We start from the raw sequence: 57,671 nt of genomic DNA, 5'->3' as shown, positions 1-57,671 counted from the left end.
GCCGGATTGATCACCTCAAGCTCTTTTGCCGCCGCAGGAGCTATCCACTTACCATCGATATAGAAATCGGTTTTGCGAAACATGGCCAGTCTCCTGCCTGTTGATTTACGGATTTTCGTTTGATCGGGCGCGGAATGGCCCAGTACGTGTTCAGAACTGGTGTAACCGATCACGACCGGCACGACCAAGAGGAATATCGAACAAAGAGGCGAAAATAGCGGCGTGGTGCGACAAGCGTGTTCGTTCACCGCTTGTTGAACTGGCGTGACAAGCGAAGGAAGTTGCCAAGCATCGCGTGGCCATATTCCGTCAGAACGGATTCCGGATGGAACTGTACGCCGTAGGTGGGATGACTGACATGTGCCAACCCCATCACTTCACCCATCTCGGAGCGCGCAGTCACCCGCAAGGCGCTTTCGGCTTCGACAGATTCAACGATCAGGGAATGGTAACGCCCCGCACGAAACGGGCTTGGCAGACCCTTGAAAACACCGCTCCCGTCGTGATCAATTGCCGATGCGCGCCCGTGCATCGGTTCCTTTGCGCGAACTACCCGCCCCCCGAACACCTCACCGATGCACTGGTGGCCGAGACAGATGCCGAGCATCGGTATCTTGCCACTCAATGTCTCGATTATGTTCATGGATTGCCCTGCCTCACGCGGTCCGCATGGACCGGGTGACAGGACAATTGCTTGAGGATCGAGCTGTTCGGCTTCCCTTGCCGAAATGGCATCGTTGCGTATGACCCGTGTCTGAACACCGAGTTCGGCGAAATATCGAGCGACGGTAAAAACAAAAGAATCGTAATTGTCGATGATCACGATCATGGCACGCCGCCTTGATCGAACACACTGAATATGCGTTCTGCCTTGTCCAGGGTTTCCTGATACTCGGCTGCCGGATCGGACAAGGCCGTGATGCCACCACCCGCCTGGAATACCGCCTTGCCCCCCTGAAACAGCACCGTTCGAATACCAATATTGCTGTCGAAATTCCCGTTGAAACCGAGGAAGCCGATGGACCCGCAGTAGACCCCACGCGCTTCGCGTTCGATTTCCGTGATAATCTCCATGGCCCGAAGCTTGGGTGCACCGGTTATCGAACCGCCGGGAAAGGCTGCCCGGATCAGATCCATTAGCGAGTTACCGTGTGCAAGCCTCCCGGTGACAACCGAGACCAGGTGATGGACACTCGCATAGGATTCAAGGCCGCACAGTGTCGGCGTAAGCACGGAGTGAGGGCTACAGACTCTGGAAAGATCGTTTCGCATCAGATCGACGATCATCAGGTTTTCTGCGCGATCCTTCTCCGACTTGAGAAGCATCTCGGCCAAGGCATTGTCTTCATTGCGATCCGCGGAACGAGGAACAGTCCCTTTGATTGGTCTCGTCTCGACCTGATCACCTCTCACCGACAAAAAGCGCTCCGGCGAACTGGAAGCGATAACGATATCACCGTGATCGAGAAAAGCCGCAAAAGTCGCGGCGTTTCTCTGCCTCAGATTCTTGTAGAATTCCCACGGTTCAAAGGATGCTGGCAGATCCGCCATGAAGCGCTGGGCGATGTTGGCCTGGAAGATGTCGCCATCGAGAATATACGTGATGACTTTCGCAACCGCCTCCATATAGCTGTCACGTTCAAAATTGGATTGCCATCCCGCTCGTGGGATGCGGTTGACTGATGGGGCCAGAATGCTGTCCGACTCAAATTCCTGCCTGATGCGGGCGGAGAAGAACTCTGACCGTTTGGCGGCTTTTCTTGACTGCTTTTCCTTATCGTTTTCGGGAAGTCCTGACGAAAGAAGCCAGACCCTTTGCGTTGCATGATCGAAAGCAAGCACGACATCATAAAAGTACCAGACAGCGTCTGGCATCGGTCCTTGCACTGGGATACCCGGCTGCGGCAACCGCTCGAGCAGCCTTCCGAATTCATAGGAGAAGTAACCCATGGCTCCTCCCTGGAATGGCGGAGCCCCTGCCTCATCATCCAGTCGATAAAGCTCGAGATAATGCGTCATGGCGTCCAGGGGCGGCAGATTGACAAGAGCGCCGTTCAGGCGGGCAACGCCATCCTCGACAACCAGCTTGCCAAACGGATCGGCCGCCACATAGGAGTAGCGGCCAAGCTTGTCGTGGTGCATCGCGCTGTCAAGGAAGCCCAATCCGCCAAGTGACCGCAAACGTTCGGCTGCATCGACCGGCTCCAGCCATGGAATTTCAAGTACGTGCAAGCACCAATCTCCCTTTCGAGCGCCCAGCCTATCCGCTCTTGCGCGTCGATAGAAGGATACTTGTTTCAGTCGAAGTGATTCCGTCAATATGGCGGATGTCGCGCAGTGTCCGGTCGAACGCCTCCAAGGTTTCCACCTCGATCTCGGCAACTATATCCCAGCGCCCGTTCGTCGTATGCAGAGCCCGTATCTCCGGAAAACCCTGCAATCGTCGCACGACTTTTTCTGCCGCCTGCCCTGCCACCTCGATCATCGCTACAGCGCGCACCCCATAGATGCCGGCGCCCGCCTTGAGCGTAACCGTAAATCCCTGAATCGTTCCATCTGTAGCCAGTTTGCCAATGCGTGTCCGCACCGTTGCACGCGAGATGCCCAGAAGCGTCGCCATGGACGATACCGGCATGCGGCAGTCGTCGCGCAGCAAGGACAAGAGTTTGCGGTCAACATCATCCATGGTGTGCCAATCTGGTCAACTTGATTTCGCAAAGTGCGCATGAAGATGCGCATTTCTATCAGGATGCTGTCTTTTTGTCACCGCTCTGAAGTGCCATCATGGTGGTTGAAACGTGATATTCTCTTTTCAATACTTCCATTCAAACGCGGGATACGGCGGTTGTTGATGAACATGCAAAGCAATTTCGAAGACTTACCCAAACAGAAGCTGACAATCATTGGCGCGCCCATCGAGGAAGGTGCCGGACGGCTCGGCGCTCTGATGGGTCCTGCAGCATTACGGACGGCTGGCCTCATCAGGACACTTGAGGAACTCGGCCATCCGGTCGAAGATCGCGGAGATCTGCGGCTGCCGAAGCAACTGCCTGTTGTCCCGACGGTTGCCGGCCTCGCGCACCACATCGAACGGATCGCTGCCTGGTCTCGCATGCTGAGCGCCGAGACCTACGATGCCATGTCCAAAGGAACCTTTCCGGTCATCCTCGGGGGCGACCACAGCCTCTCCATGGGTTCGGTGACCGGTGTTGCCCGCTATTGTGAGGAACACAACCGGGAATTGTTCGTCCTCTGGCTGGACGCCCACTCCGATTTCAACACTCCCGCCACTTCCCCATCGGGCAACATGCATGGCATGTCGGCCGCCCTGCTGTGCGGTGAACCTGGTCTGGAGGGCGTGTTCGGCGACGAGCCGAAGGGTTTCGTGAAGCCGGAAAACCTGCATCTTTTCGGCATCCGTTCGATCGACTCGACGGAACGCATATTGTTACGTGAACGCGGTATTGACGTCATCGACATGCGCAAGATCGATGAGTTCGGTGTCGCCAAGCTCATGCGGGGCATCATTGAGCGGGTGCAGAAGGCCAATGGCGTCCTCCACGTCAGCTTCGACGTTGATTTCATAGACCCGTCGCTCGCGCCGGGCGTCGGCACCACCGTTCCTGGCGGCGCAACCTTTCGCGAAGCCCATCTGATCATGGAGCTGCTGCATGATTCCGGCGTTGTCGGTTCGCTTGACGTGGTCGAGTTGAATCCGTTTCTCGATGAGCGCGGCAAGAGTGCACTGCTACTCGTCGATCTCGTCGCCAGCATTTTTGGCCGGCAGATTTTTGACAAGCCCACACTGGTAGACCAGAGCACGACCGCTCTGAACGTATAAGCTCGCAAGGAGGATATTTTGCTGCACACCGCCGCTGACCTGATCTCAACTGAATCCCGTCTCGGGGCTCACAACTACAAGCCCTTGGACGTGGTGCTGGAGCGCGGTGAAGGCGTGCACGTTTGGGACATCGATGGCAATCGCTATCTCGACTGCCTGTCCGCCTATTCGGCTGTCAATCAGGGTCATTGCCACCCGAAGATCCTGAAGGCCATGACCGAACAGGCCAGCAAACTGACCTTGACCTCCCGTGCCTTTCGCAACGACCAGTTGGCGCTCTTCTATGAAGAACTGGCTGCCCTCACCGGATCACACAAGATACTGCCGATGAACAGTGGTGCAGAGGCAGTAGAAACGGCCATCAAAGCCGTACGCAAATGGGGCTACGAGGTTAAAGGCGTGCCTGAGGACGCAGCCGAGATCATCGTCTGCTCGAACAACTTCCACGGACGCACGATGGGTATCGTCGGTTTCAGCACCGATCCTACTGCTCGAGAAAATTTCGGCCCATTTGCGCCGGGCTTCAGGATTGTTCCCTTCGGCGACATCGATGCATTTGCTGCGGCCCTGACTCCGAACACCGTGGGTTTCCTTGTCGAGCCTATCCAGGGCGAGGCCGGCGTGATCATTCCGCCGCATGGCTATTTTACCAAGGTGCGAGACCTTTGCACACAGCACAATGTGACGCTCATACTGGATGAAATTCAGACGGGGCTTGGTCGCACTGGTGCACTGCTAGCCGAAGAGCATGAGGGCATTGAGGCTGACGTGACGCTGATCGGCAAAGCCCTTTCCGGCGGCTTCTATCCTGTGTCGGCCGTACTGTCTAACAGCGATGTCCTTGGCGTGCTCAAACCGGGCCAGCATGGCAGCACTTTTGGCGGTAACCCGCTCGCCTGCGCGATTGCCCGGGCAGCCCTTCGTGTTCTCACCGAAGAAAACATGATTGAAAATTCCCGTATCGAAGGGGAATACTTCTTGCAGCAGCTGAAGGGCATTCGCAGCAACATCGTCAGGGATGTCCGCGGCCGCGGATTGATGCTCGCGGTCGAACTGCACCCGGAGGCGGGCGGCGCCAATCGCTTCTGCAACGAACTCAAGACACGCGGTGTTCTTGCCAAGGATACCCACGGCGACACGATCCGCATCGCTCCTCCACTGCTTATCAAGCGCGACCAGATCGACTGGGCGTTGGAGCAGTTCGAAGCGGTCCTGACCAGCGTGAACTAAGATTGTGGTGCGTGGTTCATAGCGAGCTTGTCCAGCTACAAACCACGCACTACCACTACATCCTCACTCGTTCGGCCTTGGGATCATACATAGGCTTGAGTGATGCTTCGGCCCTCACGCGTGTGCCGGCTATCTCGATTTCGTAATTCGATGCCAGCACCTGCTCGGGGCTTTGCCCCCCACTCGGGACATAACCAAGTCCGATGGCACCTCCGAGATGATGGCCATAATTGCCGGACGTGATTGTTCCCACGATCACACCGTCGCGGACGATAGCCTCGTTATGGAAAAGCAGCGGCTCGGCATCAAGCAACCGAAATTGAACGAGCCTTCGGTCGAGCCCTTTATCCTTCTTGCGCAGTACGGCCTCGCGGCCGATGAAGTCACCCTTGTCAACCTTGACCGCAAAGCCCAATCCGGCTTCGAGCACATGGTCCTCATCGGTGATATCGTGGCCGAAATGCCGGAAGGCTTTTTCGATACGGCAGGAATCGAGCGTGTGGAGGCCACACAATTTCAGGCCGATATCCCTGCCCGCCTCTTCGATCGTTTCGAAGACATGCGCTGTCTGGTCCGTCGAGACATAAAGCTCCCAGCCAAGTTCTCCGACATAGGTCACCCGATGCGCGCGGGCCAACCCCATGCCGATCTCGATCTCGCGCGCTGTGCCGAACGGATTGGCCTCGTTGGAAAAATCATTCGGACTGATCGTCTGGATCAGCTCGCGCGATTTTGGCCCCATCAGGCAGAGCACGGACTCAGCCGCCGTCACGTCGGTGATCACCACGAATTCATCCCTGACGTGCTTGCGCAGCCATGCAAGGTCGCGCTGCAGCGTTGCACCGGGAACGACAGCGAAAAACGCCGTTTCGGACAGTCTTGTGATCGTAAGGTCGCTCTCGATGCCTCCGCGATTGTTGAGCATCTGCGTATAGACGATACGGCCCGGCTCAACGTCCAGTTGATTGGCGCAGAGCTTCTGCAGGAATGTCAGGGCATCGCGACCCTCGATGCGGATCTTGCCGAAGGAAGTCATGTCGAACAGGCCAACGCCGTTGCGGACCGCAAGATGTTCGTCACGCTGATTGTCGAACCAGTTCTGGCGTTTCCACGAATAGCGGTACTCGCGCTCCTGGCCCTCCCGCGCGAACCAGTTGGCGCGTTCCCATCCCGCTACCTCGCCAAACACTGCGCCGCGCTGTTTCAGGTGTTCGTGTATCGGTGAGCGCCGGACATTGCGCGATGTGGCCATCTGCCGGTAGGGAAAATGATCGGCATAGAGCAGACCCAGCGTCTCTGAAACACGCTCCTTCAGATAACGCCTGTTCTTCTGGAATGGCTGCGCGCGACGAATATCCACTTCCCACAGGTCGAAAGGGGCTTCGCCGTCGTGAATCCATTGCGCCAGAGCCATTCCCGCACCGCCGGATGATACAATGCCGATGGAGTTGTAACCTGCGGCTACCCAATAGCCTCCTAGCTCCGGTGCCTCGCCTAGGTAGTAGCGATCGTCGGGCGTGAAGCTTTCCGGACCGTTGAAGAACGTATGGATGCCTGCCGTGCCGAGCATCGGCATCCGGTTGACGCCCATTTCGAGGATGGGCTCGAAATGCTCGAAGTCCTCAGGCAACTGGTCGAAGCAGAAGTCTTCGGAAATTCCGTTCATGCCCCAAGGCTTGGCCACGGGTTCGAAGGCGCCGAGCATCATCTTGCCGGCATCTTCCTTGTAGTAGGCACACTCGTCCGGCACGCGCAGCACCGGCAACCGGCCCAAGCCCTCGATCGCTTCGGTTACAAGGTAGAAGTGCTCGCACGCATGCAATGGCACCGTGACGCCCGACATGGCCGCCAGGTCGCGCGCCCACATCCCGGCGCAGTTGATGACGACGTCGGTTTCAATCGTGCCGTGCTCATCTCCCTTGGCCCAAGAAACGCCCGCAACACGACCATTCCTCTTCAGAACATTCGTCACCTTCACGTTTTCGACAATCCGGGCACCGCGTTGGCGCGCACCCTTGGCCAATGCCATGGCGATGTTGGCCGGATCGCACTGGCCATCGAGCGGCAAATGGACTGCGCCGACCACATCCTCAACGTTAAGATGAGGATACATCTCCTTGACTTCCCTTGGAGATATTTCCCGAACGTCGACATCAAATGCCCGAGCCAGCGAGGCCTGCCGATAGATCTCGTGCTTGCGCTCCTCTGTTAACGCAACGGTGATCGAGCCCACCTGGCGCATGCCGGTCGCGACTTCTGTTTCTGCCTCCAGTCTGACGTAGAGGTCAGCGGAGTACTTGGCGAGGCGCGTCATGTTCTGTGACGCGCGCAATTGCCCGATGAGCCCGGCTGCATGCCAGGTGGTCCCGGACGTAAGCTGCTTGCGTTCAAGCAGGACAATGTCCGTCCAGCCGAGCTTGGCGAGGTGATACGCAACGGAGCAGCCCGAAACGCCCCCGCCAATGATGACTGCCCTTGCCTTTGTGGGAAGCGAACTCATACGCGGATTCTTTCGTTCTTGGGATCCCACAGCGGCTGATCCGGATGGACAGTTGCCTTGTAGCGCTCGCCGAAGATCTCCACTTCAACCTCCGTTCCGGGTTCGGCCAGCCCTGTGTTGAGCATGCCAAGGGCGATTGACTTGTCGATCCGGTGACCCCAGCCGCCGGAAGTCGTTTCACCGACGATTTTGCCGTCGTGCCAGAGGGTGGACATATAGGGCGTATCACAGTCACCGGCGTCGACAGTCAGTGTAACGAAGCGCTTTTTCACGCCCTGCTGCTTCTCGCGTTCCAGCGCCGCCTTGCCGATAAAGTCCGGCTTCTCCCACTTGATGAAGCGATCCAAGCCGCTCTGCAACGGCGTGTAGTCGGTCGACAGGTCACCCTTCCACGCCCGATAGCCCTTTTCCAGCCGCAGTGAATCCAGGGCAAACATACCGAATGGTTTGATGCCGTACTTCTGTCCGGCCTCCCACACCGCATCGAAGATCGCCGCGGTATCGCCGACCTTGGTATGGACTTCCCAGCCGAGTTCGCCGGCAAATGACACACGCACCAGTTGGCAATAGCGCCCAGCAATCTGCGTGGTTTGGTGCGTAAGCCAAGGCTTTCCGAGGTCGGCATCGCAAATGTCGCGGAACAGATCCCGGGCTTTTGGTCCCGTGACGATCTGGCAGGAGAAATCTTCGGTTACATTCGTGATCGATATGGAACTGTTTGTCGGTAGATGCTTCATCAGCCAGTCACGGTCATGCCACTCGGCAACGCCGGCGGTGATCAAGAAGAACAGGTCCTCATCGATGGCCATGATCGACATTTCCGTGACAACGCGGCCCTTGTCATCGGCGAAGTAGCCGAGGCCGATCCTGCCAGGCTTCGGCACGATGCCAGTGATGAGCGTCGAGAGCCATTCGCGTGCACCCTCGCCGCTGACGCGGTAACGCGAAAAGCCCGGCAGGTCGAGAACACCGACAGCATCGCGCACGGCATGGCACTCTTCGCGGATGCGCTTGTGCCACGGTCCATCGCGCCGGAAAGTTTGCGTCGACTCCTCCGAGGTGTCATCACCTGGCTGCGCATACCAGTTTGCGCGTTCCCAGCCGTTGTAAACGCCGAACTGAGCATCCAATGCTGCAATCCGATCGTGGATCGGCGACAGTTTTTTGTTGCGTCCCGCTGGCCACGCATGACGCGGGAAATGGATCGCATATTCGTGGCCGTAAACCTCCAGCCCCTTGGCGACACAATAGTCATGGTCAGTGAAACCCGTGAACCGGCGGGGATCGCATGACCACATGTCCCATTCCGTCGCACCTTCCATTACCCATTCGGCCAGAACCTTGCCTGCCCCCCCGGCCTGCGCAATACCGAAGGTGAAAACACAGGCCTCGAATGCATTTGGAACTCCCGGCATCGGACCGATCAAAGGATTTCCGTCGGGAGCGTAGGGAATAGGTCCGTTGATCACCTTCGACAGCCCTGCCGTTCCGAGGATCGGCACGCGGGCAATCGCGTCATTCAGGTACCAGTCGAGACGTTCCAGATCATCGGGAAACAGCTGGAAGGAAAAATCGTCAGGCATCGGATCATCGGCGGTTACCCAGTGCGCACGGCAATTGCGCTCATAGGGTCCGAGGTTCATGCCGTTCTTTTCCTGGCGAAGGTAATAGGATGAATCCACATCGCGCAGCAGCGGCAGTTTGTGTCCCTGTTCCCTGCTCCATGCGGCGATTTCCGGAATTTCGTCGAAGAGCAGATATTGATGGCTCATCACCATCATCGGAACGTCCCGGCCAAAAAGCTTGCCGATTTCCTGTGCGCGGTAGCCTGCGGCATTCACCACATACTCGCAGCGTATGTCTCCTTGTGGCGTCGAGATAACCCACTCGTCATTGTCCCGCCGGGCGCCGGTCACAGGGCAGAAGCGGATGATTTTCGCACCCATGTCGCGGGCGCCCTTGGCCAGCGCCTGGGTCAGTTGCGCCGGATCAATGTCGCCATCATTCGGATCGTAGAGCGCGCCAGCCAGTTCATCCGTAGCGATGAAAGGATAGCGCCCGTTGATTTCATCGACGCCGAGGACATCGATATCCATGCCCTGGTAGCGACCCATGCTCTTGACCCGCTGGAATTCGCGCATGCGCTCCTTCGTGTGGGCGAGCCGCAACGAACCGGTGACATGATAATTCATCGGGTAATCGACTTCGGCAGCAAGGCCGCGATAGAGCTCGGCGGAATAGCGCTGCATGTTCATGACCGACCATGACGCTGAAAAAGTCGGAACGTTGCCGGCCGCATGCCAGGTAGACCCGGAGGTCAGTTCGTTCTTTTCAAGCAACACACAGTCGGTCCAGCCAGCTTTGGCCAGATGATAAAGCGCGGATACGCCGACAGCACCGCCACCGATGATGACGACGCGCGCCGACGTTGGAAAATCAGACATAAAAAGTCTCCCGTGGTCTCATGCTCTGTTGGGGGAAGGCTGTTCAGGCCCGCCCGATTTCATCGAGGTACCACTGGATGTACCGCAATTCGTTATACTCCATGGGGGCGATCGGTCCCGGCACGAAATAATGGGACCGGACGCCGCGGGCCGTATGCTCGATGATCGCCTTGTCCTCGGCAGTCGTCACCTTCCAAAGCCAAGTCAGCTTGTCGAGGTTGTAATCCTTTCCCTCTTCAGCGTCACCGCGCACCAGCCAGATCAACTCCATCTCGCATGTATCGACCGTCTTCGGAATGAACCGGTAGATCATCCCGTGATCAGGATAACAAACAAGGAAACTGGTACCGCCAAGATGGATCGACGTTACACCGCCGTCGAACTCTGTAAATCTCCCCATGAGCGGCCCAATGGGCGAGCCGTCTTCGCTACCGCTCGAAACACCATCATAAAGGGCGTACCGGAACGTGTGGATCGCCTCCTTGCCCTGCGCGGAACTCTGCCAGTGATCGCCAGTTGCGATATCGATGCCAAGGGCGCAGGTGCGCTGCTCCATTTTCGCATTGAGCTCGACAATCTTTTCAGCCGGCTGCTCCAGCGCGTGGGTCTGCGAATATTCCGGATGTGCCGGGCCACAGTGGTAACATTCCACATAGTTTTCGACGGCAAGCTTCCAGTTGGCATCCACGGCATAGGTCTCGCGGTGCGCGACTTTCGCGTCTGCCCAGCCATACTGGCCACAGGTCGTGCGAAGCGATTGCTCGATGATCGAGAAGTCGAGCGGCTCGTCCGCAAAGCAGATGAAGATCAGCCCTTCCGCCACGCGCACATGCAGCTTCTTCAGACCATGTGCACTCCGGTCGAAGTCTTTTGGCATCAGCCGCGCGGCGCGCAGGTTCCCATCGTTTGCATAGGTCCATGCATGGTAGGGGCACACAAAGAACCGCGCATTGCCTTTCGGCTTGGTGCAGACCTCTGCGCCACGGTGCCTGCATACATTGAGGAAGGCATGGATTGAGCCGTCCTCAGTGCGAGAGACAATCACAGCTTCCGTATCCAGCTTGAAGAGCTCAAAGTCGCCGGAATTGGGGATAATGCTCGCATGCCCGATGCAGTGCCAATGGCGGCGAAACAAACGCTCCATGTCCCGCGCGTAGACATCCGGGTCCATGTAGAATGCACGCGCAAGGCCATGGCCGGGCCGATGCTCGGCAATCAGGCGATCAATCTTGTCCAGAGACGGTGCGATATCCGCCAATGCCTGTTCTGCACCCATGTCATTCTCCGAAAAAGATGATGTTCCCGGACGCTTTTTATTCGTGGTTGCGTCGCAGATTAGAATGATTCCGCATTGCGCAGCATTCAAGCGACGGTTACTCATAGAGACATGAATTATTCTCAAGCATTTGATTTCGGACCTAGTTGGCGATGATGTCGAAGCCTCGCATACCGCCACTTGGCTCGTTGCGGGCCTTCGAGGCCTCGGCACGGCTGTTGAGTTTCCGGCTCGCCGGTGATGAGTTGGGCGTGACACAGTCGGCAATCAGCCATCGTATCGCCGAGCTGGAGACGATCCTTGGTGTAAAGCTCTTCGAACGCTTGCCACGGGGTGTCTCGTTGACTGACGCAGGCACACTTTATTATCCCTACATGCGCGACGCCTTCGAAAAGATCGCCCGTGGGACTGCGTTGATCAATCGCATCGGAACCGCAGATGATTTGGCTCTCGAAACCTATGCGACCTTCGCCATTCGGTGGTTGATCCCTCGCCTGACCGAGTTTCGTAAGGTTAGCCCCAACCTCGCCATACGTATCGGAACCAGTCAGCTTGACTGGGAACTGAACATCGACAGCTCCGACATCGGGATCATCCACACAACACGGCCGGAGCGAATGAACCTGCACTATCGCCAGCTGGTGAAAGCCGAGATGTATCCGGTATGCAGCCCACAGGTTGCAGCCAGGATTGGTGTGGACGCGGGAACGAAAGCCCTGAACCGGGTCCCGCGACTTGCGCTTTATACGGCACCGGAGGACTGGGGAACCTGGCTGGAAGCGGCGGCCATGACCGATTCCGGCCAGGCGGTCACGTTGAAATTCGATACCTATCTTGCCGCCCTGCAATCAGCACTCGATGGCCAGGGACTGGTTGTCGCACCGGACTTTCTCGTGGCAGATGACATCAAGGCGGGCCGCCTTGTCGCACCATTCAACCACAAGGTTCCTCAGCCCGGAGCCTGGTACATGATCTGCCGCAAGGAGCGCATGGGTGAAGCCAGAATTCGGCAATTCGAACGGTGGCTTGTCGAGCAGTTCGGCGGATGAGGTTCTTCAGTGCGTGGTTCGATGCAGGAACTATAATTCACCACGAAACCTACTTCCGCCTGATGCCGATCGACCGCCCGACACGCGCCGGTACAGGAAGCTTCGAATGCGCTTCCTTGTAGAGTGCGAGCTTCGGCAGCACGTCTTCCGGGAACGGGCTTACCTTCGGCCCGCTCATGTCGACATGCAGTGAGAGGACCTCCGCTGTAGCAGCAACCCAACCATCTCTGTGCACGATCTCGCTGTAGACATGCAGGCGCTTGCCGTCATAATCGATGAGTTGGCTCGTCACGGTCACAACATCGTCAAGATGAATTTCCTGCACGTAGCAGACATGCACTTCGGCCGTGTAGATCGTCAGCTTTCGCTCTGCGGCATAATTCGGCCCGAAACCGAGTTCCGCCAGGAACTCATCACCGCCGCGGTCGAACACCACGTTATAGTAGGCCATGTTCAAATGGCCATTGTAGTCGATCCATTCCTTCTCGATGGCAATCGGCGTGGAATGATACAATTGTCCTTCTGAACTCTGCATGACGTGTTTCCTCGGTGGGGCGCGATCTATCCGATCAGCGGCAGTTGAACCATGGTTGACTTGCCTGTCGCTTTGTCAAAAACGACACTTATTGAACAGGGCGCAGGGCGCTCGGCGGCCTGCCTTCGAAGCTTTTGAAGGTGCGTGTAAATGCTGCAGCCGAGGAAAACCCGGTCCGGGCTGCGATGTCAGCGAGTGGCGATTTGGTATCCGTGATCAATCGGCGGGCCACCTTCAAGCGCAAACGCAGATAGTAGCGGCCGGGCCCCTCGCCCACGGCCTTGGCGAATATTTTCTCAAGGCTACGGGCGCTAAGACCACAGCGCCTCGCGATGGCACCTACAGTCAGCGGCTGCTCAATGTGGCTCTCCATCAGACGGACCGCGCTGGCGAGCTTCGGGTGGACGTCATCGAGGCGCCCGAGAGAAACCAGTGGTTGCGCCTCACTTGACGCATGGGCTTCATCATAGATGAACACACTCGCCACATCGAGAGCAACGGACATGCCGTAACGTGACCGGATCAGGTGCAGCATCAGGTCGAATGTCGGCGAAGCGCCGCCACTCGTGAACACAGGCCCATCGATCACATATCGATCCGGCCTGACATCTGCTTCGGGGAACTCCGCGGTAAACTCCTCCATATCCTCCCAGTGGGTCGTCGCCTTGCGTCCTGAAAGCAAGCCGGCCCGCCCGAGCAACCAGGAGCCGGCCTCGATACCACCAATCATCTGATAGTTATGGACAGCACGCCGGAGATTTGCCGTGAAGGTGGTCCGCGCAATGTCGGATGTACCAAACCCTCCGACAACCAGCAGCATATCGCTTTTCTCCGATGCATCGAAGGAGTCCGAAACTGCAATTGGGAGGCCGCACGTGGTCATTGCCGGCTCGCCGTCGAGCGAAACGATACGCCAATTGAAAAGATTGCTACCCGAGACGCGATTCGCCGCACGCATCGGGTCTATTGTTGATGCCACGCACATCAGCGAAGCACCGCTGAAGACCAGAACGGTTACATCCAGCGGTTGGGCATTTGGCAAAAAGAGTGGCGAAATTTCGCTATTCATCAATTCCTATTCGTATATTGCAAAGCATAACTTGGCAATCGCGGCATGATCGGGCCAACAAGAAAATGGGAGCAGAGCTATGGGACTTACCCCCAATCGCGAAGTATTCATCACCTGCGCCGTGACCGGAGCCGGCGATACGACTGGCCGTTCCGACAAGGTCCCGGTGACCCCGCGCCAGATTGCCGACGAGTGTATAGCCGCGGCTAATGCAGGCGCAGCCATCGCACATATTCATGTCCGCGATCCAAAGACAGGCAAAGGCTCGCGCGACATTGCGCTTTATTCGGAAGTCGTTGAGCACATCAAAGCGTCCGGCGTCGACATGGTGTTGAACCTCACAGCAGGCATGGGCGGCGACCTTACACTCGGCAGCGTCGAACAGCCGATGCCGCCCTCGCCCAACGGCACCGATATGGCCGGCGCAACGGAGCGTCTCGAACACGTGGCCAAGCTTCGCCCGGAAATCTGCACGCTCGATTGCGGCACGATGAACTTCGGAGAAGGCGATTATGTCATGACCAACACGCCGGCCATGCTGAAAGCGATGGCGGCGCAGATCAAGGCTCTGGGTGTAAGACCGGAAGTCGAAATCTTCGATACGGGGCACCTGCTCCTCGCCAAGTGGCTCTATGACCAGAAATTGCTCGAGGATCCCGTCATGGTGCAGCTCTGCATGGGTATTCCCTGGGGCGCCCCCGACGATATCAACACGCTGCTGGCGCTGACCAATAATCTTCCGTCGAACTGGACGTTCTCGGCCTTCTCCATCGGCCGTAACCAGATGCCCTATGCGGCAATGGCGATGCTGGCCGGTGGCAATATCCGCGTTGGCCTTGAAGACAACATCTGGCTCGACAAGGGCGTTCTCGCCACCAATGGTCCGCTGGTTGAGCGCGCTGTCAAAGTCGCGGAAGGCATGGGCGCAAGGATTCTTGGACCCAACGATGTCCGCGAGCGCATGAAATTGACGAAGGGCTGGTAAGTATCATGGCAGGTATTCGCAAGGCCGCTGCTGTAGGTGGCGGCGTTATTGGTGCGGGCTGGGTAGCGCGGCTCATTCTCAACGGCATTGACGTATCCATCTTTGATCCGGACCCGGAGGCCGAGCGCAAAGTCAGCGAGGTGATGAAAAACTCTCGCCGCGCGTACAAAGCCATGCTGCCAAATGGTCTGCCGAAGGAAGGCAAGCTGACATTTGCCAAGTCGATCGAAGAAGCCGTCGCTGGCGCCGACTTCATTCAGGAAAGTGTGCCTGAACGGCTGGAACTGAAGCACAAGGTGCTGGCGGAAATCGACAAGCATGCGGCTGTCGACGCAATCGTCGGTTCTTCCACTTCTGGTATCCTGCCATCCGACATGCAGACAGCGATGAAGCATCCGGAACGGCTGGTCGTCGGCCATCCCTATAACCCTGTCTACCTGTTGCCGCTCGTAGAGATTGTTGGTGGCAAGCAGACATCCCCGGATGCGGTTGAAAGGGCACGTGAACTTTATACTTCGATTGGCATGAAGCCAGTGGTCATCCGCAAGGAGATCGAAGCATTTGTCGGCGACCGCCTGCTCGAGGCCGTCTGGCGCGAATCGCTTTGGTTGATCAAGGACGACATTACTACCGTTGAAGAACTCGATGACATCATGCGCTATTCGTTCGGCATTCGCTGGGCACAGATGGGCATGTTCCAGGTCTACCGTGTTGCGGGCGGCGAAGCTGGCATGCGTCACTTCATCGCCCAGTTCGGACCGTGCCTTTCCTGGCCATGGACCAAACTCATGGATGTACCGGAACTGACCGAAGAACTCGTCGACAAGATTGCCAACCAGTCGGACGAGCAGGCCCATGGCCTTTCGATCCGCGAACTCGAACGCATTCGCGACGACAATCTGGTTGCGATCATGGAAGCGCTGTCCCGCCAGAACAAGGGCAAGGGCTGGGGTGCCGGCGAACTGTATAATGACTACACCAAGCGCCTCACGAAGTTGGCGCAGAAGCCGCCAATTTCCAAGGCGGCCGCAAAAGCCAAAACGAGCAAGCCCAAAAAGAAGAAGGGGTGAGACCATGGATTTCGGTCTTTCGGAGGAGCAAAGGCTGATCGTCGATACGACGCGATCCTTTGTCGAGAACGAACTCTATCCGCATGAAGCAGAGGTCGAGCGCACCGGCGTGCTGCGCAAGGAACTTGCGGACGAACTCAAGCGGAAGGCGATGGAGGCTGGGCTCTATGCCGCCAACATGCCGGCGGAGGTCGGAGGCGCCGGTCTCGATACCGTGACCTGGCTGCTGTACGAAAAGGAACTCGGACGTGCCAATTATGCCCTGCATTGGACCTGCGTTGGACGCCCTTCCAATATTCTCCTTGCCGGGACGGACGCCCAGAAGGAGAAGTACCTCTACCCCTGCATCCGCGGCGAAAAATCCGACTGCCTTGCCATGACGGAACCGGGAGCGGGTTCGGACCTGCGCGGTATGAAGGCAACCGCCGTCGAAAATGGCGGTGACTGGATCATCAACGGCACGAAGCACTTCATCAGCCATGCGCTGGAGGCCGACTTCGTCATCCTTTTCGTTGCCTCCGGCGAGGAAGAAACGCCGCGCGGCAAGAAAAAGAAGATCACAGCCTTCTTCGTCGACAAGGGCCACCCTGGCATGACGATCCGCGAAGGCTATCGGAACGTCTCGCATCGCGGCTACACCAATGCGATCGTTGAATTCGACGATTGCCGCCTTCCGAACGAGCAGATACTCGGCGAAGTGCACAAGGGCTTCGAAGTTGCCAATACCTGGCTCGGCGCCACGCGCCTTCAGGTGGCGGCAACGTGCCTCGGGCGTGCCGAACGGGCGCTTGGCCACGCGATTGAATATGCCGCTCAACGAGAACAGTTCGGCCAGCAGATCGGCAAGTTCCAGGGCGTTTCGTTCAAGCTGGCGGATATGGCCACCGAGTTGAAAGCCGCGGATCTCCTTACATTTGAGGCGGGCTGGAAGTTCGATCAGGGAACCGTTACCGACCAGGACATGGCCATGGCCAAGCTCAAGGCGACGGAGATGCTCGCCTTCGTCGCCGACGAGGCGATCCAGATCCATGGCGGGATGGGCCTGATGGATGATCTGCCGCTTGAGCGTATATGGCGCGACGCCCGGGTCGAGCGCATCTGGGAAGGTACGTCCGAGATTCAGCGGCACATCATTTCGCGCGCCCTGCTCCGCCCGCATGGCGCATAACGGAGCATCTCATGGCGCATAAGCTCGACCGTCTGCTCCGGCCAAAATCAATTGCCGTCTTCGGCGGCCTCCAGGCAACAGAAGTCATCAAGCAATCCCGGAAGATGGGTTTCGCCGGTGAGATATGGCCGGTGCACCCCAAGCATGATGAAATTCTTGGCCTCAAGGTCTACCGTTCCGTTGCCGATCTGCCGGGCAGCCCGGACGCAGCCTTCATCGGTGTCAATCGCTTTCTGACGCTCGATATCGTGCGCGACCTGCGTAAAGCCGGTGCCGGCGTTGCCGTCTGCTATGCTTCGGGCTTCCTCGAGGCGGGGGCCGACGATGCGGACGGCGCAAGGCTGCAGGATGAACTGGTCGAAGCGGCCGGTGACATGCCGATCATTGGCCCGAATTGCTATGGCCTGATCAACTACTGCGACGGCGCCCTGCTCTGGCCCGATCAGCATGGCGGGAGGCGGCTTGGCCCTGACGAACGCGGCGTTGCCATCATCACACAGTCCTCCAATATTGCCATCAACATGACGATGCAGACCCGCGGCCTGCCCATCGCCCATGTCATGACAGCCGGCAACCAGGCGCAGACCGGCCTTCCGGACATGGCCATCGCGCTGCTCGAGGACGACCGGGTTACTGCGCTGGGGCTCCATATCGAAGCGTTCCAGTCGGCCGCAAAGTTCGAGGCGCTGGCCAAACGAGCCCGCGAACTTGACAAGCCGATCGTTGCGATGAAGGTCGGCCGCTCCGCCCAGGCCAGAGCCGCAACAGTGTCGCACACAGCTTCGATGGCGGGCTCAGACGCAGCCTCCGAAGCCTTCCTCAAGCGGCTCGGAATTGCGCGCGTCAACTCGATCGCATCGTTCCTGGAAACGCTGAAACTACTGCACGTGCACGGACCACTCGATGGCACCACGCTGTGCTCCATGAGCTGTTCGGGCGGCGAGGCATCGGTGATGGCTGACAGTGCCGAGGGACGTAGCGTTCATTTCCCCGCTCTGACGCCCGAACACCGCGCCCATGTGAAAACAACGCTCGGTCCGCTCGTTGCGGTCGCCAATCCGCTCGATTACCACACCTTCATCTGGAACAATGAACCGGCGCTGACGGACACTTTTACCGCCATGGTCTCCGGTGGATTTTCCCTCAGCTGCCTGGTTCTCGACTTTCCCCGCAACGATCGCTGCTCCGACGTCGACTGGTGGTCCACCGTGCGCGGCTTTGCCAGCGCGCTGAAGACCAACCATGCGAAGGGCGCCATCGTCGCTTCCCTCCCCGAGAACATTCCCGAACGATATATGGCCGGTCTGATGGCACAAGGCATTGCGCCTCTCTGTGGAATTACCGAAGCCTTCGATGCGGCGGAAGCCGCTGCCTTTATTGGCGAGGCCTGGAAAAAACCCGCGGCTCCCGCTGTCGCCGTGCCGAAAGCAGCATCCGCACGCGACCTGACCACGCCGGACGAGGCATCGGCCAAGGAAATCTTGAGACATGCGGAATTGCCGGTGCCGGATGGCTACCGGTGTGCGACAACCGCCGACGCTGTCGCGGCCGCCGAGCGGCTTGGTTATCCCGTGGCACTCAAGGCACTTGGAATTGCCCACAAATCCGAACACAATGCGGTGCGCCTCAATCTGAAGGATGCCGTTGAGGTCAGAACCGCTGCGGATGATCTCTCTGGCCTCGGCACCGGTCTTTATGTCGAGCGCATGGTGACCGGTGGTGTTGCCGAATTGATCGTCGGCATTGTCGACGACCCGCAGTTCGGTCCAGTGATGACTCTCGGCACCGGCGGCGTTCTCGTGGAACTGCTACAAGACACGGCAACGGTGCTCCTGCCATCGAGCCGAAATGACATCGAGACGGCGTTGCGCTCGTTACGCATGTTCCCGCTGCTCGATGGCTATCGCGGCAAGCCGAAGGCGGATCTTGACGCCGCTCTCGATGCAATCATGGGTATCGCGGCATTTGCCGTGAACAATTCCGGTGGAATCGTCGAACTTGATATCAACCCGCTGCTCGTTTGCGGCGAGGATAAAGGCGCTTGGATCGCCGATGCACTGCTGGTCACTAAGGGAGAGCTGAAATGAGCGATGTGGTACGCACAAGGCGTGAAGGTGGCATTCTCGAAGTCACGCTGGACCGGCCGAAAGCCAATGCCATCGATCTGATGACAAGCAGGCTCATGGGCGAGACCTTCAAGAAGTTCCGCGACGATCCGGAATTGCGTGTCGCCATCGTACAAACCGAAGGCGACAAGTTCTTCTGCGCCGGCTGGGACCTGAAGGCAGCTGCCGGCGGCGACGCCGTCGATGGTGATTATGGGGTCGGCGGGTTCGGCGGCCTGCAGGAACTGCTCGACCTCAATAAGCCGGTCATAGCTGCCGTGAACGGTATGGCTGTAGGTGGCGGCTTCGAACTGGCCCTCTCCTGCGATCTGATTTACGCCTCCGATCATTCAAGCTTCGCCCTGCCGGAAATCCGCGCTGGAACGCTGGCCGATGCCGCGACAGTAAAGTTGCCTAAGCGCATTCCCTATCACGTCGCGATGGATCTGCTGCTCACCGGACGCTGGATGGATGTCACCGAGGCGCACCGCTGGGGCCTTGTCAATGAGGTCTTGCCAAAAGACAAGCTCATGGAACGGGTCTGGGAGATTGCGCGGATGCTTGAGAGCGGACCGCCGCTGGTCTTTGCTGCCATCAAGGAAGTCGCACGCGAGGCCGAGAGCATGAATTTCCAGGACGCCATGAACTGGATTACCAAGCGCAAATTCCGTACTGTTGATACGCTTTACGCGTCCGAGGACGGACAGGAAGGCTTCAAGGCCTTTGCCGAGAAGCGCGACCCCGTATGGAAGGGAAGATGACGACCGACTATTCGGTTCTGATCGACGACGAGACATGGGCGTTCATCGAACGCACCAACAGTTTCTATCAACCCGATGCCGTTGATCTCTCGGTCGCACGGCAGCGGGAGATCTACAATACAATGTGCCAGGCATTCTTCGCCGGCTACCCCAAGGAGGTATCGTCGGCCGACGAGTTCATCAACAGCGGCAATCACAAGATCCCCATCCGGGTCTACCAAAAACATGGTGTCGATCCCGATGCTATCTGCCTCTATTTCCATGGCGGAGGATTCGTCGTTGGCGGACTTGAGAGCCACGACGATGTTTGCGCCGAATTGTGCGACGGCACAGGCTACCGCGTGATCTCGACCGACTACAGGCTTGCACCCGAACACTTGCATCCCTCGGCTTTCAGGGATTGTCTTGCGGCCTTCGAACATGTTGCCTCAAGCCACGAACAGCCCATCGTGCTTTGCGGCGACAGCGCGGGCGCCAATTTGGCGGCTGCCGTTTCGCATCATGTGCGCCGCCACGATCGCGCGCCGATCGGCCAGGTGCTTGTCTATCCGGCGTTGGGCGGCTCGACCGAGCAGGGTTCCTACATCACCCATGCCGATGCCCCGATGCTGAGTACGCGCGACACACGCTACTATGTCGAACTGCGTGGTGGCGGCTTCAACTGGTCTACGGACCCGCGCTTCGCACCTCTTAACGATACCGACTTCAGCGGCCTTCCCGATACGATCGCGATCTCTGCCGAGTGCGATCCGGTATCCGATGACGGCCGGCACTATTGCGACAAAATCCTGGCGGCAGGCGGCAAAGCGATCTGGAACAGCGAGCCCGGCCTGGTGCATGGCTACCTGCGTGCACGCCATAGCGTCGAGCGAGCCCGTGCCAGCTTCCGTCGGATCGTCACCGCCGTACACCTGCTTGGACAGAAGCGCTGGCCAGGCCAGCTTTAGCATCTGCGGGTCGGGACCGGCCGACCCGCAGACGATACACTGATCTGGACTACTGGAGACTGAGCACCACAGGTTCGATCATTGCGCTCTCGTCTACTGTCTGGCTGGCGCCCGACCCCGGTACGCTCACGATGACCTTTTGCCACGATGGCTTGTAGCTGCCTTCAACCGCTCCAAACTTTACCGTGACCTGGTCGTCGGACACCGTGCAGCTGAAGCTGCGCCGATAATAGTTACCTTTTGTGTAGGCAAAGCTGTTGCCGTCATCAGTATAGACAGAGCCGCTGCACTGCTCACCGGGGTAAACGTTCAACTGCAACTTATCCGCCTTGGCAACGTCGACCGTGCTTTGCACGCTGTTGATCAGATCATTCGGCAATCGCGGGATGATCGATCCGCCACGAACAAACACTGGAAGCACATCGATGGTCGGGCTACTCACGCGATAGCGCCACGACGAATCGTTCCCCATCGAAGGAACCGGCAAGATTTTACCCGTCCAATAATCGTACCAGTCTCCCGGCGGAAGCATGACATCGTAGGGTTCGGCTATGGCGCCGGCCTCCCATCCGAGCGCATTGGTGTGGGCATCTTCGCCCACCACCGTCGTCAAAATCGTCCGATCTTCTTCAAAGTTTCGCACGGCGAAACTGTCAATGTTGATATTGCCGCTGTCACCCGCATTATAAGCGAGTGCCATCTTGTGATCTCCACCAGTCAAATTCAGTGTGACGTAAGCAGTACGCCATGTATCCCAGTTCTGCGTTCGTGGAAAGGAGATCCGTTGTACGGTTTTCCCATCAACCAATACGCTCATCGTTTTGGCCTCGCTATGCCCGTTGGCGTATCTCACCACCAGGTCATAGGATCCCACGGCATTCGGCACGCCTGTCAGCGTGAACCCGATCTGCGAGCCCTGATCCCTCAGGTTATCGGCAAAATATCCACCAATGGCATTGGCGTGATTGTTTGCCCGCGACGCGCCCTCTACGGTTTCCGCTTCGGTAACTCTTCCAAAAATGGCGTTTGCATATGGAATGCTTTGCTCGAATGGCGACGGTGCAACAAGCAAACTCGGCCCGACCAAGAACTGATTTTCTGCCGCAGTATCGATAGGCGTGAAGCTTCCCGGAGCTTTGGCATCGGGGAACTCCAGGAACATTCGCCGCATCATCGGCGTGCCGGTACGAGAGGTTTCCTCGGCCAGCGTGTATAGATATGGCATGAGCGCATAGCGATTGCGGATGTACTTGTTCCGGTAACCGAGATGTGTTCCGGCACTATCGTATTCCCATGGCTCCTGAGCCGGCCTGTCGTTGGCAGTATGGTCGCGACTGATCGGATAGAATGAACCGATTTCGATCCAGCGTGTCAGCAGCGACGGCGTCAGATTACCGGCCGCGAAGCCGCCGATATCAGCGGCGGCATGGAAGCCCGCCAGTCCCAGACCGTTGATCTGATTGGTGGCGACGCGCAGATGTTCCCAGGACGAAACATTGTCGCCTGTCCAGGTCACCCCATAACGCTGGCCGCCGGCATAGCTGGCCCGCGTCATCACGAAGGGACGCTGGTCCGGCTTCAGTTTCAGCATACCGTCGAACGTCGCGCGATGGTTCTGCATACCGAAAACGTTGTGTACCTCGGCGTGTGTGGCATTTCTCGGTTTGAATCCGTCTCCCTCGATCCTGTGAATATTGTTGTCGGGCATCGTACCAGGTCCAAAAACCGATGGCTCGTTCATGTCGTTCCAGATGCCTGCAACTCCATCTTTGATATAGAAATCATAGAGCAGGTTTCCCCACCACTCGCGTACGGGCTGACGCGTGAAATCAGGAAACACGCTGTCAACATTGACCGGCCAGACCTTGCCCATGTATTCCTCATCATTCCTGTCATGCACGAAATAGTCTTTCGCATGACCATCCGTATAGGGCGTGTAGTTGCCGGATGCATCCGCCGCGATGTGCAGATCGACGATTGGAATGGTCTTGAAGTTCAGATCGGATAGCTTCTTCACGAAGGTGTCGAAGGGCTCGAACGCATCCGAGACGGTGAACGGATAGTTGTTTTTCTGGAACTGTATATCCAGCCATAGCGCGTCGGCCGGGATATTGCGGTCCCGATAACCCTTCGCGATGTTTTCCACCCTTTCCGCGGTGTCATAGGAGCCTTCGCCGCCATAGCGGCTTTGCTGCCAACCCAACGACCACAACGCCGGTAGCGGCGCAGTGCCGGTCAGTTTCGCGTAGTTTGCGAGGACTTCCTTCGGGCTCGAACCGGCAATGACGTAGTAGTCGATTCCACCACCAGCAGCAGTCATGCGGAGTGTGCCGTTCTCGGATTTGCCGAAATCAAAGGTTGACCGCCACGTGTTGTCGAGAAAATAGCCGGTATAGGTTCTACCGGTGTACCGGATGTAAAATGGCAACGTACGGTAAGTCGGGTCCGTCCGGGATCCGAACGCCCACGTGTCGCTGTTCCAGAAAGTATAGGACTTGCCGGATTTATCGATGGAGTCCGGCTTGTCGCCGAGACCGTAGAAATGGCTTCCGAAGGGAATAACCCCGGAGAAGCTGAAGCCGCCGTTACCGTCGAACATGGGCTGTTGCCCATCCCGCCAAAGCGCCTTTCCGCTGCTGTCGGTTACAGACAGTTTGTGATCGCGGCCTGCGGTGACGGTCAGCGCCGCTGTCTTCAGCGACTTGAGCGACTTCGCGTTGCCAACCTGTGCAGTACATGCAAGAGGTTTCCTCGCATTGCCAGGTACGGCCCAGGAAGCGTCCTCCGGCAAGGCCGCCTGGCCGATTCTGATGCGGACGATCTGATTGTCGACGGCACTCACCTGATAGTGCAGGCCGGCTTCGGATACCCAGCCTTCGACCGGCATGCTCGAAACGCATGGAGGCGTTGTTGCCACCAATGTATCCGCATCGGCGGTCCCGCGACCCTCGTCCTCCTTGGTACTTCCGTCCTGCGCTGGAAGCAGCGGTTGAGCCTGGATTACAGGTTGGGATTGAGTTTGCGATTGGTCGGATGTGTCATCACTGCAACCGGTAAGCACGGCGCAACCAAACGCACCCAGTATCAGAACGTTTCTGTTAATCAATTTTTCCTCCGCAATAAATATCTAAAAAATCGCATTCTTCAAAAGATTGCCCACCGAAATCCTCCTCGGGGCAGATGTGAAACAACGTGCCGTATCCAACCAGGAAAAAGGTTTGCTCGGGTGCGCGATAATCTTATGCAGAAATGCTCTATGTTGGAAATGCAACTATTGGTAATGGATAGATCTATGTTTTTACAACTTCAAATACGCGCTATAAAATAAATACCGATCGCATCCTCCCGCTTATAAATATTCATCAATGATATAGGTAATAGGTAAGCTTTAATATCAACGGCGAGTCTTCTGTCACAATCTGACACATATTGCAACCTGGCTTCGGTTCGGCGTATCGCGAACCGAAGACGACAGTCCGCCCGGTCATGCAAAACGCCTTCGCTGATTGTCTCGTTAATTGCCCGCGCTGGCCATCCGCCGGTTCTTCATCGCTCCTTCCAGCCATCCAAGCTCCATTTCCGGAACCGATGACAGCAACAGGTCGGTATATGCATCGAAAGGCGGCGTCAGCACCTGCGATTTCGGGCCATAGCGCACCACCTCGCCGCGATACATCACGGCAATGGCGTCGGCAATCGACTTGACCGTAGCAAGGTCGTGGGTAATGAAGAGATACGCGACATTCTCCTCTTTCTGCAAATCCAGGAGCAGCTTGAGGATGCCGTCCGCAACCAGCGGATCAAGCGCACTGGTTACCTCGTCGCATATGATGAGCTTCGGTTTCGCGGCGAGTGCCCTTGCAATACAGACGCGTTGCTTCTGCCCCCCCGAAAGCTCTGCCGGATAGCGATCGGCAAAGCCCTTGCCCATTTCGATCTTGTGGAGAAGTTCGGCGACCCGCGCATCGCGCTCCTTGCCCTTCATTCCGAAGTAGAACTCGAGCGGCCGGCCAATGATGGTGCCGATGGTCTGACGCGGGTTCATGGCGGTGTCAGCCATCTGATAGATCATCTGCAATTCGCGCAGGTCGTCACGGGTACGGTTGGCAAGGCGTGGTGACAAAACCCGTCCGCTGAAGTTGATCTTGCCCTCTATCGGCGGCAACAGACCGGTGATCGCACGGGCCAGTGTGGATTTGCCGGAACCCGACTCGCCAACCACGGCCAGCGTCTGCCCGAGATGGATATCGACCGACACATTTTTCAGAACCTTGACCAGGCCTCCGCCATAGGCGGCCGTAATATTGTTGACCGACAGGATCGGCGCATCGGTCGGATTGTTTTCCTCATGCGGAATGTGGTGCACCGAAACCAGTTGGTTGGTGTACTGCTGACGCGGTTCCTTGATGATCTGCCGCGTGTCGCCATATTCCACCCGTTTGCCGTGACGCAACACCATGATGTCGTCGGCAACCTGTGCAACAACGGCAAGATCATGGGTAATGTAGAGCGCAGCGACATTAGTGTCGCGAATGGCGTCCTTGATTGAGGCAAGAACGTCGATCTGCGTCGTGACGTCGAGCGCAGTTGTCGGCTCGTCGAACACGATCAGGTCCGGCTCGGAACAAAGGGCCATGGCCGTCATCGCCCGTTGCAATTGGCCGCCCGATACCTGATGGGGAAAACGCTGGCCAAAGATTTCCGGATTTGGAAGGCCAAGCTTCTTGAACAATCCGATTGCGCGCTTCTCTGCTTCTGCCTTGGTGCAAATCTTGTGCAGAAGGGCCGCTTCCGTGACCTGGTCCATGAGCTTGCGAGCCGGGTTGAAAGCGGCTGCCGCCGATTGTGCGACATAGCAGACTTCCCTGCCGCGTATCTGCCGGAGAAGGCGCGGTCCACCCTTGAGCAAATCCCGCCCGTTAAGCACGATTTCGCCGCCCGTGATCCGCACACCACCACGACCATAGCACATGCTGGAAAGGCCAATGGTCGACTTGCCCGCGCCGGATTCGCCGATCAGGCCAAGCACCTTGCCTCGTTCCAGCTTGACCGAAACGCCATCGACAATGACGACATTTCGCGGTGGTTCGCCAGGAGGATAGCTCGTTGCCTCCATGCGCAGATTGCGGATATCGAGCAGGAGACCGGATCTGTCTACGGGACGTTTGGCCATTAGCCGCGCCCTCCCTTCAGGCTGGTGGTACGGTTCAGGATCCAGTCGGCAACCAGATTGACGGAGATGGCCAGAACGGCAATCGCCGCGGCCGGAATGAGCGCCGCTGGTATCCCAAAGACGATGCCTTCCTTGTTTTCTTTGACCATGCCGCCCCAATCCGAGTCCGGAGGCTGAACGCCGAGGCCAAGGAAGGATAGTGCGGAAAGGAACAGCACGGCAAAGATGAACCTCAATCCAAGTTCTGCGATTAGCGGAGTAAGGGCATTGGGAAGAATCTCGCGAAAGATGATCCAGATACGCCCCTCGCCGCGCAGCTTCGCAGCCTCGACGAAATCCATCACGTTGATGTCGACGGCGACCGCCCGCGCCAAGCGGTAAACGCGGGTGGCGTCGAGCAAACCCATGACCAGGATCAGTGTGACCACATTCGACGGAAGCACCGACAAGACCACGAGCGCGAAGATCAGCGTCGGTATTGCCATGATCAGATCCACGAAGCGCGACATGAACTGGTCGAGCCAGCCTCCTATCACAGCGGCCGCAAAGCCCAACACCGAACCCAGGATGAACGACAGGGCCGTGGCCATCGCGGCGATAAAGATGGTGATGCGCGCGCCATAGATCATGCGGGACAGCAGGTCCCGTCCGAGATTGTCCGTCCCGAGCCAATATTTGGCCGACATGGGCTCCCAGACGTCACCAACGGTTTCGCCCACTGGATAAGGTGCCACCCAAGGCGCAAATATCGCGGCGAAAAGAAAGATCGCGGTTATGATCAGTCCGATCCACGCGCTGATTGGGATGTTTTTGACATTAAGCACAGGGCGGCCTCACTTCGGATGTCTGAGGCGGGGATTGGAAACAATCGCCACGATGTCAGCAATGATATTAAGGCTGATATAGACAGCCGCGAAAATGAGCCCGCAGGCCTGGACGACTGGAACGTCGCGCTTGGCCACATGGTCGACGAGGTATTGACCCATGCCGGGATAGACGAAAATCACCTCGACGACGACGACGCCGACGACAAGAAATGCAAGGTTGAGCATGACGACATTGACGATCGGTGCGATCGCATTGGGAAAGGCATGTCGGGTAATGATCTGGAACGGGGAAAGTCCCTTCAGTTCAGCCGTTTCGATATAGGCAGACTGCATCACATTGAGGATCGCAGCGCGAGTCATTCGCATCATGTGGGCAAGGACAACAAGTGTCAGCACCGTGACCGGCAAGGCGATGGCACTCAGTCTTTCGCCGAACGGCATGCCTTCATAAACCGTGGAGACACTTGGAAACCACTGCAACCGCACGGCCACGAAATAAATCAGCAGGTACCCGGTGAAGAACTCCGGCAACGAGGTTGAAGCAAGACCAAGGCCGGAGATCAGTTTGTCAACAACACCATTGCGATAGCGCACGGCCAGCAAGCCGAGCATGATCGCAAGGGGGATCGAGACCACGGCCGCCCCGAAGGCTAGGAACAGCGTATTCCACAACCGTTCCTTCAGCGATGAGGCAATGTCCTGTCCGGTCGACAATGCAGTACCAAGATCCCCGGTAAGAATCCCGCCAAGCCAGCGCAGGTAGCGAACATAGGCGGGATCGTTCAATCCCATGTCCCGCCGCAGGTTTTCAAGTGCCTGCGGCGTAGCGGATTGTCCGAGGATGGATTGCGCGACATCTCCGGGCAGGATTTGCGTACCGACAAAAATCAGCACGGAAACCGCAAGGAGAAGCAGGAGGCCCATCGCAATGCGTTGGGCCACCAGTTTCAGGACAGGTGCACTCATCCGCCCGGCCTATCAGGCGTTCAGCCAGCAGCGCGACAACGCATAGCCACCGCTCATCTCCTGATTGCCGTCCGGCACCCAGCCACCGACCTTGGCGCTGGTGGCATCGATGAAGTCGTTGAACATGGGAACGATCACACCGCCCTCGTCGCGGAGGATAACCGCCATGTCACGGTACATCTGTTTGCGTTTGCCCTCGTCCAGTTCGCCGCGTGCAGTGATCAGCAGCTGGTCGAACTTGTCGTTGAAGAAGCGGGTATCATTCCAATCGGCCTTGGAATAGTAGGCCGTCGAATACATCTGATCCTGCGTGGGTCGTCCGCCCCAGTAGGATGTCGAGAATGGCTGCTTGTTCCAAACCTCAGAGAAATAGCCATCACCCGGCTCGCGCTTCACCTCGATGGTGATGCCAGCCTTCGCGGCGCTCTGCTGGTACAGCTGCGCAGCATCGACCGCACCCGGGAATGCGACGTCCGAGGTACGCAGCAGGACGGGGCCATCATGGCCGGACTTCTTGAAATGGAAGGCAGCCTTGTCCGGATCGTAGGTGCGTTGCTCGATATCGTCCGAGAACAACGGATAGGCCTTGTTGATCGGGATGTCATTGCCGAGCGAGCCGTAGCCGCGCAGGATGGTCTTGACCATCTCCTCGCGGTTCATGGCGTACTTCAGTGCCAGACGCAGGTCATTATTGTCGAACGGCGCTGTGTTGCAGTGAGCGATGAAGACGTAATGTCCCTTGCCGGCCACGTTCTGAATGGTGACACCGGGAACGCGCTTCACGAGATCGACGATTTTCGGCTCGACACGATTGATCATATGCACCTGGCCGGACTGCAGGGCGGCCGTGCGGGCGGTGGCATCATTGATCACGATGATCTCAATCTGATCTGCATGGCCGCGCTTGTCACCATCCCAGTAATTGGCGAACTTCTCACCGATGTGGCGCACACCCGGCTGGTTGGTGACAACCTTGTAGGGGCCCGTGCCGATACCCGCGGTCGGATTGTCCTTACCGCCATTCGGCTGGATCATCAGATGGTAGTCGTCCATCAGGAACGGCAAATCGGCGTTGGCTTCTTTTAATGTGAAAACAACGGTATCGCCGTCCTTCTTCACATTTTCGATACCACCCAGAATGCCCAAGGCACCGGATTTGGAGTTGGCGTCGGAATGGCGCTCGATCGTGGCAACAACGTCATCCGGCGTCATCTCCTTGCCATCGTGGAACTGCACACCCTTGCGGATCTTGAAGGTCCAGACCTTTGCGTCGTCCGATGAACCCCACTCTTCGGCAAGCTTGGGATTGAGTTTCCCGTCAGGCTGGATCTCCACCAGCTGCTCGCCCCACTGGCGGCCGAACTTGTATGGAACCTGGCTCTGCCAGCTGGCCGGATCAAGGCTATCCGTGGAAGCACCACCCGTCATACCGGCCTTCAGCGTACCGCCCTTCACCGGGCCTTCGGCTCGTGCTGCGCTAGACAGCAGAGAATTGGCAAAGACTGTCGTCACGCCGAGCGCGGCGGCGCGACCAAGGAAATCACGACGGGACAGATGTCCACGGGTCACCTGGCGGCTAAGATAATCGAGTTCTTTTGACATTCCATTCCCCTTGTTGATCCTTGGACGTCGCGCGTCCAAATCCGGTTTTTGTAATAGTGCAACTTGATACCCGTGAATTTCAACCCATTGGTTTAGTAAATTATTCCTCCAGTAAAGGCCGTTGAATCATATGCATTGTCGCGCAATGGTTTCCGCGAAGTCGCGATCGAAAACCATGTTGTCGTTTTCATAAGCCTCGATGCGGCCGGTGAGATAGAAGTTGTGCTTGTCGGATCGCATCGTCGTGAATGTCTCCGTCCGGATTCGCCAGTTGTCGCGACCCGACACCTCGGTCCAATGGGTCTCGCCGGTGGCCGATAGAGGATCGTCAGGATGGATTTCCCAACGTTCACGAGCGATGCCGCCATGAATGAGGCCATGATCCTTGTCACGTGCCTCGCCGAAGTCGTCTTCGATCAGCAAGGCAATCCTGCCGCTGACCTGATCATGTTCAACCGACCGCTTGTTAACCCCTGTCCGCAAGGTCTCAAGCTTCCACGGTGATGCTGCCTCCGGTTCCGGAAAGGTCCACTCATCGCCAGTTGCCAGTTTCCGTAAAGGAATGCTGATCTGTCCGGACCGGATGGTCAGGCTGGAATGGTCCGGTGACGGCCAGACCATCGGCCAGTAAGACGATGAAATGGCCACGCGCAGCCTGTGTCCTGACGGAACCCGGTACGCAATATCATCCAGTTTGAAGCTGACGGTCACTGCCTCTCCCGGGACCAGCGGTCGCGGATTGTCGTGGCCATCGCGATGGCAAAGGTTGAATACGCCGTATGTTATGCGTGTCGATGCTCCATCCGGATGAACGTCGCAGAGGCGCACCGCAACCATTGCCACGGGCTTGTCACTGGCGAGCGTAAGGGTGATTTCCGGTGCACCGACAATATCAACCGTATCTGCGACCAGTCCATCATAGCAAAGCGAAAGCGCATCGTCCGGACGCTGGTCGCCCGGCATTTCCGGACCGAGCCAAATCGCGCAATATTCGCCGCCCATCATTCCGCAATGTTGTGGTGACGAGACAAGGTGGGAAAATGCGTCTGACGGGTTGGATGCCAGCGACTTTCCCGCCTGCAGATGCAGCACTGTGTTGGCAATACTTGTCGAAGGCCACGCGTCTTCCGCGATCCAGTAGCCCGGCCGTTCTGTGTACCAGCTTTTCGGGCGAACCGAGTCCATCAGGTATCCCCGATAGGCAGGATCGCGCTCGACGCCCGTATCGATATCCTTGAGCCAGCGATCCCACCAGCGCAGCGCTTCCTGAAGAAACCCGATGCGCGGCTCAGGTACCGCAAAGTGCGGATATTTATGCACCCACGGCCCAATGATACCCTTTACCGGCGCCTGGATGCCTTGCATCAGCCGTGGTACGGCATTCTTGTATGCATCGCCCCACCCGCCGACAGCAAGTGTGGCCGCCTTGATGGCCGAAAAGTCTTCGCACACCGAACCTCGACGCCAATAGGCGTCGCGGGTCTGGTGTTTCAACCAGACGGCTGGCAGAAACGGTTCATTGTCGAGCCGGTCAAACCACATCTTCCGCCACTTTTCGCCAACGATGGCCGGATCAGGGGCGCGCGACGAATAGGCGAGCATCGTTGCTCCCCAGCCGAGGTTCTCATTGAGCAGCAGGCCACCCTTGTAGTGAATGTCGTCGGCATAGCGGTCATCGGTCGAGCAAAGCGTGATGATTGCCTTGAGCGCTTCCGGCTGGAGCGCGGCAACCTGCAACGAATTGAAGCCACCCCACGAAATGCCCATCATACCAACTCTACCGGTCGACCACGGCTGTGCAGCGATCCAGTTGATCACGTCACAGGCATCAGCCAATTCCTGCTCGCAATACTCATCCTCCATCAGGCCCTCAGAATCGCCGTTACCGCGCATGTCGACGCGCAGGCAGGCATAGCCATGGCCAGCAAAATAAGGGTGAGTGAGGTTGTCCCGCGCGGTAGTGCCGTCGCGTTTGCGATAGGGCAGGATTTCAAGAATGGAAGGAACAGGATTTTCTTTCGAGTCTTCGGGCATCCAGACCCGCGCCGAGAGCCGGCAGCCGTCGGGCAGGACAATGCCCATATCCGGATATTCTGTGATCTTATGCTGAAAAGTCTCGACCGTCCGCATTACCACCTTTCGTCCCACGCAAGTGAGCTGAAAATAGGCAAGCCGCCAGGCCGCGCACCCGGCGATACGTATCCCATTTTCTCGTCTTTGCGAGGCGTTCCTTTTGCCCACACTATGCGCATCTGCTCAGAGTCACGCAGCAAACAACTGCGACATAAGTCCAACAATTTGCGCCACACCAAACTTATCCAAGCTTCGATGGGATAAGCCTTTCGATACGCCGGAACAGGGACACGATGATGGCGGTAATAATCAGATACCCCGCCGCGAGCAGCAGCAGCGGCTCATAGGTCAGGAAGGTGTCCTGTCGTACACGCGAGGCCACCGCATAAAGATCGACAACGGTGATTGTCGCGACCAGCGGTGTGGATTTCAGCTGCAGTACGGCTTCGCCAGCAAGCGTAGGCAGGGCGCGGTGGATCGCCTGGGGCAGCCAGATACGGCGGAAGATTGTAAAACGCCGCATGCCGAAAGCTCTGGCCGCTTCCAACTGGCCCTTGGGAACGCTGGCAAAGGCGCCGCGCATGACTTCGCCTTCGTAACCTGCATAGGACAAAGTCAGGGCAAGCACCGCGTAGGGCCACGCCTGCCGCAGATATGGCCAGAGTTCCGATCCCCTGATCCATGGATATTGCGGGAACAACGATCCGAGGCCGTAGTAAAGCAGCCAGAGCTGGACAAGCAGCGGCGTACCGCGAATGACCGTGCAGAAAGCACGAGCCGGAATGGCCAGAATGGCCGGACCTGCCGCCTGCGCAAGCCCGAGCGGCACCGCAAGCAGGAAACCCAGGAAAACGGTCACACACAATATCCAGATCGTCCTCCACAGCCCCTGCAGGATCAGGTCGCCATAATTCGGCAGCCAGTCCCAACGCATGAAAAAAGCGGCGGAGGCGACCAGCCCAAGCCCGATGAGGCCAAGCACGATACGATGCGGCGGCAGCCTGTTGGATCTGCGGCTCGGATCGCTCTCCTTGTGGATTGGAAATGTCTCGATCGGAACTTCGATTTGCGTGTCGCTCATCAGCGCGCCTCCTTGACGGAAGGCATGCCGCGTCGCGCCCGTTTTTCAACAAACTCGAGGATGACGTTGGAGAACAGCGTGATGAACAGGTAAAGTGCACCGGCTGCGAGGTAGAACGTCATATAGGCTTTCGTCGTCCCGGCAGCCTGCCGGGTTTCCAGCGTCAGTTCGCTGAACCCCACAACGGCCAGCAAGGCGGTGTCCTTGGTGGATATGAGCCAGAGATTGGCAAGCCCCGGCAATGCGTGCGGCAGCATTGCGGGAAGCGTGATCCGGCGCATCATGAGGATCGGCGACATGCCGTAGGCCCTTGCCGCTTCGACCTCGCCTTGCGGAATGGCTTTGATTGCGCCACGAAGCACTTCGGTTGCATAAGCACCCTGGACAAAGCCGAGGACGACAATGCCGGCGGCCAGACCGCTGATATCGACGCGCTGATATCCCATGCCTTCCAGCACGCGATTGATCAGGTCCGTTCCTGCGTAATAGAGCAGGATAATCATCACCAGTTCGGGAATTGCCCGTACGAGCGTCGTATAGATTGCCGCCAGATCGCGTGCAATCGGGCCGCCATAGAGTTTCGCGTAGGCGCCGAATGTCCCGATAATCAGGCCCATCCCGAACGCGCCAAAGGCAATCTGCAGTGACCGCACCAGCCCGCGCAGAAGATTGGCACCCCATCCTGGCCCAAAGGGAGATAGAAGATCGAACATGCCGGTGACTGCGGCGGGAATAATCGATGCGTCGGCCAAGCCGTCCTCGATTCAGCGTCAAATTCGGGTTTCAATGACGGGAAGGCCGGGGCAGGCAACCCTGCTCCGGCCTCGGATTAATCAGCCTCCGTAGATATCGAAGGTAAAGTACTTCTTCGAAATCTCGTCATATTTGCCGTTGGCGCGGATCTCTTTGATTGCCGCGTTGAATTTGTCCTTCAATTCCGTATCGCCCTTGCGAAGACCGACACCAACACCCGGTCCAAGAATCTCCAGATCTTCAGCAACCTTGCCCTTTATCTCGCAGCAGGCCTTGCCTTCAGCGGTCGCGGCAAAGGTTTCGAGCGCAAGGCCGTCGGCCTGGGTCGCATCGATGCGTCCTGCGGCCAGATCCTGGTTGGCCTCATCCTGGGTCTGATATTCCTTGATCTCGGCCGCTGTGTCAGCGAAATGCTTCTTCGCGTAGGTCTGGTGCACGGTCGAAACCTGCACGCCAAGGATTTTACCCTTCAGACCTTCGGGTGTCGCATCCATCTTTGCTTCTTTTGAGCCGAGAATAAGCGTCGGGGTGTTGTAGTACTTGTCGGAGAAATCGATCGTCTTCTCGCGTTCCGCAGTGATCGACATCGAGGCTGCAATGATGTCGATCTTCTTCGTCGTCAGCGCCGGAATGATACCGTCCCACGAAACCGGCGTGATAACGCAATCAAGCTTGGCCGCCTCGCACATTGCCATGGTGATGTCGATTTCCCAGCCCTGCCATTTGCCGGATGCATCGGGCGCCGCGAAAGGCGGATAGGGTTCGGCGGCGATGCCAACCTTGATCTGCTCCGCATTGGCCGCGCCCAGACCCGCTACCACAAGCACCGCGGCCGCAACCGTAGCTTTTAGAAAAAACTTCATATTCATCTCCATTGTTTCAACTGTTCCCCAGGGTTAATCCCCGTATTTCTTGATTTCAGTCAAGAAACAGTGCGTATAAACTGTTTCAAACGTTCGGATTTTGGTGATCCGAACAATTCGTCCGGCGTCCCCTCTTCCTCGACGATGCCATTGTGCAGGTACATCACATGGCTCGCGACTTCGCGCGCGAATTTCATCTCATGCGTAACGAGAAGCATGGTACGGCCCTCTTTTGCGAGGTCGCCTATGACCTTGAGGACTTCACCAACCAGCTCCGGATCAAGCGCCGAAGTCGGTTCGTCGAAAAGCATGACCCGCGGCTGAATGGCGAGCGCCCGCGCTATCGCCCCGCGCTGTTGCTGGCCACCCGACATATACGCCGGATAGACATCGCGCTTGGCTGAAAGACCGACGCGCTCGAGCAGTTGTTCGCCAATTGCCATTGCCTCATCGCGCCTCATGCCCAGCACATGTACCGGCACCTCGATGACGTTCTGGATCAGCGTCATGTGCTGCCAGAGATTGAAATTCTGGAAAACCATCCCGAGGCGGCTGCGAATACGCTCGATCTGTCGACGATTCGCGGGATACTGTCCACCGTGACCGTCGCTGATCATCTTGATCTCTTCGCCATTGATGCGAATGACGCCACTGGTCGGATTTTCGAGAAAATTGATGCAGCGCAGGAATGTGGATTTGCCCGATCCGCTGCCACCAATCAGGGCAACGACGTCACCATCCCTGGCGGTCAGGGAAACACCTTTGAGAACTTCGAGTGCCCCGAAGCGCTTGTGAAGATTGCTGACATGGATGGCTTCGGCCTGTTCGGTCACTGCCGGTTGGAGAGGATCCGTCGAAACGGCCACCGCTTCCGTTGCCATCATTCCGGGATTCCACTCCGTGGTTGTCTTGCACGATTTGTCATGACACCCTCTGATCCGCCTCGTTTTCATTACAGGTCTAAATGCCTGAATTAGCCGCATCACACCACTTGCGCTCTAATTATGCAAGCGTATAAATACTCGCAGAAGCAATTTTTTTGAGAGCACGCTGTATGACCGCATTTGGTTCCCAATCCATGGCACTTCCTTTGAGACGAGTCATCATGCGCATGCCCGACCGCGTCATGGCAGGTGCAGAACGCGATGTCTGGCACTATGGACCGCAGTTCGATCCTAGAAGAGCAGCCGAACAGCACCGCGTCTTTGCTGATCTCGTCGCCCGATCGGGCGCTGACATCACATGGATCAGGGATGGCAATGACGGACTGTCGGATTCGATCTTCACGCACGATCCTTCGCTCGTCACCGACAAGGGCGCAGTTCTGCTGCGCATGGGCAAGAGCTTGCGGCTGGACGAGCCGGAATTGCATCATGAAACCTATCGCCAGATGGACGTTCCGGTACTGGGCCGGATCGAGGCCCCCGGGACTGTCGAAGGCGGCGATTGCGTGTGGGTTGACAGGCAAACGCTGGCGGTGGGACGCGGCGTCCGCACCAATCAGTCAGGCATTGAACAGCTCTCTGCGATATTGAAGCCGCTCGGCATCACGGTTCTCGGTTTCGACCTGCCGCTTTGGCATGGCGAAGAAGCCTGTCTGCATCTGATGTCGATTATTTCTCCCCTCGCCGAGGATCTGGCACTGGTGCACCTGCCACTGTTGCCGGCAGCATTCTATCAGTTGCTGAAGGAACGCGGCATCCGGCTTGTCGCTGCTCCTCAAGAAGAGTTTGCTGCCAGCAATGGGCTTAACCTCAATGTCCTGCCAACAGCCCCATACGAAGTCATTGCCGTAGCCGGATTCGAGGGAACAAAAGCCGCAATGGAAGCGGCTGGCTGCACGGTAACGACCTTCGAGGCGGACGCCCTGTGCATTGCTTGCGAAGGTGGGCCAACCTGCCTGACCCGCCCAGTATGGCGTCAATGAAGCTCCAGGGTGCTCCCCGAAAGAGCTTTCGACGCGAAGGCGAAGACAAACGCCGTGAGGATCTCATCGCCGCGACCCTCGAGTGTGTGGCAGAACGTGGTCTGGCCGGCGCCACTGTGCGAGAAATAGCCCTGCGCGCCGACGTGACCGCGGGGTTGATCCGTTATTATTTCCCAACCAAGGACGAATTGATTGGCGCCGCTTACCGCGCCGTGATGGATCGCATGACCGTCCAGGCAAGCGACGCTCTGAAGAATGCCGAAAACGACCCGCGCGCCCGCCTTTCTGCCTTCGTGAAGGCAAATCTCGGTCAACCGATCATGGATCCCTACAATCTGTCGCTCTGGGCCGGATTCATCGCCCTGGTCCATGCCGACCCGGCGATGGCGATGGCCCATCGCGACGGCTACCTGGCCTTTCGCGATGAACTGGAAGCTCTCATCCGCGAAGCACTGCTTGCCGCCGAAAAGCCGGCATTGCCAAACCACACGCGTCGCCACGCCATCGCCATAAATGCCATCATCGATGGTTTGTGGCTGGAGGGCTGTCTGGCGGGAGATATTTTCGCGGACGGAGAGTTGGCCGACACTGGCATTACCGCTATCGAGGCCGTACTTGATATTTCACTCAAAGCTGAAGGAGGCGCGACATGATGCGCTTTGCGTCTGTAACCGATCGCCTGGCCGGACTTGGCTCCGACAAATGGGCCGTGCATATCCGCGCGCGCGAGATGAAACGCGCGGGCCACGACATCATCGAGCTGACCATTGGCGAGCCGGACATACCCACACCGGTTGACATGATCGATGTAGCCGAGAAGGCCATGCGCGCGGGCCGTACCGGCTATTCGAATGGTCGTGGCGAGCCAGCTGTTCTGGCGGCATTGTCCGCCAAATATACTGCCCGGACGGGTCGCCAGATCGATCCGGAAAACATCATGTGTTTCCCGGGCACGCAGACAGCTCTCTCCCTTGTCATGCTCGGCCTTGCCGAAGAAGGTGACGAAATCATCACCGGCGATCCGCTCTATGCCACCTATGACGGGGTTGTTCGGGCCACTGGTGCCACGCGGGTGTCGGTACCGCTTCGGCCGGAAAACGGTTTCCGCATGCAGGCCGCTGATCTCGAAAAAGTCATCACGCCAAGGTCCAGGGTGCTCCTGTTGAACACCCCGCATAATCCAACAGGCGCGGTCCTCAGTGCCCAGGAAGTAGCTGAAATCGGCGAAGTTTGCCGAAAGCACAATCTCTGGATCGTCTCCGACGAGGTCTACGAACTGCTTATTTTCGACGGCAAGTTCACCTCACCGCTCGATCGCGCAGAACTTGCAGATCGCACGATTGCGGTGGCGTCCATTTCCAAGTCACATGCGGCCCCCGGGTTCCGCAGCGGCTGGTGTGTCGGACCGAAGGACTTCACGCGGCGATTGCTCCCCCTGTCCGAATCCATGCTCTTCGGCGTCCAGCCTTTCATCGCCGATATGACCGCCTATGCACTCGGCCAGCCCGCGGAAGCGGCTGCTACCATGCGCGCCAGCTTCCTGCGCCGCGCACAGAAAATATCCCAGCGCCTCGATGGCATTGCCGGGATTATCTGCCAGGTTCCGCAAGCAGGCATGTTCATCCTTGCCGATATTCGCGCCACTGGTCTTTCCGGCAACGATTTTGCCATGCGCCTGCTCGAAGAGGAATTCGTAGCGGTAATGCCGGGCGAATCCTTCGGCGAAAACCTTTCCGGTTACCTTCGCCTGAGCCTGAGTGTCGCCGATGACAAGATCGATGCGGCCTGCGCCGGCATTGTCCGCCTCGCCTCCCGCCTGCAACAACGGAAATCCGCATGACCACTGTTGGTGAAGCCCTCGTCCATTTACTCGAATCCTATGATGTCGACACGGTGTTCGGCATACCGGGCGTCCATACGATTGAGCTCTATCGCGGGCTTGCCGATTCAAGCATCCGGCACATTACGCCGCGCCATGAACAGGGCGCGGGCTTCATGGCCGACGGCTATGCAAGGGCGACCGGAAAGCCCGGCGTTGCTTTCGTCATCACCGGCCCGGGCATTACTAATACCATCACGGCGATGGGACAGGCGCGCGCCGATTCCATTCCCATGCTGGTGATCTCCGGCGTCAATCAGCGAGACTCACTCGGCAAGGGCATGGGGTTCCTGCATGAACTGCCCAATCAGCGCGCCATGATGCAGACGGTCGCAATGTTCTCGCACCGGGTTGAAAAGCCGGACGAGCTGCCGATCGTGCTTGCTCGCGCCTTTGCGCTCTTTGCGTCGCGCCGCCCCGGTCCGGTCCATATCGAGATTCCCATCGATGTCATGGCCATGCCGCTCGATGGCGCAGAACGTGAAGAAGCCGATGCGCCGATTCCGCATGCATCGGCCGAAACCATGAGCGAGCTCGCGCGCCAATGCCTCGCTGCCAAGCGTCCGGCTATCCTGGTCGGCGGCGGCGCCAAATCGGCTGCTGAAGGCTTGAAGACCCTCGCCGAAAAGCTGGATGCACCCGTTGTTTCCACCACCAACGGGCGCGGCATCATGCATGGGCATCCCTTGCTGGTCCCGGCCAGCCCCAGCCTCAAGGCCGTGCGCAAACTCCTTGCCGACAGCGATCTTGTGATTGCCATCGGCACCGAAATGGGCCCGACTGACTATGACATGTATGCCGACGGCGGATTTCCCCAGTTGCAGCGACTGGTTCGCATCGACATAGACGCCGGACAACTCGATCGCTGGCCCGCATTCATGCCGATCGAGGCGTCCGCCAGGGAAACGGTGCAGCAACTTGCAGCCCTCTTGCCTGATCGGCGGAACGAAAGGGGCGGCGAAGCACGGGCGAAGGTTGCGCGTGACGCGGCGTGGGCAGGTGTCGGGCCACGTATTCAAAGCCATGTGCGCTTCCTCAACACTTTGCGCGACACGCTGCCGGACTCCCTGATTGTCGGCGATTCAACACAGACAATCTATGCAGGCAATCTTTATTACGATCACGATCGTGTCGGCTGCTGGTTCAACGCCGCCAGTGGCTTCGGCGCATTGGGCTTCGGTCCGCCTGCTGCGATCGGCGCGGCTCTTGGACAACCAGGGACGACAACTGTCTGCATTGTTGGCGACGGCGGCTTCCAATTCGTACTCGGCGAGCTCGGGGCGGCCGTCGATGAAAACGTTCCGGTTATCTTCATCGTCTGGAACAATCATGGCTATCAGGAAATCGAACGCGCGATGGTGGAAGTCGATATCAATCCCGTTGGTGTCCGCCCTTCCGCTCCCGACTACATCAAGATCGCGGATGCCTACGGTGTTGCTGCCGAGCGCCTTGCCGACATCAACGCACTCCCCTCGGCCTTGTTGAAAGCCAAGGCGAGCAAGAAGCCACATCTGATTGAAATCGATGAGAAACTGGTTGGTTGATGGCCTGACACCATCAACCAACTCCAAAGCGCTAGGGACGATGGATGGTCTTGATCTCGAGGAAATCCTCGAGGCCGAACCTTCCACCCTCGCGTCCATTGCCGGACTGCTTGTAGCCCCCGAACGGACTGCCATACCGATGTGGTCCACCATTGATGTGGACCATCCCCGCCTTCAGCTTTGATGCCACACGCTCTGCTCGCTTGGCGTCTCCCGTCTGGACATAGGCGGCCAGACCATAGGGTGTATCATTGGCAATGGCGATGGCTTCTTCTTCCGTGTCGAAAGGAATGAGCGCCAATACGGGTCCGAACACTTCTTCCTTGGCGATGCGCATGGTGTTGGTCACATCGGCAAAGATGGTTGGCTGCACAAAGTAACCGGTCTCGTAGCCTTCGGGCTTGCCGGCGCCACCCACCAGGACACGCGCACCCTCTGCAATCCCGGCCTCGATCAAGTTCTGGACCCTGCCATACTGAACATGGCTGACCAGCGGCCCAATGTGATCGCCCTCCTCAAGCGGATCGCCCACTCTGGCCTCGCGCCCGGCCGCCTGTGCAATCCTGACCGCCTTGTCATAGACGGATCGCTGCACCAGCATCCTTGTTGGCGCATCGCAGGATTGGCCGCTGTTGTTGAAGCATTCGATCACGCTGCCCGCGACGCGATCTTCGAGATCGGCATCATCGAACACAATGTTGGGCGATTTGCCACCAAGCTCAAGCGTAACCCGTTTTACCGTATCGGCGGCATCCTTGCTGACGGCGATCCCTGCCCGCGTCGAGCCGGTAAATGACATCATGTCGACGTCCCGGTGCCTGGAGAGCGCCGCGCCGACCGTTGCGCCATCGCCGTTGACAAGATTGAACGTCCCGGCCGGGAAACCCGCTTCATCGATCATCTCGGCATAGAGCATGGCGTTGAGCGGCGTAAACTCGCTTGGCTTCAGGACACAGGTGCTGCCGGTTGCCAGCGCCGGAATGACTTTCAGAGCAATCTGGTTGATTGGCCAGTTCCAAGGGGTAATCAGGCCGCACACGCCGATCGGCTCGCGGACTAGCACGTCACCATTCGGCAATTCTTCGCGCATGTGCAGAGTCTTCAACGCATCGATGAAGCCCTGCAGATGCCCCACACCGACATCTGCCTGCTGCTGCGTACTCATTGTGATCGGGGCGCCGAGTTCGAGCGTGATGGTCCGTGCTACCTCGTCGTAGCGGCGCTTGTAGATTGCCAGCAGCTTTTCGAGAAGTCCCAGCCGCTCCTCGACAGAGGTCTGGCTATAGGTCTGGTATGCCTTCTTGGCTGCGGCGACCGCACGGTCAATATCCGCCGGTGTTCCCATTGAAATGACCGCAATCGGCTGCTCCGTGGCCGGATTGATCACTTGCAGATCGTCGGCTTGAAGAGGAGGCACCCACTCGCCATTGATATAGAATTTGCGTTTGTCGAGCATGAAGTTCTCCTCCAGAATCTTGATTAGCCGGCCATTCTGACGATCAATCAGTTGAACGCAAGAGTGCCTGCGCCATGCAATGGATGCCGCCGCCGGTTTTGGAAATCTCGCTCATGTCGACAGCAGCAACTTCAAAACCGGTTGCCCTCAGCTTGTCGATCAGGGTCTTGCTGGATGCCGGCGCGATAATGCGGTCCTTGCCGAGGGACATGAAGTTGCAACCAAGATTCATCGTATCCTGGAAAGGTACGTCGATGATTTCATGGCCCTTGGCCTTCAGCCAGTCGACGATGCCGGGTTCGGTACAGGCAAGGCATACTGCGGTAAGCTTCGGCGCGATCGGCACGACCATCAGGTCGATATGGACGTAATATTCATCGATGAACGCAAGGCGGGTTTCCCACCCCTCCTTGCGGAACCAGTCCTCCACCTGGCGGGCGCCCTCCTCCTGCGTGCGGGCGCCGCCGCAGCCGATCAGCACGCATCCTTCTTCGATGACGTTGAAATCACCGCCCTCGAACGTACCGGCCGTAACCATGTCATAGATCGGTATGCCCAACCTCTCATAGGTGCGGATGGCTGCATAGTTTTCACCGCGGCGCCACCAGTTGGCCATGGCAGTGATGATCGCACCGTAGGGCGTCATGACACTGGAATCGCGTGAGTAAACCTGCATCGGCAATTCCGGTTCGGGTTCATGCCAATGGATCTTGACGCCGAAATGCTCGTACGCTGCGACAAGTTCCTTGTGTTGCGCCTGCGCGGCCTGAATGTTGCATGGCGCCTCACGCAAATGCTTGCGCGACAGGGAACTCGTGGCCATGTGGCGCAGGAAGGCCGGAGACCCCAGAAGGACATCGGTCAGGGGATCGGTTTCATTGCGAAAGCCCCAGCCCTTGAGCGGCTTGGTGCCGCCATTGCTGCTGCGCCGCTTCAAAGTGAATGTATCGGCTGCAAAGTCCTGTTCGTGACGTGTCATTGGAACGATCTCCTGTTAGGCGCCCGTAGGTATCCACCACTCGCGTCCGCGTGCGGTCGTGACATATTCCGGCCAGCGGAAATGGATGGGCGGTTCATAGTCGCAAAGTGGCGGCATCCATTTGGAGCCTCCGATGCCGCCACCTGTCCTTTCACTGAATTCATCCCATGCGCGCTTGCGCGCGGCATCATCCTCAAGCAGGCGCAGCGCCGTAAGAGCCACCGTTTTTGCTGCGCAGTTGACCATCGGATCGATGGTCTCCGGGATGCCACCAAGCGCATTCATCACCCAGCCCGGATAGGCGAAGCCGCGCGGGGCCCGCAGCGCCGGGCGCGCCACATAGAAGCGGACCGTAGGCGCATGCCAGGTCATGTCCGTATAGTCATCGGACGTGGAGTTGATCTGTGATGGCGGCAAGTCACGACGAAGGATCGCCTCTGCCTCCTGGGGCGAGATCAATTTCTCGCACTCGCCCATGAACGGTTCGCTCATGGCTTCGATGCCGACATTCATCTGCATCTCGCGGGCTATCGACTTCGCGGCTTCATTCCAGCGCGGCGCACCGACCGTATTCAGTGATTCCCAGGTGATATCGGCCATGGTGTGGTTAGCGAGGCCGGGACGCGACTTGCAAACCCAGTGCCGTTCAAAACGGCACCCGGTCATGGCGGCGGCATGTTCCGCGTTGCGATCAAGGCAGGCGGTAATCTGCTCCGCCATGGAAATCGTCGGAACACGCATCATGTACTGGATTTCGGCCAGCCCGGCCGGAAGGTTGTCCGCAGTCGCCTGTCCAGCGGTCAGGATAGCCTCGCTGATTGACCAGCCTCCCTGATGCGGCAGCATGGAATCACGCAGTGCCTTCGATGCCATGTACATCATCATCAGCGCATCATTGGCGCCAGGCGCACGAACCGCCGAATGGGATTGAGGGATTGGCGCGCCGTCACTCAGTCCCCAGCGCTCGGGTTGATCGCAGACAAAGCGGTAAATCATCGAATAGGCGGCCCCGCAATGCGTGTCCCAACGCACGGTGTTGCAGAGCGGCAGCATGTAGAACGGGTGGAACGAGATCATGCCATCCAGCCCGTCGTAATAGCCCCTGGCTGCATGGATCGGCTTTGACCCGCGTACTTTCTCGGCCGGTTCCCCGGTAAACCTCAAGGTTCCGGCTATACCTTGTTTTTCCATGGCGGCCTTGGTAGCAAGGAGACCGCCGAGACTTGAAATGCCGAGACCGGAATGTGGGTCCGTATGGCCGCCCGCATGCTCGCTGAGCCCTGACCTTGGGCGTTTGACTGTCGCTGCGTCCTGGCAGTTGCCCGGGACAGCATCATATTCGGCATACATGCCGACCGTCGGCGCATGGCCGTTGGAGCCGGCCCTGTTGGTCCAGTGCGCACAGAATGCCGTTGGCATGCCGCCCGATCCGGTTTCGACATCAAAGCCCTGCTTGCGTAGCAGCTGTACATACCAGTCGGCCGACCGATATTCGCGCCAGGCGGTTTCGCCGTAATCGAAAATTGTGCGAGTCCACGCGGACAGATCGTGCTTGTGATCGTCAACAAAACCCATTGCCGATGTCGCTGCCGCCGTCACCATGGTTCGTCTCCCGCTGTCAGGAGATAACCATCTGGAAGCCGAGACAAAAAGTGATATGTTTTTTCAAAACGTGCAAATTCCATTCACCTGTTCGCCGGCAAGGATCAGCTGATGCGCATACCGTCAACCCAGGCTTTGCGTTCGCTTGAAAGCTTTGCCCGCCATGGCAGCGTTTGGCGTGCGGCCGAGGAACTGCATCTGACCCGCAGTGCGGTCAGTCACCAATTGCGTTTGTTGGAACGCGACCTCGGCTTCGAACTCCTCCAGAGGGACGGCAAGGGTGTCGCGTTAACGCCGCGCGGGCGCAAGTATGCCAACGACGTGCGCAAGGCCCTGATTGTCATCGACGACGCCGGCGGACGACAGAGCCCTGTGGGCACCGGCGGGTCACTGTGCGTCAGCTGCACGGCCGGCTTTGCATCCCTCTGGCTGTGCACGCACATTGCCGAGTTTCAGGAGAAATACCCGGATGTGACTCTACGCATCATCACGCCGCGCAAACTTGACGACGTAACCGATGCGAGTGTGGATATCTTCATCGCATTTGGCGATGGCAATTGGCCGAGCCGTTCGGTCGAACTGTTGTGCGAGGTGGAGTTCACGCCGTTATGCAGCCCAGTTCTCCTTAACAATCTCGGAGGAATCGCGGAGCCCAAGGACATCTTGCGGGCGCCGCTGCTTCATCTCGGAGACTTTGACGACTGGACGCGCTGGCTCGCCCTCGCCAATGTCGACAATCCCGATTCAGAACGTGGCATCGTTTTTTCCGATATGAACCTCGTCTATTCGGCGGCCATCACGGCGCAGGGCATCGCCATGGGCGACGAGCTTACCTGCCGCAAGGCAATGAAGGCAGGCCAACTGATCAGACCGTTCGACCTCAGCATCAAGTCGCCCAAGTCGTATTTTCTGGTCACGGACTACGCCCGCATCGAGCACCCGCCGCAAGTTGCATTCACGGAGTGGTTGAAATCTCGCCTCTCTCAAACGCGCAGCGCCTGAAAGTCCGCCATGAATGGACCTTATTGCTGGCGTGAATTTCATTCACGGGTCGCGGCAATATAATTCAATTGTCGTGACGGCGGATTGTGCCTAGGCTTCCTGTCAAAACAAGGGGAAGAGGTCGATCGATGCCTCAAAGCATGCACCTGGGCGACAGCAAGGCCGCCGAGATAAACGCTGTTTCCATTGGCAAGACGTTTGGTGCGTTCCACGCACTGAAAAATCTCTCGCTCGACATTGGGCGTGGTGAGTTCCTGACTCTACTCGGACCATCGGGGTCCGGCAAGACGACCTTTCTGATGATTCTGGCAGGCTTTACTGCACCGACGACCGGACGCCTGGTCATGGACGGCCAGGACATCACGAACATACCAGCGGAAGACCGTTCATACGGCATGGTGTTTCAAGGCTACGCGCTCTTTCCGCATCTGACAGTTGAACAGAACATCGCGTTTCCGCTGAAGGTTCGCGGACGCTCTGCGGCCGACATCAAGCGCAAGGTCGGCGAGATGGTTGCGCGCGTCGGTCTTGGCGGCCATGAAAAGAAGCTTCCGGCAAAGCTTTCCGGCGGCCAGCAGCAGCGTGTTGCCCTGGCGCGTGCCCTGGTATTCGAACCCGCGGTGCTCCTGCTCGACGAACCTTTTTCCGCACTCGACAAGAACCTGCGTGAAATGATGCAGCAGGAAGTGAAGCGCTTGCACCAGGAAACTGGTACGACTTTTGTCTTTGTCACCCACGACCAGTCCGAAGCACTCGCGCTTTCCTCGCGGGTTGCAATTTTTAATCATGGCGAGTTGCTGCAGGTGGGCAGGCCACAGGACGTCTACGAGCGGCCTGCCAATCGCTTCGTTGCCGAATTCCTGGGCGAGATCAATCTCTTGCCGCTTGATACCGTCAGTCTTGAAGGCGACCGCGCCGCCGGTAAGTTCGAGGAACGCACGATCGTTCTCAATCGGACAATGCCGATGACCGGTCCGAATGCGGTTGCGGCGATCCGCCCCGAACACATGGTGATCTGCACCGAACCACAAGCCGCTGATCGCAATGCCATCACCTGCCGGGTGGAAGGCGCAACCTATTTCGGCGCTTCGACAAAATATCATCTGACAACACGCAGCGGCACAAGTCTGGCGGTTTCGATGCCGACCGCCGCGACATCGCCTATCGCACCTCAAACCGATGTTTGGGTGTCCTGGCCCATGCATCAAGGCTTTCTGCTTCCTGCCGGTAGTTAGGCGGCAGATCAGGAATGTGAGACATAACAATCCAGAGGGAAACAACAAAATGGATAACGCATTTCAAAAAGACTGCCTCGAAATCCTCGCCGGCAAGGTCGAGAAGGGCGAGATCAGCCGCCGGCGATTTACACAAATGGCGGCGATGCTGATTGCTGGAACCCCTGCGCTCTTGCGCGCAACCGGATCTTACGCGCAGGCCAAGGAACTCGTACTGGTCAATTGGGGCGGCGACGCCATGACAGCCTATGACAAGGCGTATGGCCAGCCCTTCACCAAGGACACTGGCGTGACGGTCAAGATGGATGGCTCCGGCCCGACTGAAGGCGCCATCACGGCGCAGTTCAAGAGCGGCAAGCCGAGCTGGGATCTCCTGGATATTGACCCCTTCTCCGGAATTTCGCTGGGCAAGCAGGGCATGCTTGAGGAGATCGATTATACGATCGTTGATAAAAACAAGATGCGGCCGGGTTTTGGCTGGGATCACGCCGCCTCGACCTATTTCTTCTCCTACATCATTGCTTACGACGCGTCCAAGTTCGGCGATCAGGCACCGACTGGCATGGCCGACTTCTTCGACGTGAAGAAGTTTCCCGGCAAACGATCGCTCTACAAATGGGGTTCGGCGATGTGGGAGGCAGCGCTGCTCGCCGACGGCGTTGCACCGGAAAAGCTCTACCCGCTCGACCTCAAGCGTGCGCACGACAAGATTGCGGCGTTCAAGGAGAACGTGGTCGCTTACTGGGGCGGCGGTGCCGAGAGCCAGTCGGTCCTGATGGATGGCGAAGCCTCCATGGCACTGATCTGGTCCACGCGCGCGCAGCTCCTCGAGCAGGATTCAGGCGGCAACATCAAGTTCATCTGGGATCAAGGCCTGATTTCTCCCGGAGCGCTCGGCGTCATGAAAGGCAATCCTGGTGGCAAGGACAATGCGATGAAATTCATCGCCAGCGCCCAAACGCCTGAACGGCAGCTCGAAATGTTCAATATGCTTGGACAGGGTCCGGCCAATCCTGCCACTGATGCGCTAATCCCGGCGGACAAGAAACGGGTGAATTGTGTCGATCCGGCAAACATGGCCAAGCAGATTCCGCTCAATATGGAATGGTATGCCGAGAACTACGGCAAGGCATTCGACGAATATACCAAGGTCATCTCGGCCTAAGCTGGTCTGGCGCGAGGCATAGGGCTCTCGCGCCGCCCCTCCCCCTCAAAGGCATGGGACGCTGAATGCCCGCAAAGTCGGCCACCTCCAGAAAGATTATGCTGCTGGCACCGCTTCTGCTGTTTCTGGGGCTCGCCTATGTCGTTCCCTTCCTTGGCGTCGTGCGCTGGAGTTTCACGCTTCCCGAGCCGGGTTTGGGTCAATATCGCGCGCTTTTCACCGATCCACTCGTTCAGTCGGTCTTTTTCCGCACCCTGCGCATTTGTCTCATCGTGACCGCCGCGTCGCTCACCATGGCCTATGCGATTGCCTATGTCTGGGTACGTGGAAGTTCGCTCCAGCGCACACTGGCCGAATTCTGCATTCTCGTCCCCTTCTGGATTTCGGTGCTTACACGTGCCTTCGGCTGGCTGGCGATGCTGTCAAACCGCGGGCTGATCAATACATGGCTGCAATCGGCAGGCATCATCGCCGAACCATTGGCCCTCGCCCGCAATGAGTTTGGCGTCATCATCGGCATGACGCATTTCCTCATCCCCTTCGCCGTCTTTCCAATCGCCTCGGCCATGCGCAGTATCGACGAACGCGTCCTGCTTGCTGCCCGCGGTATGGGCGCCTCAAGAACCCGCATCTTCTGGACGATTTTCGTACCGCTGACCTATGGCGGTCTCATCGGCGCCGCGCTTATCGTGTTCGTCTTCGCACTCGGCTTCTTTGTCACGCCAGCCATTCTTGGCGGCGGACGCAGCGTCATGGTGGCGGAACTCGTCTATCTTCGCATTTTCCAGAGCCCGGATTGGGGCCTCGGTGCCGCGATCAGCGTCGTGCTCGTGCTGTTCATCGGCATTCTTCTTGCGCTGATGCGACGCTTCATCAAGCCAGCGCATCTGGTAGGCTAGGAAACGAACATGCAGTCATCGCGTCCCGGCCCCGTTATTCTGATCGTCGCCACGGCAGTGGCATTGTTCCTGCTGATGCCCTTGATCGCCGTCGTTCCCGTGTCATTCACCCCGGCACGCTTTCTCTCCATGCCTTCCGGCAACCTCTCCCTGCGCCACTACCAGGCACTGATCGATAATCCTGCCTGGGCCCAGAGCATCCTGCTCAGCCTGCGCATCGGCATCCTCTCAAGCGCAACCGCCACCGCGCTCGCTACACTGTTCGGGCTAGGTATCTGGATGTTCCAGCCGCGCTTTTCGGCACTGCTCATCGGCTTCGTGCTCCTGCCGCTCGTCGTACCGCCCGTCGTATCGGCCATGACGCTATACTTCCTGATGACCACGCTCTCGGCATTCAACAACTGGATCGGCTATGACACCTGGCTAGGAGTCGCGCTTGCGCATGCCGTCATGATCACGCCCTTTGCCGTCGTGCTGATACTCGTTGCGCTCTATCAGGTGGACAGAAGGATAGATCTGGCTGCACGCGGCCTCGGTGCAAGCCTCGCGACACGGGCCTTCAAGGTCATCATCCCCAATATCAAGTTCGGCATTGCGACAGCGGCGCTGCTCTCCTTCGTGCTTTCATGGGAAGAGATCGGGGTGACGCTGTTCATTACCAGCGTCAATGCGATCACCTTGCCGCGCCTGATGTGGATGGGCCTGCGGGACAACATCGACCCTGCCATTGCGGCAATCTCGGTTCTGTTGATCCTTGTCACCGCCATCATTCTCGGCATCCGGATTTTCTTTGAAAGGCGCGCCGCGGCGAAATCCCAATGATAACGGAAGACATCCTTGCTGCGCTTCGCTTGATTGTCGGCGCAAGCGGCCTGAAGACGGCCGATACGCTGAGCCTCATTCATCCCGGCGCCGATCCGCACAATCTTGATGCGGGCGTGATGGTCGTGCCGCGCAACACAGACCAGGTCGCGGCCATTCTCAGCCTCTGCAACATGCACCGTATTGCAGTCGTCCCGCATGGCGGCCGCACCGGCCTTGCCGGAGGTGCGGTGTCCAGCCCCGGCGAGATCATCCTGTCACTGGCGGCGATGACCCGCATCGAATCCCTCTCCGCCCCAGCAGGTATCGCGATTGTCGAAGGCGGTGTCACTCTGCAGACTTTGCAAGAGGCGGCTGCATCGGCCAATCTCTCCGTCGGCATCGACATCGCTTCGCGAGGCAGCGCCACGATCGGCGGCATGATCTCGACAAATGCAGGCGGCATGGAAGCCTTTCGACTTGGCGTGATGCGACACCGGGTGCTTGGTCTCGAAGTAGTTCTGCCCGATGGTTCGATCATGAGAGACATGGTGCAGGTGGCCAAGTCAAATGAGGGTTATGATCTCAAGCAGTTGTTCATTGGCGCGGAGGGCACACTCGGCATCGTTACCCGCGCTGTCATCAGGCTGGCTCCTGGAGATGCGTTCACTGCAACAGCACTTGTTGCCTGCCCATCGGCAGCGAACGCCGTAGCTCTGTTCCAGAAACTGCAGCACAACCGCGGCATCCATCTGCTCCGTGCTGAATTCATGGCGCGAAACTATTTCGCGCTGGCCTCAAGCTTACTCGGCCCTGCTACCCTTGCTGCTTTCACTGAAGCGCCAGCCTACCTTATCCTTGAAACTGATGCAGCCAATCAGCGGCAGGCATTGTCCGCGCTGGAGCAGGCATTGGCCGATTCGATCGAAGAAGGTCTGGTTGCCGACGCAATCCTCGCACAAAGCGAGAAAGATCGCAGTGAAATCTGGAACATCCGCGAAGACAGCAATGTGATCACGCGAGCCTATCCGCATGGCTACTGGTTCGACATTTCCGTTCCCCTGCAGGAACTGGACACATGGCTGAGACAGTTCGATCAGGGCATTGCCGATTTGGGGCCGGATATCAGGGGCTTTGCATTCGGCCATCTCGGTGATGGCAACCTGCATGTCGGTGTGGCGGGTGAAAGCACCAACCCGCCGAAGGACAAGGTCAGGGCCATGATCTACGCCAACCTCAAGGAAATGGGCGGATCCTTTTCCGCCGAACATGGCATCGGCCTGGAGAAGAAGCCCGAACTCATGGCGCTCATCGATCCCGTCAAGCTTGCGCTCATGCAGTCGATCAAGAGGACGTTCGATCCCAAAGGCATCATGAATCCCGGCAAGATCGTAGGATGATGAAGGGCAATGCGGTCTCCGGAGGGGCAAGCGCCCAACTCCGCGATAAAATCAAATGGTTAGAAAGAAAATGGTGCGGTCGAGAAGACTCGAACTTCCACGTCTTGCGACACAGCGACCTCAACGCTGCGCGTCTACCAATTCCGCCACGACCGCACTCTGTGGTAGAAGCCGAACGTGTCGGCTCGCGGCATGTAGCAAATAGGTTTCAGCTAAACAAGCCCTATCGTCATTGTTTTTCACAAAGCTGTCAGAAACGTTGCCCTGCGATAGCGGACTGGAAATTTCACTTGAAAAGGTCCATATCCGGCGCACCCATCCGGGCCTGATGAATCGGCGCAATCACCGATTGCCTCGGGTCCGGACAGGCAAGGACAACCGGATCTGAAACTGCATCATGAAAACCAACCGCGACGATCTCGTCGCTGCATTTTTGCCTCAAGACGAATCACAACCGGTCGAATGGCTGATTGCCGGCGGTCTCACGGACTATGACGCGGCGCTCGCCTTCATGGAGCAGCGTGTCGCCGCGATTCGCGAGGGTACGGCACGCGAGCTTGTCTGGCTCGTCGAGCATCCCCCGCTCTATACGGCGGGTACCAGCGCCAAGGCAGATGATCTCCTCGTAACCGACCGCTTCCCCGTATATGCAACGGGCCGGGGCGGCGAATACACCTACCATGGTCCGGGGCAGCGCGTTGCCTATGTGATGCTCGATCTGAAGCGGCGGCGCGAAGATATCCGCGCTTTTGTCACAGCGTTGGAGCAGTGGATCATTTCGACACTTGCTTCGTTCAATATCAAGGGCGAGCGGCGTGAGGACAGGGTCGGCGTCTGGGTGAGGCGGCCGGAACGCCCTGCCCTGGCAGATGGCTCACCGGCGGAAGACAAGATCGCCGCCATCGGCATTCGCCTGCGTAAGTGGGTAAGTTTCCACGGCATCTCGATCAACGTGGAACCGGATCTCACACATTTTGACGGCATAGTGCCGTGCGGCGTACGCGGCCATGGTGTCACCAGCCTCGTTGATCTCGGCCTGCCGGTGGAGATGCACGATCTCGACCGGGCATTGTGCGATGCGTTCAAGGATGTATTCGGGGCAGTGGAGCGTTAGTGCCCGTATAAGTTTGCACTATCGCTAATACGTGGTTCGACGGGGCTCACCATGAGGGAGGTAAGCCGATTGCAGCGAGCCCCGTCGAACCACGCATAAACGATGGTGCTATCCCTTAATCAAATTCCATGATCACTGCATCGACAGCCAGACTATCGCCCTGCTTGGCGTTGATCGTCGAAACCGTCAGATCCCGGTCGGCGCGCAGCACGTTCTCCATCTTCATCGCCTCCACGATCGCCAGGGTTTCGCCAGCCTTCACTTCCTGCCCTTCCGTCACGTTGATCGAGACGATAAGGCCGGGCATCGGGCAAAGCAGCATTTTCGATGTGTCCGGCGGGAGTTTCACAGGCATCAGCTTCTCAAGCGCGGCCACATGTTTCTGCATGGCGTGAGCGATGATCGACATGCCTTTCCAGTCGATGCGCATACCATTGAGGACAGGTCGCAACTGCGCCTTGATCGCGCGCTCATTGACATAGCCATCCCAAACTGCATCGCCTGGCTGCCAGTCGCTGCGGATCGTAGTGACCTCGCCCCCGTGCAACGAAAGCTCGATCTTCACCGGCGGTTTTGCCGCGCTCTTGCGGATTGTCACCGGGACATAGTCGTCATTGATCCGCACTTCCCACTCGGCTCTGATCTTGCCCGTATGCGGACGCAGCCGGTCGTGCAAACGATCGAGCCGCTCCTTGCGCACCAGTTCCACGCTAAGCGCAATTGCCGCGAGGATATCCAGATCGTCCGGCGTCGGAGAAATCGGTTTGAAGCCGTCGGGAAACTCCTCGGCAATAAAGCCGGTTGACAACCGGCCTTCGCGCCAACGCGGATGCTGCATCAGCGCCGCGAGGAAGGGGATATTATGCTCGATCCCGTCAACGACGAACGTATCCAGCGCATCGGCCATGGCGTCGACTGCCTCAAGACGCGTCGGCGCCCAGGTACACAGCTTGGCCACCATCGGGTCGTAATACATCGATATCTCCGAACCCTCCGTGACACCCGTATCATTGCGGATGATCGCCTTGCCGACATGCCCCTCGGCCGGCGGGCGATAGCGGGTCAGGCGCCCGATGGACGGAAGGAAATTGCGGTATGGATCCTCGGCGTAGAGGCGGCTCTCGACGGCCCAGCCATTAAGCCGGACATCGGCCTGCCTTATCGCCAGCTTCTCGCCGGCCGCGATGCGAATCATCTGTTCCACCAGGTCGATGCCGGTAATCAACTCGGTGACCGGATGCTCTACCTGCAGGCGGGTGTTCATTTCGAGGAAATAGAAGTTACGGTCCTTGTCGACGATGAATTCGACCGTTCCGGCGCTCTGATAGTCAACCGCCTTGGCCAGCGCGACCGCCTGTTCACCCATCGCCTGACGCGTCTTTTCGTCAAGGAATGGCGACGGTGCCTCCTCGACGACCTTCTGGTTTCGGCGCTGCACCGAACATTCGCGCTCACCCAGATAGATGCAATTGCCGTAGGCGTCCGCCAGCACCTGGATTTCGATGTGGCGCGGATCGACGACGAACTTTTCGATGAACACGCGGTCATCACCGAACGAATTACGCGCCTCGGACGTTGCGCGTTCGAAGCCGTCGCGCACCTCCGATTTGTTCCATGCGATCCGCATTCCCTTGCCGCCGCCACCGGCCGACGCCTTGATCATCACCGGATAGCCGATCTCGCCGGCAATCTTTTCCGCGTGGGCAGCATCGCTGATGATGTCGAGGAAACCGGGTACGGTATTGACCCTCGCCTCATTGGCGAATTTTTTCGATTCGATCTTGTCGCCCATGGCGATGATCGCCTTGGGCTTCGGGCCGATAAAGATGATGCCCTGCTTTTCCAGAGCCTCACAAAAGGAAGCCCGCTCGGACAGGAATCCATAGCCGGGATGAACTGCTTCTGCGCCGGTCTCCTTGCAGGCGGCAATGATCCTTTCGGCCACGAGATAGCTTTCCGAGGCAGCAGCGGGACCTATGTTGATCGCTTCATCGGCCATTTCCACGTGGACCGCATCGCGATCGGCATCCGAATAGACAGCAACCGTGGTGATACCCATCTTGCGCGCAGACTTGATGACGCGGCAGGCGATCTCGCCACGGTTGGCAATCAGTATCTTCTTGAACACTCGATGATCTCCCGCCCAGACATGGCTTCGTTTCTATTGCCAATCGCGCCTTTGCTCAACTGTTCTTCTCAGTTGTATGCAGGCTCCGGCTCCTGGCGATTCTTGCCCTCACGCCACACAACATAGGCGCCCGATCCGATGATGATCGCAATGCCGAACCATTTCGATGCCGATGGAAACTCATTAAACACCACAAGCCCGATAATCACTGCCATGACGATCTCGAGATACTGGAAAGGCGCCAGCAACGAAGCCGGCGCCAGCCGCGACGCCTGAACGACGAGAAGGTGGCCGCCCGTGGCAATCGCACCGATGGTGAAAAGCAGAAACCACGACAGGCCGCCCGATGGCACGCCGAGCGTCATGTCGCTTACGTTGAATATTTGCCCAAGCCACAGGGCCACAATCACGGTTACTGTGCCGCCCACACCAGCGTAAAGCTGCATGACAAGCGGCGTGTCGGCATCGCCATAGCGGCGGTTCAGGATCAGGTAGAAGGCGAACAGCGTTGCGGTACCGAGCGGCAACAGCGAAACCCAGCCGAAAAGTTCCCAACTGGGCTGGATGACGATCAGCGTGCCGACGAAACCGATCGCAACAGCCATCCGCCTGCGCCAGCCAACCTGCTCCTTGAGGATCAGGGCAGATAGCAGGGTCAGCATCAGCGGCTCCACGAAGAACACCGCCATCGCATCGGCAAGTGGCATGTACTTGACGGCCGCAAAGAAACACAGGCTGCCAATCCCCATCAGGAAACCACGGAACAGGTTGCCCCACAGCTTGACCGGCCTCAGTGATGCGGCACCCGTCAATGCCAGAATGATCAGCACCGTCAGTATGGTTTGCACCACGAAACGCGCAAGCGTCACCGTCGCCGGCGGCAGGCTGTCCACTGTAGAAAGCCATTTGGCGATGGCATCCATCATCGGTAGAAAGAACATGGCCGCTGCCATTGTCGAAACGCCCCTCAACTGTTGTGAGGTTGTGTTTTCCATGGCGACGACCTTTCTGGATGAACCGGCGGGGAGAGTTGCTGGCATATCGGCTCTGTCGAAAAATGCAATCGTGAGCTGTATGTAAAACATCAGGATTTGTTGGCAAAATTTGACTTTTCGGCCCGCAGATGGTGCAAAGGGCCTCGCTAGATCCCCAAAAACAGCAATAAACTGGAGAAAAGCATGGCTTCTCACGCCAATATCATGACCGAGACCCCTGACATGGATACGCTTGGTGGACGCATCTCACGCGCCCGCGATGCCAAGTCCATGAGTGTCAGAGAGGTGGCAGGACGCATTGGTGTAAAGCCACAAACCGTTATGGCCTGGGAATCGGATCGATCGGAACCACGCGCAAATCGGCTTGTCATGCTGGCCGGGTTCCTCGGCGTAACCCCCACCTGGCTTATCCATGGCATCGGGCAATCGCCCGTTGAGGACAACGCAGACGAGAGTGCTTCGGGCCTATCAGCCGAAATCCGGACGCTCAAGGAGCACCAACAGATGCTGGGCCGGCGCATTCAGCATCTGGAAAGTCTGGTCGCGCGCATGGAACCTGCTTGAAACCTGTTTGCTCATCGCATAGTCCTGTGGTGAAACCCGTGAACAGACCGCGAACTCCCATCGCGTTTCACAATGAAGCATGCAAAGATCGTCAGTGATTCGAATCTGATGTAATATTGGCTCTATACGACCATGGATGATAATAACGACCTCTTTTCGAGGATAGTGAAAACTGCCCGCGAACGTCAGGCAGCGGCCCCGCAGCCGCGGGCAGAGCCTGCGCCCGCCATTGTCCCACCCGCTCGGCCAGCACCGCGTTCAGCGCCCGAAGGCAGCTACAGCGCGGCCGATATCGAAGTACTGGAGGGGCTGGAGCCAGTCCGGCGGCGCCCCGGCATGTATATTGGCGGCACCGATGAACGCGCGCTGCACCACCTCTTTGCCGAAGTCATCGACAACTCCATGGATGAGGCCGTGGCCGGCCATGCCAATTTCATCGATATCGATCTCGATGAAAACGGCTATCTGTCGGTCACGGACAATGGCCGCGGCATGCCTGTCGATCCGCATCCGAAGTTCAAGGACAAGTCTGCGCTCGAAGTCATCATGACGATGCTCCATGCCGGCGGCAAGTTCGACTCCAAGGTCTATGAAACTTCCGGCGGCCTGCATGGCGTCGGTGTTTCGGTCGTCAACGCTCTATCGGACTTTGTCGAGGTAGAGGTCGCGCGTAACCGGCGCCTCTACCGCCAGCGCTTCTCGCGCGGCAAGGCTCTTGGCCCGCTCGAAGAGGTCGGCGAGGTGCAGAACCGGCGTGGCACGCGTGTCACCTTCCATCCCGATGCGGAGATCTTCGGCCATGCCGCCAGGTTCGATCCGGCCCGCCTCTACAGGATGGCGCGCTCGAAGGCCTATCTGTTCGGCGGCGTCGAAATTCGCTGGAATTGTGCGCCGTCGCTGCTCGACCCGAAGGACCCGACGCCGGACAAGGCAGTGTTTCATTTTCCCGGTGGGCTCAAGGACTATCTCGCCGCATCCTTGGGCAAGGAGTTCCAGGTCACACGCGAAATGTTTGCCGGCAAGACCGACAAGACCGGCGGCCATGGCGCGCTCGAATGGGCCGTTGCCTGGCACGGCGGTGATGGTTTTGTCCATTCCTATTGCAATACCATCCCGACCGGAGAAGGCGGCACCCATGAAGCTGGTCTGCGCATAGCGCTTACCCGGGGTCTGAAGGCCCATGCCGACCTGACCGGCAACAAGCGCGCCTCGATCATCACCACCGACGACGTCATGATATCGTCGGCGGCCATGCTCTCCGTCTTCATTCGCGAGCCGGAATTTGTCGGACAGACCAAGGACAAGCTCGCAACCGTCGAAGCGCAGCGCATCGTTGAAAATGCCATTCGCGATCCTTTTGATCACTGGCTGGCCGCCTCCCCCCAGGAAGCGTCGAAATTGCTCGACTGGGTCGTTGACCGCGCCGAGGAGCGGGTCAAACGCCGCCAGGAAAAGGAGGTCAACCGCAAATCGGCGGTGAAGAAGCTCCGCCTGCCCGGCAAGCTTGCCGATTGCAGTCAGTCCGGTGCACTCGGAGCGGAATTGTTTATCGTCGAGGGTGACAGCGCTGGTGGCTCCGCCAAGCAGGCGCGTGACCGCGCTACACAAGCGGTCCTGCCGTTGCGAGGCAAGATTTTGAACGTCGTAAGTGCCGGTCGCGAGAAGATGACGGCGAACCAGCAGATCGGCGATCTCATCCAGGCGCTCGGTTGTGGTACCCGCGCGAAATATCGCGATGAGGATCTGCGTTATGACCGCGTCATCATCATGACGGACGCGGATGTCGATGGCGCCCACATCGCCTCGCTCCTGATAACGTTTTTCTACCAGGAAATGCCCGAGCTCATTCGCAACGGTCACCTGTTCCTGGGTGTGCCGCCGCTTTACCGTATCGCTCAGGGCGGCAAGGTGGCCTATGCGCGCAACGACGCACACAAGGATGAACTGCTCAAGACGATGTTCAGTGGCAAGGGCAAGATCGAAATTGGCCGATTCAAGGGTCTCGGTGAAATGCGCGCCGACCAGCTCAAGGAAACGACGATGGACCGCAGGAAGCGGACTTTGTTGCGCGTCCAGATCGACGAGGAATGGGCTAACGAGACCAAACTGGCCGTCGATGATCTGATGGGTACCCGTCCCGACGCGCGCTTCCGGTTTATCCAGGATCGCGCCGCGTTTGTAGAAGAACTGGATATTTAGGCGCCCTTTTCCCCCATGTGGGGAGAATGTGATTTCGGCATCTTGGCACAGCTAAGTGCTAGAAATCACAAGAGATGGACAAGTTCTGCACCCGCCAGTAATCCCCTCACTTGGATTTTCTAAGTTAGCCCCGTTAGCAAATCCATCCTCTCCCGCAAGGCGAGAGATGATCGGCATCCTGCTGCAGCCGAACCTTGCGTGGTTTACGGAATATTTCACCCCCACCCGCAGCTTCGCTGCGACCTCCCCCATCAAAGGGGAGGTCGTGATGCCAGGCCGGCTTCACCCTCCCCTTGATGGGGGTCCGTAGGACGGGCAAGACCCGTGGCTTGCCCCGGCAAGTCGGACCAAAGGTCCGGGGTGGGTGAGGTGTCCGTGCTTGTCCGCCGCAAAAATAATCAGTGAAACTTATCCACGTCCCCGAAACCTCGCTTATGCTCATTGCCGTCCTTCCCGTGGGAACT

46 protein-coding genes and 1 tRNA gene (1 of these 47 running past the window's edge) are annotated in these 57,671 nt (G+C 58.1%); 22 read left to right on the top strand and 25 right to left on the bottom strand.

All coding sequences use genetic code 11. The annotated features are described in order from the left end of the window. The 4 genes from K9U38_RS08260 to K9U38_RS08245 form a co-directional block, all read right to left on the bottom strand. Positions 1 to 83, bottom strand: partial view of an aldehyde dehydrogenase family protein gene (locus K9U38_RS08260; protein WP_224493874.1) — the start only. 1,366 nt of this gene lie to the left of the window's left edge; only the first 83 of its 1,449 coding nucleotides appear in the window; its start codon is at positions 81 to 83; the stop codon falls past the left edge of the window. A gap of 161 nt (positions 84 to 244) precedes the next feature. Next, positions 245 to 829 (bottom strand): anthranilate synthase component II, encoded by a 585-nt coding sequence (locus tag K9U38_RS08255; protein ID WP_224493873.1) that lies wholly within the window; start codon positions 827 to 829, stop codon positions 245 to 247. Continuing rightward, entirely contained in the window at positions 826 to 2,232 is a 1,407-nt protein-coding gene (pabB, locus tag K9U38_RS08250) for an aminodeoxychorismate synthase component I (protein WP_224493872.1), read from the bottom strand. Before pabB ends, K9U38_RS08255 begins: the two co-directional genes overlap by 4 nt. A 28-nt stretch (positions 2,233 to 2,260) precedes the next feature. Further along, on the bottom strand, positions 2,261 to 2,686 hold the full coding sequence (locus K9U38_RS08245; protein WP_224493871.1) for an Lrp/AsnC family transcriptional regulator: 426 nt from the start codon (positions 2,684 to 2,686) through the stop codon (positions 2,261 to 2,263). Between the two features lie 165 nt (positions 2,687 to 2,851). On the opposite strand from K9U38_RS08245, the gene rocF reads away from it, so the two are divergent. Both rocF and rocD read left to right on the top strand, forming a co-directional pair. Then, positions 2,852 to 3,841 carry an arginase gene (rocF, locus tag K9U38_RS08240; protein ID WP_224493870.1) on the top strand — a complete coding sequence of 330 codons (990 nt, stop codon included), beginning with the start codon at positions 2,852 to 2,854 and terminating at the stop codon, positions 3,839 to 3,841. A gap of 21 nt (positions 3,842 to 3,862) precedes the next feature. After that, on the top strand, positions 3,863 to 5,071 hold the full coding sequence (rocD, locus tag K9U38_RS08235) for an ornithine--oxo-acid transaminase (RefSeq protein WP_224494079.1): 1,209 nt from the start codon (positions 3,863 to 3,865) through the stop codon (positions 5,069 to 5,071). Between the two features lie 55 nt (positions 5,072 to 5,126). Here rocD and K9U38_RS08230 read toward each other — a convergent pair whose 3' ends face one another. The 3 genes from K9U38_RS08230 to K9U38_RS08220 are packed head-to-tail and all read right to left on the bottom strand — an operon-like array spanning position 5,127 to position 11,291. Continuing rightward, on the bottom strand, positions 5,127 to 7,571 hold the full coding sequence (locus K9U38_RS08230; protein WP_224493869.1) for a GcvT family protein: 2,445 nt from the start codon (positions 7,569 to 7,571) through the stop codon (positions 5,127 to 5,129). Further along, a complete protein-coding gene (locus tag K9U38_RS08225) occupies positions 7,568 to 10,015 on the bottom strand; it encodes a GcvT family protein (RefSeq protein ID WP_224493868.1) in 2,448 nt (815 codons plus the stop codon). Before K9U38_RS08225 ends, K9U38_RS08230 begins: the two co-directional genes overlap by 4 nt. A 43-nt stretch (positions 10,016 to 10,058) precedes the next feature. Beyond that, complete coding sequence (locus tag K9U38_RS08220; protein ID WP_224493867.1) at positions 10,059 to 11,291, bottom strand: aromatic ring-hydroxylating oxygenase subunit alpha; 1,233 nt, start codon at positions 11,289 to 11,291, stop codon at positions 10,059 to 10,061. 152 nt (positions 11,292 to 11,443) lie between these two features. Between K9U38_RS08220 and K9U38_RS08215 the strand changes: the two genes are divergently transcribed. Then, positions 11,444 to 12,340: a LysR substrate-binding domain-containing protein gene (locus K9U38_RS08215; protein WP_224493866.1), complete on the top strand. Its 897-nt coding sequence runs from the start codon at positions 11,444 to 11,446 to the stop codon at positions 12,338 to 12,340. 49 nt (positions 12,341 to 12,389) lie between these two features. On the opposite strand, the gene K9U38_RS08210 is transcribed toward K9U38_RS08215, so the two are convergent. Both K9U38_RS08210 and K9U38_RS08205 read right to left on the bottom strand, forming a co-directional pair. Further along, the gene (locus K9U38_RS08210; RefSeq protein WP_224493865.1) at positions 12,390 to 12,875 is read right to left on the bottom strand and encodes a thioesterase family protein; all 486 of its coding nucleotides are present in this window, start codon (positions 12,873 to 12,875) and stop codon (positions 12,390 to 12,392) included. 88 nt (positions 12,876 to 12,963) lie between these two features. Further along, complete coding sequence (locus K9U38_RS08205; RefSeq protein ID WP_370631861.1) at positions 12,964 to 13,947, bottom strand: GlxA family transcriptional regulator; 984 nt, start codon at positions 13,945 to 13,947, stop codon at positions 12,964 to 12,966. 76 nt (positions 13,948 to 14,023) lie between these two features. Here K9U38_RS08205 and K9U38_RS08200 point away from each other — a divergent pair, with 76 nt between their 5' ends. The 6 genes from K9U38_RS08200 to K9U38_RS08175 are packed head-to-tail and all read left to right on the top strand — an operon-like array spanning position 14,024 to position 20,980. Next, complete coding sequence (locus K9U38_RS08200) at positions 14,024 to 14,929, top strand: beta-keto acid cleavage family enzyme (protein WP_224493863.1); 906 nt, start codon at positions 14,024 to 14,026, stop codon at positions 14,927 to 14,929. Positions 14,930 to 14,934: 5 nt separating this feature from the next. Continuing rightward, positions 14,935 to 15,999 carry a carnitine 3-dehydrogenase gene (locus K9U38_RS08195; protein WP_224493862.1) on the top strand — a complete coding sequence of 355 codons (1,065 nt, stop codon included), beginning with the start codon at positions 14,935 to 14,937 and terminating at the stop codon, positions 15,997 to 15,999. Between the two features lie 4 nt (positions 16,000 to 16,003). After that, entirely contained in the window at positions 16,004 to 17,167 is a 1,164-nt protein-coding gene (locus K9U38_RS08190; RefSeq protein ID WP_224493861.1) for an acyl-CoA dehydrogenase family protein, read from the top strand. An 11-nt stretch (positions 17,168 to 17,178) separates the two neighbouring features. Beyond that, positions 17,179 to 19,254 (top strand): acetate--CoA ligase family protein, encoded by a 2,076-nt coding sequence (locus K9U38_RS08185; protein ID WP_224493860.1) that lies wholly within the window; start codon positions 17,179 to 17,181, stop codon positions 19,252 to 19,254. After that, positions 19,251 to 20,033 carry a carnitinyl-CoA dehydratase gene (locus K9U38_RS08180; protein ID WP_224493859.1) on the top strand — a complete coding sequence of 261 codons (783 nt, stop codon included), beginning with the start codon at positions 19,251 to 19,253 and terminating at the stop codon, positions 20,031 to 20,033. The genes K9U38_RS08185 and K9U38_RS08180 overlap by 4 nt, the downstream gene beginning before the upstream one ends. Beyond that, on the top strand, positions 20,030 to 20,980 hold the full coding sequence (locus K9U38_RS08175) for an alpha/beta hydrolase (RefSeq protein WP_224493858.1): 951 nt from the start codon (positions 20,030 to 20,032) through the stop codon (positions 20,978 to 20,980). Before K9U38_RS08180 ends, K9U38_RS08175 begins: the two co-directional genes overlap by 4 nt. A gap of 49 nt (positions 20,981 to 21,029) precedes the next feature. Here the strand turns inward: K9U38_RS08175 and K9U38_RS08170 are convergent, their stop codons facing one another. From K9U38_RS08170 to K9U38_RS08125, 10 genes are all read right to left on the bottom strand, one after another. After that, positions 21,030 to 24,086: a TIM-barrel domain-containing protein gene (locus K9U38_RS08170; protein ID WP_224493857.1), complete on the bottom strand. Its 3,057-nt coding sequence runs from the start codon at positions 24,084 to 24,086 to the stop codon at positions 21,030 to 21,032. 408 nt (positions 24,087 to 24,494) lie between these two features. Further along, positions 24,495 to 26,153, bottom strand: coding sequence for an ABC transporter ATP-binding protein (locus tag K9U38_RS08165; RefSeq protein WP_224493856.1), 1,659 nt, complete (start codon positions 26,151 to 26,153; stop codon positions 24,495 to 24,497). Next, positions 26,153 to 26,977 (bottom strand): ABC transporter permease, encoded by an 825-nt coding sequence (locus K9U38_RS08160; RefSeq protein ID WP_224493855.1) that lies wholly within the window; start codon positions 26,975 to 26,977, stop codon positions 26,153 to 26,155. Before K9U38_RS08160 ends, K9U38_RS08165 begins: the two co-directional genes overlap by 1 nt. 9 nt (positions 26,978 to 26,986) lie before the next feature. Then, positions 26,987 to 27,946 (bottom strand): ABC transporter permease, encoded by a 960-nt coding sequence (locus K9U38_RS08155; RefSeq protein WP_224493854.1) that lies wholly within the window; start codon positions 27,944 to 27,946, stop codon positions 26,987 to 26,989. Positions 27,947 to 27,958: 12 nt separating this feature from the next. Beyond that, a complete protein-coding gene (locus K9U38_RS08150; RefSeq protein ID WP_224493853.1) occupies positions 27,959 to 29,548 on the bottom strand; it encodes an ABC transporter substrate-binding protein in 1,590 nt (529 codons plus the stop codon). A 126-nt stretch (positions 29,549 to 29,674) separates the two neighbouring features. Next, on the bottom strand, positions 29,675 to 31,678 hold the full coding sequence (locus tag K9U38_RS08145) for a CocE/NonD family hydrolase (protein ID WP_224493852.1): 2,004 nt from the start codon (positions 31,676 to 31,678) through the stop codon (positions 29,675 to 29,677). Positions 31,679 to 31,862: 184 nt separating this feature from the next. After that, entirely contained in the window at positions 31,863 to 32,702 is an 840-nt protein-coding gene (locus K9U38_RS08140; protein ID WP_224493851.1) for an ABC transporter permease, read from the bottom strand. Then, positions 32,702 to 33,436: an ABC transporter permease gene (locus K9U38_RS08135; RefSeq protein WP_370631876.1), complete on the bottom strand. Its 735-nt coding sequence runs from the start codon at positions 33,434 to 33,436 to the stop codon at positions 32,702 to 32,704. Before K9U38_RS08135 ends, K9U38_RS08140 begins: the two co-directional genes overlap by 1 nt. Before the next feature lie 99 nt (positions 33,437 to 33,535). Further along, the gene (locus K9U38_RS08130; protein ID WP_224493850.1) at positions 33,536 to 34,318 is read right to left on the bottom strand and encodes a transporter substrate-binding domain-containing protein; all 783 of its coding nucleotides are present in this window, start codon (positions 34,316 to 34,318) and stop codon (positions 33,536 to 33,538) included. 59 nt (positions 34,319 to 34,377) lie between these two features. After that, the gene (locus tag K9U38_RS08125; RefSeq protein WP_224493849.1) at positions 34,378 to 35,199 is read right to left on the bottom strand and encodes an ABC transporter ATP-binding protein; all 822 of its coding nucleotides are present in this window, start codon (positions 35,197 to 35,199) and stop codon (positions 34,378 to 34,380) included. A 173-nt stretch (positions 35,200 to 35,372) separates the two neighbouring features. Here K9U38_RS08125 and K9U38_RS08120 point away from each other — a divergent pair, with 173 nt between their 5' ends. From K9U38_RS08120 to K9U38_RS08105, 4 genes are read left to right on the top strand one after another with little or no spacing between them, the layout of a single operon-like run. Beyond that, complete coding sequence (locus K9U38_RS08120) at positions 35,373 to 36,245, top strand: dimethylarginine dimethylaminohydrolase family protein (RefSeq protein WP_224493848.1); 873 nt, start codon at positions 35,373 to 35,375, stop codon at positions 36,243 to 36,245. Continuing rightward, the gene (locus K9U38_RS08115) at positions 36,242 to 36,898 is read left to right on the top strand and encodes a TetR family transcriptional regulator C-terminal domain-containing protein (protein WP_224493847.1); all 657 of its coding nucleotides are present in this window, start codon (positions 36,242 to 36,244) and stop codon (positions 36,896 to 36,898) included. The genes K9U38_RS08120 and K9U38_RS08115 overlap by 4 nt, the downstream gene beginning before the upstream one ends. Continuing rightward, positions 36,898 to 38,085: a pyridoxal phosphate-dependent aminotransferase gene (locus K9U38_RS08110; protein ID WP_224494077.1), complete on the top strand. Its 1,188-nt coding sequence runs from the start codon at positions 36,898 to 36,900 to the stop codon at positions 38,083 to 38,085. The genes K9U38_RS08115 and K9U38_RS08110 overlap by 1 nt, the downstream gene beginning before the upstream one ends. After that, on the top strand, positions 38,082 to 39,668 hold the full coding sequence (locus tag K9U38_RS08105) for a 5-guanidino-2-oxopentanoate decarboxylase (RefSeq protein ID WP_224493846.1): 1,587 nt from the start codon (positions 38,082 to 38,084) through the stop codon (positions 39,666 to 39,668). The genes K9U38_RS08110 and K9U38_RS08105 overlap by 4 nt, the downstream gene beginning before the upstream one ends. A gap of 31 nt (positions 39,669 to 39,699) precedes the next feature. Here K9U38_RS08105 and K9U38_RS08100 read toward each other — a convergent pair whose 3' ends face one another. The 3 genes from K9U38_RS08100 to K9U38_RS08090 are packed head-to-tail and all read right to left on the bottom strand — an operon-like array spanning position 39,700 to position 43,705. Then, positions 39,700 to 41,124, bottom strand: a complete 1,425-nt coding sequence (locus K9U38_RS08100; protein ID WP_224493845.1) for an aldehyde dehydrogenase family protein — start codon at positions 41,122 to 41,124, stop codon at positions 39,700 to 39,702. A 43-nt stretch (positions 41,125 to 41,167) separates the two neighbouring features. Further along, positions 41,168 to 42,103 carry a dimethylarginine dimethylaminohydrolase family protein gene (locus K9U38_RS08095; protein WP_224493844.1) on the bottom strand — a complete coding sequence of 312 codons (936 nt, stop codon included), beginning with the start codon at positions 42,101 to 42,103 and terminating at the stop codon, positions 41,168 to 41,170. A 15-nt stretch (positions 42,104 to 42,118) separates the two neighbouring features. Continuing rightward, positions 42,119 to 43,705, bottom strand: a complete 1,587-nt coding sequence (locus tag K9U38_RS08090) for a zinc-binding metallopeptidase family protein (protein WP_224493843.1) — start codon at positions 43,703 to 43,705, stop codon at positions 42,119 to 42,121. Between the two features lie 111 nt (positions 43,706 to 43,816). Here K9U38_RS08090 and K9U38_RS08085 point away from each other — a divergent pair, with 111 nt between their 5' ends. From K9U38_RS08085 to K9U38_RS08060, 6 genes are all read left to right on the top strand, one after another. Further along, on the top strand, positions 43,817 to 44,707 hold the full coding sequence (locus tag K9U38_RS08085) for a LysR substrate-binding domain-containing protein (protein WP_224493842.1): 891 nt from the start codon (positions 43,817 to 43,819) through the stop codon (positions 44,705 to 44,707). A gap of 128 nt (positions 44,708 to 44,835) precedes the next feature. Beyond that, positions 44,836 to 45,942: an ABC transporter ATP-binding protein gene (locus K9U38_RS08080; RefSeq protein WP_224493841.1), complete on the top strand. Its 1,107-nt coding sequence runs from the start codon at positions 44,836 to 44,838 to the stop codon at positions 45,940 to 45,942. A 49-nt stretch (positions 45,943 to 45,991) separates the two neighbouring features. Beyond that, on the top strand, positions 45,992 to 47,107 hold the full coding sequence (locus tag K9U38_RS08075; protein ID WP_224493840.1) for an ABC transporter substrate-binding protein: 1,116 nt from the start codon (positions 45,992 to 45,994) through the stop codon (positions 47,105 to 47,107). A 65-nt stretch (positions 47,108 to 47,172) separates the two neighbouring features. Beyond that, a complete protein-coding gene (locus tag K9U38_RS08070; RefSeq protein WP_224493839.1) occupies positions 47,173 to 48,006 on the top strand; it encodes an ABC transporter permease in 834 nt (277 codons plus the stop codon). A gap of 9 nt (positions 48,007 to 48,015) precedes the next feature. Next, entirely contained in the window at positions 48,016 to 48,828 is an 813-nt protein-coding gene (locus K9U38_RS08065; RefSeq protein ID WP_224493838.1) for an ABC transporter permease, read from the top strand. Continuing rightward, positions 48,825 to 50,207 carry an FAD-binding oxidoreductase gene (locus K9U38_RS08060; RefSeq protein ID WP_224493837.1) on the top strand — a complete coding sequence of 461 codons (1,383 nt, stop codon included), beginning with the start codon at positions 48,825 to 48,827 and terminating at the stop codon, positions 50,205 to 50,207. The genes K9U38_RS08065 and K9U38_RS08060 overlap by 4 nt, the downstream gene beginning before the upstream one ends. Before the next feature lie 71 nt (positions 50,208 to 50,278). Here the strand turns inward: K9U38_RS08060 and K9U38_RS08055 are convergent. Next, positions 50,279 to 50,363, bottom strand: a tRNA-Leu gene (locus tag K9U38_RS08055). 241 nt (positions 50,364 to 50,604) lie between these two features. Here K9U38_RS08055 and lipB point away from each other — a divergent pair. Next, positions 50,605 to 51,321, top strand: a complete 717-nt coding sequence (gene lipB, locus K9U38_RS08050) for a lipoyl(octanoyl) transferase LipB (RefSeq protein WP_224493836.1) — start codon at positions 50,605 to 50,607, stop codon at positions 51,319 to 51,321. A gap of 115 nt (positions 51,322 to 51,436) precedes the next feature. Here the strand turns inward: lipB and K9U38_RS08045 are convergent, their stop codons facing one another. Next, positions 51,437 to 53,449: an acetyl-CoA carboxylase biotin carboxylase subunit gene (locus K9U38_RS08045; RefSeq protein ID WP_224493835.1), complete on the bottom strand. Its 2,013-nt coding sequence runs from the start codon at positions 53,447 to 53,449 to the stop codon at positions 51,437 to 51,439. 68 nt (positions 53,450 to 53,517) lie between these two features. Continuing rightward, the gene (locus K9U38_RS08040) at positions 53,518 to 54,444 is read right to left on the bottom strand and encodes a DMT family transporter (RefSeq protein ID WP_224493834.1); all 927 of its coding nucleotides are present in this window, start codon (positions 54,442 to 54,444) and stop codon (positions 53,518 to 53,520) included. A 183-nt stretch (positions 54,445 to 54,627) separates the two neighbouring features. On the opposite strand from K9U38_RS08040, the gene K9U38_RS08035 reads away from it, so the two are divergent. Further along, positions 54,628 to 55,008, top strand: a complete 381-nt coding sequence (locus tag K9U38_RS08035; RefSeq protein ID WP_224493833.1) for a helix-turn-helix domain-containing protein — start codon at positions 54,628 to 54,630, stop codon at positions 55,006 to 55,008. A 132-nt stretch (positions 55,009 to 55,140) separates the two neighbouring features. Further along, positions 55,141 to 57,207 carry a DNA topoisomerase IV subunit B gene (gene parE / locus K9U38_RS08030; protein WP_224493832.1) on the top strand — a complete coding sequence of 689 codons (2,067 nt, stop codon included), beginning with the start codon at positions 55,141 to 55,143 and terminating at the stop codon, positions 57,205 to 57,207. Positions 57,208 to 57,671 lie beyond the last annotated feature (464 nt).

The organism is Phyllobacterium lublinensis, assembly GCF_020164435.1.
Classification (GTDB): Bacteria; Pseudomonadota; Alphaproteobacteria; order Rhizobiales; family Rhizobiaceae; genus Phyllobacterium; species Phyllobacterium lublinensis.
This window is presented reverse-complemented; position numbering and strand designations above follow the sequence as displayed.

What these genes read in the sequence shown, in the direction of transcription:
- K9U38_RS08185 (WP_224493860.1), top strand. Translation starts at nt 17,179, where the DNA reads ATGGCGCATAAGCTCGACCGTCTGCTCCGGCCAAAATCAATTGCCGTC.
- K9U38_RS08150 (WP_224493853.1), bottom strand. Translation starts at nt 29,548, where the DNA reads ATGTCAAAAGAACTCGATTATCTTAGCCGCCAGGTGACCCGTGGACAT.
- K9U38_RS08140 (WP_224493851.1), bottom strand. Translation starts at nt 32,702, where the DNA reads ATGAGCGACACGCAAATCGAAGTTCCGATCGAGACATTTCCAATCCAC.
- K9U38_RS08070 (WP_224493839.1), top strand. Translation starts at nt 47,173, where the DNA reads ATGCCCGCAAAGTCGGCCACCTCCAGAAAGATTATGCTGCTGGCACCG.
- K9U38_RS08200 (WP_224493863.1), top strand. Translation starts at nt 14,024, where the DNA reads ATGGGACTTACCCCCAATCGCGAAGTATTCATCACCTGCGCCGTGACC.
- K9U38_RS08210 (WP_224493865.1), bottom strand. Translation starts at nt 12,875, where the DNA reads ATGCAGAGTTCAGAAGGACAATTGTATCATTCCACGCCGATTGCCATC.
- K9U38_RS08090 (WP_224493843.1), bottom strand. Translation starts at nt 43,705, where the DNA reads ATGGTGACGGCGGCAGCGACATCGGCAATGGGTTTTGTTGACGATCAC.
- K9U38_RS08085 (WP_224493842.1), top strand. Translation starts at nt 43,817, where the DNA reads ATGCGCATACCGTCAACCCAGGCTTTGCGTTCGCTTGAAAGCTTTGCC.
- lipB (WP_224493836.1), top strand. Translation starts at nt 50,605, where the DNA reads ATGAAAACCAACCGCGACGATCTCGTCGCTGCATTTTTGCCTCAAGAC.
- K9U38_RS08195 (WP_224493862.1), top strand. Translation starts at nt 14,935, where the DNA reads ATGGCAGGTATTCGCAAGGCCGCTGCTGTAGGTGGCGGCGTTATTGGT.
- K9U38_RS08065 (WP_224493838.1), top strand. Translation starts at nt 48,016, where the DNA reads ATGCAGTCATCGCGTCCCGGCCCCGTTATTCTGATCGTCGCCACGGCA.
- K9U38_RS08080 (WP_224493841.1), top strand. Translation starts at nt 44,836, where the DNA reads ATGCCTCAAAGCATGCACCTGGGCGACAGCAAGGCCGCCGAGATAAAC.
- K9U38_RS08105 (WP_224493846.1), top strand. Translation starts at nt 38,082, where the DNA reads ATGACCACTGTTGGTGAAGCCCTCGTCCATTTACTCGAATCCTATGAT.
- parE (WP_224493832.1), top strand. Translation starts at nt 55,141, where the DNA reads ATGGATGATAATAACGACCTCTTTTCGAGGATAGTGAAAACTGCCCGC.
- K9U38_RS08115 (WP_224493847.1), top strand. Translation starts at nt 36,242, where the DNA reads ATGAAGCTCCAGGGTGCTCCCCGAAAGAGCTTTCGACGCGAAGGCGAA.
- K9U38_RS08230 (WP_224493869.1), bottom strand. Translation starts at nt 7,571, where the DNA reads ATGAGTTCGCTTCCCACAAAGGCAAGGGCAGTCATCATTGGCGGGGGC.
- K9U38_RS08110 (WP_224494077.1), top strand. Translation starts at nt 36,898, where the DNA reads ATGCGCTTTGCGTCTGTAACCGATCGCCTGGCCGGACTTGGCTCCGAC.
- K9U38_RS08125 (WP_224493849.1), bottom strand. Translation starts at nt 35,199, where the DNA reads ATGGCAACGGAAGCGGTGGCCGTTTCGACGGATCCTCTCCAACCGGCA.
- K9U38_RS08220 (WP_224493867.1), bottom strand. Translation starts at nt 11,291, where the DNA reads ATGGGTGCAGAACAGGCATTGGCGGATATCGCACCGTCTCTGGACAAG.
- K9U38_RS08255 (WP_224493873.1), bottom strand. Translation starts at nt 829, where the DNA reads ATGATCGTGATCATCGACAATTACGATTCTTTTGTTTTTACCGTCGCT.
- K9U38_RS08035 (WP_224493833.1), top strand. Translation starts at nt 54,628, where the DNA reads ATGGCTTCTCACGCCAATATCATGACCGAGACCCCTGACATGGATACG.
- K9U38_RS08095 (WP_224493844.1), bottom strand. Translation starts at nt 42,103, where the DNA reads ATGACACGTCACGAACAGGACTTTGCAGCCGATACATTCACTTTGAAG.
- K9U38_RS08075 (WP_224493840.1), top strand. Translation starts at nt 45,992, where the DNA reads ATGGATAACGCATTTCAAAAAGACTGCCTCGAAATCCTCGCCGGCAAG.
- rocF (WP_224493870.1), top strand. Translation starts at nt 2,852, where the DNA reads ATGAACATGCAAAGCAATTTCGAAGACTTACCCAAACAGAAGCTGACA.
- K9U38_RS08145 (WP_224493852.1), bottom strand. Translation starts at nt 31,678, where the DNA reads ATGCGGACGGTCGAGACTTTTCAGCATAAGATCACAGAATATCCGGAT.
- K9U38_RS08215 (WP_224493866.1), top strand. Translation starts at nt 11,444, where the DNA reads ATGATGTCGAAGCCTCGCATACCGCCACTTGGCTCGTTGCGGGCCTTC.
- K9U38_RS08190 (WP_224493861.1), top strand. Translation starts at nt 16,004, where the DNA reads ATGGATTTCGGTCTTTCGGAGGAGCAAAGGCTGATCGTCGATACGACG.
- K9U38_RS08155 (WP_224493854.1), bottom strand. Translation starts at nt 27,946, where the DNA reads ATGAGTGCACCTGTCCTGAAACTGGTGGCCCAACGCATTGCGATGGGC.
- K9U38_RS08180 (WP_224493859.1), top strand. Translation starts at nt 19,251, where the DNA reads ATGAGCGATGTGGTACGCACAAGGCGTGAAGGTGGCATTCTCGAAGTC.
- K9U38_RS08165 (WP_224493856.1), bottom strand. Translation starts at nt 26,153, where the DNA reads ATGGCCAAACGTCCCGTAGACAGATCCGGTCTCCTGCTCGATATCCGC.
- K9U38_RS08040 (WP_224493834.1), bottom strand. Translation starts at nt 54,444, where the DNA reads ATGGAAAACACAACCTCACAACAGTTGAGGGGCGTTTCGACAATGGCA.
- K9U38_RS08245 (WP_224493871.1), bottom strand. Translation starts at nt 2,686, where the DNA reads ATGGATGATGTTGACCGCAAACTCTTGTCCTTGCTGCGCGACGACTGC.
- K9U38_RS08120 (WP_224493848.1), top strand. Translation starts at nt 35,373, where the DNA reads ATGACCGCATTTGGTTCCCAATCCATGGCACTTCCTTTGAGACGAGTC.
- K9U38_RS08175 (WP_224493858.1), top strand. Translation starts at nt 20,030, where the DNA reads ATGACGACCGACTATTCGGTTCTGATCGACGACGAGACATGGGCGTTC.
- K9U38_RS08130 (WP_224493850.1), bottom strand. Translation starts at nt 34,318, where the DNA reads ATGAAGTTTTTTCTAAAAGCTACGGTTGCGGCCGCGGTGCTTGTGGTA.
- K9U38_RS08225 (WP_224493868.1), bottom strand. Translation starts at nt 10,015, where the DNA reads ATGTCTGATTTTCCAACGTCGGCGCGCGTCGTCATCATCGGTGGCGGT.
- K9U38_RS08100 (WP_224493845.1), bottom strand. Translation starts at nt 41,124, where the DNA reads ATGCTCGACAAACGCAAATTCTATATCAATGGCGAGTGGGTGCCTCCT.
- K9U38_RS08060 (WP_224493837.1), top strand. Translation starts at nt 48,825, where the DNA reads ATGATAACGGAAGACATCCTTGCTGCGCTTCGCTTGATTGTCGGCGCA.